Annotated in this window: 37 protein-coding genes and 1 pseudogene (1 of these 38 cut by a window edge); 14 read left to right on the top strand and 24 right to left on the bottom strand. The window is 72.8% G+C overall.

Annotation, left to right across the window (positions count from 1 at the left end):
• The 6 genes from ABT106_RS01800 to ABT106_RS01775 form a co-directional block, all read right to left on the bottom strand.
• A partial coding sequence (locus ABT106_RS01800) for an alcohol dehydrogenase catalytic domain-containing protein (RefSeq protein WP_351270769.1) occupies positions 1 to 707 on the bottom strand: 707 nt, incomplete at its 3' end.
• Positions 708 to 758: 51 nt separating this feature from the next.
• Positions 759 to 1865, bottom strand: coding sequence for a phenazine antibiotic biosynthesis protein (locus ABT106_RS01795; protein WP_351270766.1), 1107 nt, complete (start codon positions 1863 to 1865; stop codon positions 759 to 761).
• On the bottom strand, positions 1862 to 3049 hold the full coding sequence (locus tag ABT106_RS01790) for a CaiB/BaiF CoA transferase family protein (protein WP_351270764.1): 1188 nt from the start codon (positions 3047 to 3049) through the stop codon (positions 1862 to 1864). The genes ABT106_RS01795 and ABT106_RS01790 overlap by 4 nt, the downstream gene beginning before the upstream one ends.
• A 6-nt stretch (positions 3050 to 3055) precedes the next feature.
• Positions 3056 to 4018 (bottom strand): LLM class flavin-dependent oxidoreductase, encoded by a 963-nt coding sequence (locus ABT106_RS01785; protein ID WP_351270762.1) that lies wholly within the window; start codon positions 4016 to 4018, stop codon positions 3056 to 3058.
• A 5-nt stretch (positions 4019 to 4023) separates the two neighbouring features.
• A complete protein-coding gene (locus ABT106_RS01780; protein WP_351270761.1) occupies positions 4024 to 5298 on the bottom strand; it encodes an LLM class flavin-dependent oxidoreductase in 1275 nt (424 codons plus the stop codon).
• Positions 5299 to 5322: 24 nt separating this feature from the next.
• Positions 5323 to 6591 carry a cytochrome P450 gene (locus tag ABT106_RS01775; protein WP_351270760.1) on the bottom strand — a complete coding sequence of 423 codons (1269 nt, stop codon included), beginning with the start codon at positions 6589 to 6591 and terminating at the stop codon, positions 5323 to 5325.
• Between the two features lie 267 nt (positions 6592 to 6858).
• Between ABT106_RS01775 and ABT106_RS01770 the strand changes: the two genes are divergently transcribed.
• Positions 6859 to 8313 (top strand): carboxylesterase family protein, encoded by a 1455-nt coding sequence (locus ABT106_RS01770; protein ID WP_351270759.1) that lies wholly within the window; start codon positions 6859 to 6861, stop codon positions 8311 to 8313.
• On the opposite strand, the gene ABT106_RS01765 is transcribed toward ABT106_RS01770, so the two are convergent.
• The 4 genes from ABT106_RS01765 to ABT106_RS01750 all read right to left on the bottom strand — a co-directional run bounded on the left by ABT106_RS01765 (position 8267) and on the right by ABT106_RS01750 (position 11204).
• Entirely contained in the window at positions 8267 to 8737 is a 471-nt protein-coding gene (locus tag ABT106_RS01765; RefSeq protein WP_351270757.1) for a lasso peptide biosynthesis B2 protein, read from the bottom strand. The genes ABT106_RS01770 and ABT106_RS01765 overlap by 47 nt on opposite strands.
• A complete protein-coding gene (locus tag ABT106_RS01760) occupies positions 8734 to 8997 on the bottom strand; it encodes a lasso peptide biosynthesis PqqD family chaperone (RefSeq protein ID WP_351270754.1) in 264 nt (87 codons plus the stop codon). The genes ABT106_RS01765 and ABT106_RS01760 overlap by 4 nt, the downstream gene beginning before the upstream one ends.
• A complete protein-coding gene (locus ABT106_RS01755; protein ID WP_351270751.1) occupies positions 8994 to 10661 on the bottom strand; it encodes an asparagine synthase-related protein in 1668 nt (555 codons plus the stop codon). Before ABT106_RS01755 ends, ABT106_RS01760 begins: the two co-directional genes overlap by 4 nt.
• A 402-nt stretch (positions 10662 to 11063) precedes the next feature.
• Positions 11064 to 11204 (bottom strand): hypothetical protein, encoded by a 141-nt coding sequence (locus ABT106_RS01750; protein WP_351270748.1) that lies wholly within the window; start codon positions 11202 to 11204, stop codon positions 11064 to 11066.
• A 441-nt stretch (positions 11205 to 11645) separates the two neighbouring features.
• Here ABT106_RS01750 and ABT106_RS01745 point away from each other — a divergent pair, with 441 nt between their 5' ends.
• The 4 genes from ABT106_RS01745 (at position 11646) to ABT106_RS01730 (ending at position 16707) form a co-directional block, all read left to right on the top strand.
• Complete coding sequence (locus ABT106_RS01745; RefSeq protein ID WP_351270784.1) at positions 11646 to 12893, top strand: MFS transporter; 1248 nt, start codon at positions 11646 to 11648, stop codon at positions 12891 to 12893.
• A 322-nt stretch (positions 12894 to 13215) separates the two neighbouring features.
• Positions 13216 to 14037, top strand: coding sequence for an SDR family oxidoreductase (locus tag ABT106_RS01740; protein WP_351270781.1), 822 nt, complete (start codon positions 13216 to 13218; stop codon positions 14035 to 14037).
• 160 nt (positions 14038 to 14197) lie between these two features.
• The gene (locus tag ABT106_RS01735; protein WP_351270745.1) at positions 14198 to 15667 is read left to right on the top strand and encodes a cytochrome ubiquinol oxidase subunit I; all 1470 of its coding nucleotides are present in this window, start codon (positions 14198 to 14200) and stop codon (positions 15665 to 15667) included.
• Positions 15667 to 16707, top strand: a complete 1041-nt coding sequence (locus ABT106_RS01730) for a cytochrome d ubiquinol oxidase subunit II (RefSeq protein ID WP_351270743.1) — start codon at positions 15667 to 15669, stop codon at positions 16705 to 16707. The genes ABT106_RS01735 and ABT106_RS01730 overlap by 1 nt, the downstream gene beginning before the upstream one ends.
• 51 nt (positions 16708 to 16758) lie before the next feature.
• Here ABT106_RS01730 and ABT106_RS01725 read toward each other — a convergent pair whose 3' ends face one another.
• The 4 genes from ABT106_RS01725 to ABT106_RS01710 form a co-directional block, all read right to left on the bottom strand.
• The gene (locus ABT106_RS01725; protein WP_351270740.1) at positions 16759 to 18339 is read right to left on the bottom strand and encodes a GMC oxidoreductase; all 1581 of its coding nucleotides are present in this window, start codon (positions 18337 to 18339) and stop codon (positions 16759 to 16761) included.
• 174 nt (positions 18340 to 18513) lie between these two features.
• Positions 18514 to 19038 (bottom strand): gluconokinase, encoded by a 525-nt coding sequence (locus ABT106_RS01720; protein ID WP_502979151.1) that lies wholly within the window; start codon positions 19036 to 19038, stop codon positions 18514 to 18516.
• 36 nt (positions 19039 to 19074) lie between these two features.
• On the bottom strand, positions 19075 to 20028 hold the full coding sequence (locus ABT106_RS01715) for a cyclase family protein (RefSeq protein WP_351270737.1): 954 nt from the start codon (positions 20026 to 20028) through the stop codon (positions 19075 to 19077).
• 2 nt (positions 20029 to 20030) lie between these two features.
• A complete protein-coding gene (locus ABT106_RS01710; RefSeq protein WP_351270734.1) occupies positions 20031 to 20495 on the bottom strand; it encodes a glycoside hydrolase family 15 protein in 465 nt (154 codons plus the stop codon).
• 240 nt (positions 20496 to 20735) lie between these two features.
• Here ABT106_RS01710 and ABT106_RS01705 point away from each other — a divergent pair, with 240 nt between their 5' ends.
• From ABT106_RS01705 to ABT106_RS01695, 3 genes are all read left to right on the top strand, one after another.
• The gene (locus ABT106_RS01705) at positions 20736 to 21665 is read left to right on the top strand and encodes an aldose 1-epimerase family protein (RefSeq protein ID WP_351270731.1); all 930 of its coding nucleotides are present in this window, start codon (positions 20736 to 20738) and stop codon (positions 21663 to 21665) included.
• Between the two features lie 383 nt (positions 21666 to 22048).
• Positions 22049 to 22687 (top strand): hypothetical protein, encoded by a 639-nt coding sequence (locus tag ABT106_RS01700; protein ID WP_351270729.1) that lies wholly within the window; start codon positions 22049 to 22051, stop codon positions 22685 to 22687.
• A 269-nt stretch (positions 22688 to 22956) separates the two neighbouring features.
• Entirely contained in the window at positions 22957 to 23172 is a 216-nt protein-coding gene (locus ABT106_RS01695; RefSeq protein WP_351270726.1) for a DUF6243 family protein, read from the top strand.
• Positions 23173 to 23251: 79 nt separating this feature from the next.
• Here the strand turns inward: ABT106_RS01695 and ABT106_RS01690 are convergent, their stop codons facing one another.
• The 5 genes from ABT106_RS01690 to ABT106_RS01670 all read right to left on the bottom strand — a co-directional run bounded on the left by ABT106_RS01690 (position 23252) and on the right by ABT106_RS01670 (position 39371).
• Entirely contained in the window at positions 23252 to 26311 is a 3060-nt protein-coding gene (locus ABT106_RS01690) for an AMP-binding protein (RefSeq protein WP_351270724.1), read from the bottom strand.
• 171 nt (positions 26312 to 26482) lie between these two features.
• Positions 26483 to 29758: a non-ribosomal peptide synthetase gene (locus tag ABT106_RS01685; protein ID WP_351270721.1), complete on the bottom strand. Its 3276-nt coding sequence runs from the start codon at positions 29756 to 29758 to the stop codon at positions 26483 to 26485.
• Positions 29755 to 35463 (bottom strand): non-ribosomal peptide synthetase/MFS transporter, encoded by a 5709-nt coding sequence (locus ABT106_RS01680; RefSeq protein ID WP_351270719.1) that lies wholly within the window; start codon positions 35461 to 35463, stop codon positions 29755 to 29757. The genes ABT106_RS01685 and ABT106_RS01680 overlap by 4 nt, the downstream gene beginning before the upstream one ends.
• Positions 35464 to 35595: 132 nt before the next feature.
• A complete protein-coding gene (locus tag ABT106_RS01675) occupies positions 35596 to 38799 on the bottom strand; it encodes a non-ribosomal peptide synthetase (protein ID WP_351270716.1) in 3204 nt (1067 codons plus the stop codon).
• A gap of 431 nt (positions 38800 to 39230) precedes the next feature.
• Positions 39231 to 39371, bottom strand: a complete 141-nt coding sequence (locus tag ABT106_RS01670) for a hypothetical protein (protein ID WP_351270713.1) — start codon at positions 39369 to 39371, stop codon at positions 39231 to 39233.
• A gap of 156 nt (positions 39372 to 39527) precedes the next feature.
• Between ABT106_RS01670 and ABT106_RS01665 the strand changes: the two genes are divergently transcribed.
• The gene (locus tag ABT106_RS01665) at positions 39528 to 39896 is read left to right on the top strand and encodes a VOC family protein (RefSeq protein WP_351270711.1); all 369 of its coding nucleotides are present in this window, start codon (positions 39528 to 39530) and stop codon (positions 39894 to 39896) included.
• 100 nt (positions 39897 to 39996) lie between these two features.
• Here the strand turns inward: ABT106_RS01665 and ABT106_RS01660 are convergent, their stop codons facing one another.
• Genes ABT106_RS01660 through ABT106_RS01650 form a run of 3 tightly spaced genes read right to left on the bottom strand, consistent with a single transcriptional unit; the run spans position 39997 to position 47278 of the window.
• Positions 39997 to 40353 (bottom strand): hypothetical protein, encoded by a 357-nt coding sequence (locus ABT106_RS01660; RefSeq protein WP_351270709.1) that lies wholly within the window; start codon positions 40351 to 40353, stop codon positions 39997 to 39999.
• Positions 40350 to 41885 carry a CATRA conflict system CASPASE/TPR repeat-associated protein gene (locus ABT106_RS01655; RefSeq protein WP_351270706.1) on the bottom strand — a complete coding sequence of 512 codons (1536 nt, stop codon included), beginning with the start codon at positions 41883 to 41885 and terminating at the stop codon, positions 40350 to 40352. The genes ABT106_RS01660 and ABT106_RS01655 overlap by 4 nt, the downstream gene beginning before the upstream one ends.
• Entirely contained in the window at positions 41882 to 47278 is a 5397-nt protein-coding gene (locus ABT106_RS01650) for an ATP-binding protein (RefSeq protein ID WP_351270704.1), read from the bottom strand. The genes ABT106_RS01655 and ABT106_RS01650 overlap by 4 nt, the downstream gene beginning before the upstream one ends.
• Before the next feature lie 341 nt (positions 47279 to 47619).
• Between ABT106_RS01650 and ABT106_RS01645 the strand changes: the two are divergent.
• Together ABT106_RS01645 and ABT106_RS01640 are read left to right on the top strand one after the other, a co-directional pair.
• Positions 47620 to 48087 (top strand): annotated as a pseudogene (locus ABT106_RS01645) (helix-turn-helix domain-containing protein); the annotation flags it as partial.
• Between the two features lie 183 nt (positions 48088 to 48270).
• A complete protein-coding gene (locus tag ABT106_RS01640; protein ID WP_351270786.1) occupies positions 48271 to 48651 on the top strand; it encodes an IclR family transcriptional regulator in 381 nt (126 codons plus the stop codon).
• A gap of 126 nt (positions 48652 to 48777) precedes the next feature.
• Here the strand turns inward: ABT106_RS01640 and ABT106_RS01635 are convergent, their stop codons facing one another.
• Together ABT106_RS01635 and ABT106_RS01630 are read right to left on the bottom strand one after the other, a co-directional pair.
• Positions 48778 to 49728 (bottom strand): class I SAM-dependent methyltransferase, encoded by a 951-nt coding sequence (locus ABT106_RS01635; protein ID WP_351270701.1) that lies wholly within the window; start codon positions 49726 to 49728, stop codon positions 48778 to 48780.
• Between the two features lie 85 nt (positions 49729 to 49813).
• The gene (locus ABT106_RS01630) at positions 49814 to 51079 is read right to left on the bottom strand and encodes an aspartate aminotransferase family protein (protein WP_351270698.1); all 1266 of its coding nucleotides are present in this window, start codon (positions 51077 to 51079) and stop codon (positions 49814 to 49816) included.
• A gap of 240 nt (positions 51080 to 51319) precedes the next feature.
• On the opposite strand from ABT106_RS01630, the gene ABT106_RS01625 reads away from it, so the two are divergent.
• The 3 genes in view from ABT106_RS01625 to ABT106_RS01615 are tightly spaced (each overlapping or abutting the next) and all read left to right on the top strand, a layout consistent with a single transcriptional unit that may run on beyond the window.
• Complete coding sequence (locus ABT106_RS01625; RefSeq protein ID WP_351270695.1) at positions 51320 to 52363, top strand: hypothetical protein; 1044 nt, start codon at positions 51320 to 51322, stop codon at positions 52361 to 52363.
• Entirely contained in the window at positions 52360 to 52926 is a 567-nt protein-coding gene (locus ABT106_RS01620) for a hypothetical protein (RefSeq protein ID WP_351270692.1), read from the top strand. The genes ABT106_RS01625 and ABT106_RS01620 overlap by 4 nt, the downstream gene beginning before the upstream one ends.
• A protein-coding gene (locus tag ABT106_RS01615; protein ID WP_351270690.1) for an ABC transporter ATP-binding protein crosses the window boundary here: on the top strand, positions 52916 to 53088 show its beginning. Its footprint extends 916 nt past the window's final position; 173 of the gene's 1089 nt are visible here — the first part of the coding sequence; it begins with the start codon at positions 52916 to 52918; its stop codon lies off the right edge, out of view. Before ABT106_RS01620 ends, ABT106_RS01615 begins: the two co-directional genes overlap by 11 nt.

Here is a 53088-nt window from a genome sequence, read left to right as displayed (position 1 = left end):
CCGCCGCTCGCGCCCCAGATCAGGACGTTGTCGCCCTGCTTCATGCCGGCGCCGTTGCGGGAGACCAGCTGACGGTAGGCGGTGGAGTTCACCAGCCCCGAGGCGGCGGCCTCCTCCCAGCTCAGGTGCCTGGGCTTGGGCATCAGCTGGTTGGACTTGACCAGGGCGATCTCCGCCAGGCCGCCGAAGTTGGTCTCGAAGCCCCAGATGCGCTGCTCGGGGTCCAGCATGGTGTCCCCGTGACCGTCCGGGCTCTCCAGTTCGACGGACAGGCAGTGCGCGACGACGCGGTCGCCCGGCCTCCACGCGTTGACGCCCGCGCCGGTGCGCAGGACGACGCCGGACAGGTCGGAGCCGATGACGTGGTACGGCAGGTCGTGCCGCTTGGCCTGCGGTGACAGCCGGCCGTACTTCTCCAGGAAGGCGAAGGTCGGGACCGGCTCGAAGATCGAAGTCCATACGGTGTTGTAGTTCACGGAGCTTGCCATCACGGCGACGAGGGCCTCACCCGGCCCGGGCTCCGGAACCGCCACCTCATCGACGTGCAGGGACTTGCGCGGGTCCTTCGCCGCGCTGTCCATTCCTTCGAAGAGAGCCGTCTCGTCCTTGTGGACGGTCACCGCCCGGTACGAATCGGGCAGGGGCAGTGCGCCGAAGTCGGCCGCGGTGCCGTCCGATGCGAGGATCGCATCGCGAATGTGGTTCACACTGAGCCTCCGGCGAAGGGGGAGTCGGCGGGCGTCCGGGGAGACCGGCGGTCAGTACACGCCCTCGATCACCGCTTCGCCGCCGAAGGTGTCGACCGGGGACGGAGACGACACGGAGTCGCCGATCTGCCCGGGCAGCCCCGCCACCCGTATGACGGTGTCCCGCTCCAGGTTGTTCGGCAGGAACATGCCCTTGCTGACGTGGTTCATCACGATCTGCCCGCGCCGGCCGTACGGGACGGCCTCACCGGTGGCCGGATCGACGACGCCGAAGGTGACGACCGGGCTGCGCGGGTCGTACACGATGTCCTCGTCCGGCCCGAGACCGGGACGCTCGTGCGCACTCTCGAGGATCAGGAGGCTGCCGTACCGGCTCAGCATCCGCACCTTCGGAAAGTAGTCGTGCTGCAACTCGAAGCGCTCCTCCACGGTCATGTGCGCCCCGCCCCAGAAGACCAGGTCGACCTTGGAATTGATCAGTTCGACGAGATGGGGGTGGCGCGTGCAGGCCCGCAGCAGGGGAGGCGTGGTCACCAGCAGCCCGATCCGCTGCGTGGTGAGGATGTGCTCGGCCTGGCCGAGGAGGTGGTCGACGTAGGCCGCCGCCTGGTCGGTCTCACCTCGGCCGATCAGCTTCTTGACCCACCGGGGGTCCATGTCGATGGAGAACTTGATGGTGTTCTGACGCTCGGCGATGTAGTCGTACATGCCGCCGATCTTGTGGGGGCCCGTCGGGGTGAGCACCAGGATGTTCCCCGGCTCGCGGTCCGCGAACTGCGGTCCGTGCAGCATGCGGTGAATCGCGCTCTCGATCCAGTCGGGCATGAGGATCGCCCGCTTCGGCGCTCCGGTCGTCCCGCCGCTCTCGAAGACCCTCGGTGCCCCGGTACCGGGTCCGTACCCGCGCGGGATGAGGTCCTCCACCGGTACCGTCCGCAGTTCGTCCACGATGTTGGGGAACCGCTTCAGGTCGTCGAAGCCGCGTACGTCGGCGATCGGGTCGAAGTCCAGCCGGTCCGCCCTCCCGAGCCAGAACGCCGATCCGGTGTCCTCCCCGAAATGCCAGCGCATCGCCGTGCGAAGGTACTCCTCGGGATCCGCGACATCGGCCGAGGGATCCAGCACGTCCCAGTTCCGGTCTTCCGCTGTCCCACTCATGGTTCCCTTCCCTTGTCTGTTTCAGCGGGCTCGGGTCCCAGAGACCCCAGAACCTCGTCGGTGTGCTCGCCGAGCCGCGGGCCCGCCCAGCGGACGCTTCCCGGAGTGGCGGAGAGCCGGAAGGGCACGTTCTGCATGAGGACGGAACCGAGTTCGTCGTCGGGAACGTCGACCACCACCTCCCTGGCCTGGAAGTGCGGGTCCTTCAGGACATCGTCGACCTCGTAGATGGGGGCCACAGCGGCCTCCACCGCCTCGAACTCGGAGATGACCTGGTCGCGGACGCGCGCTCCGATCCACCGGGACACGGCGTCGTCCACCACGTCACGGTGCGCGACCCGGCCGGCTCCGGAAGAGAACCACGGTTCCTCGGTCAGGTCCGGCCTGCCGACGAGCCGCATGACGCGCTCCGCCACCGATTGCGCGGGGGCGGACACCGCCACCCATCGGTCGTCCGCGCAGCGGTAGACGTTGCGCGGGGCGTTGCTGTGGGAGAGGTTTCCCACGCGTTCCGGCTTGATCCCGAGCTTGTCGAAGACCGGAAGTTGCGCGCCGAGTGCGCCGATCATCGATTCCGTGATCGCGACATCGGCGACCTGTCCGCGACCGGTCCGTCCCCGGTCATGCAACGCGATCATCGTCGCGTAGGCGGCCTGCACGCCGGTGAAGGCGTCGGCCAGCGGGAACGGGGGCAGCAGCGGCGGTCCGTCCCGGTCTCCGGACATCGCGGCGAGTCCGCTCATCGCCTCGGCGAGCGTCCCGAAGCCGGGCCGGCTCGCGTAGGGGCCGTCCTGGCCGAAGCCGGTCACCCGGGTCAGGACCAGCCGTGGATTGACCTGTTCCAGGACCTCGGGGCCTATGCCCCAGCGCTCCAGTGTGCCTGGCCGGAAGTTCTCGATCACGACATCCGCCCGCGCCGCAAGCCGCAGGAAATGCTCGCGGCCCGCGGGGTCCTTCAAGTCGAGGACCACGCTCTTCTTGTTGCGGTTGGCGACCTTCCACAGCAGAGGCACGTCCTCGTACGCGTGACCGAAACGCCGCAGTGGGTCGCCGGAAGGGTGCTCGATCTTGATCACTTCGGCGCCGTAGTCGCCGAGCAGGGCCGCAGCGAACGGTCCGGCGAGCAGGGTGGCGATGTCGATGACCGTGATGTCCGCCAGGGGAAGGACACGCGTCTGCGGCACGGGGACTCACGCGGCCTTTCGTCGGCCCGGCGGCCGCAGGAGCCCCAGCCGGTCACGCAGCGAACCGTCCGCGGGCTGTACGGCGCCTCCCCGCAGCGCTGTGGCGCGTTCCAGCACCGCACTGTGGGCGGCGTCCGCCGGTCCCCGCGGCGCCAGGAGGACGAAGCCGTCGGCGATGTCGGTCCGGAACAGCTCGTCGGGCCCGTCAGCCGGAACCTCCAGGACGAACCGTACGTCGGTCTCGGCCCGGCCGTGCCGGCCCGCCGCTGCCCGGACGGTCTTGCTCATCTCCGCGGCCTCGGTCCCCCGCTCGGCGGGGAGCACGGCCACGTCGGCGGCCCGTCCGGCGAACTCCGCGTCCTCGACCGTGAGGAGCCGGTGGACCAGGACCGGGTGCCCCTGTGGGGGCCGGGCGATGTTGAGCGGTCCCGCGACGTCGAAGTGCTCGCCCTTGTGGTCGAGCGCCTGGAGCCGGTCGGGGAGGAAGTAGACCCCGGACTCGCGGTCGCGCAGAAACGCGTCGTCCTGGAAGCTGTCCCACAGCCCGGTCAGGACGTGCGTGAACTCCTCGGTGCGCCCCAGCTGGCGCGCAGGCGAACCCGGCTGTCCCGGACCGTAGTTGGCGGTCTCGTGGTCGTCGCTGGGCGCGGCCGGCTGCCATCCGGCCCAGCCGCCGCTCAGGTAGTCGACCGTGGCCAGCAGCCTCGCGACGTGGTAGGGCTCCAGTTGTCCGGTGGACAGGGTCGTGACGATCCCGATCCCATCGGTCGCGACCGCCAGGGCCGCGGCGAGCGTGCCGGCCTCGAACTCGCCGATGCCGGCGGGGCCGGCGGCCTGGCGGTCGCCGATCAGCAGGGCGTCTATGCCGACCCGCTGTGCGGAGCGCACCCGCTCGACCGTCCGCCGGTAGGCCGTCCGGCCCGGCCCGCCGTCCTCCTGGGCGGTGAGCAGCTGAGCGAAGAGCAGCATCCCGTTCATCTCCTACCCGCCGTGGCCCCGTGGCCCGGCACGTTCAGTCCGAGGTTGTCGCGCAGCGTTCCGTCGACATACGAGGTGCGCACCAGCCCCCGGCGCCGAAGCTCGGGCACGACCTGTTCCACGAAGTCATCCAGGGATCCGGGCAGGTAGGGGAAGTCGACGATGAAGCCGTCGGCCGCCCCCCGCGTGAACAGTTCCTCCATGTGGTCGGCGAGCTGCTCGGGGGTCCCCGCGACGATGTCGCCGGCCTGCCGGAGCGACAGCTGACGCAAGGTGAGACCTTCCCGGCGGGCGAGGTCCATCCACCGCTGCGCCGTGCTGTGCGAGTGATTGGCCACCGGGAGGTCGGGTACCGGTCCGTCGAGCGGATACCCGGTCAGGTCCACGTCGCCGAGCTGGTCCTGCAAGGCCCGCAGCGCGACGATGTCCGGCATCAGCTCCTGCAGCTCGCGGAGCCGGTCCTTGGCCTCGGCCTCGGTGCCGGCGACGATGGGCTGCAGGCCGAGCCAGATCTGTATCTGCTCGGGAGCGCGGCCGTACTCACCCGCGCGACGCTTCAGGTCGGCATAGAAGTCCTGCGCGTCCGACGTCCTGGTGTGCCGGGTGAACAGCACCTCTCCGTGCCGGGCGGCGAAGTCCCGGCCCACCGGGGACGCACCGGCCTGGAAGAGCACGGGGCGTCCCTGCGGGGGCTGCGGGACGTTGAGCGGACCGCGGACCTGAAAGAACCGGCCCTCGTGCTCGACGGGCTCTTTGCCGTTGGCCCACAGGCGGTTCACGACCGAGACGAACTCCTCGGCTCGCGTGTAGCGCAGGTCGTGCTCCATGTGATCGGAGAAACCGAAGTTGCGCGACTCCCACGGGGCGGCGGAAGTGACGATGTTCCATCCGGCCCGGCCCCCACTGATGTGGTCGAGCGAGGCGAACTTGCGGGCTATGTCATAGGGGGTGTTGTACGTGGTCGTCGCCGTCGCCGCCACCCCGATGTGCTCGGTCACCGCGGCGTAGGCGGCGAGCAGCGCGAGCGGCTCGAAGTGTTCGTTGCGCGCCGTCCGGCTCAGGTGCTCGACATCGGTACCCCACAGGGCGACCACGTCCGGGACGAAGACACAGTCGAACAGACCGCGTTCGAGCGTCTGCGCATTCTTCTGGTGGAAGGCGAAGTCGAGCTGGGCATCGGCCCGGGTCGCCGGATGCCGCCACGCGGCGATATGCCCGCCCGGGCCGTCGATGATGGCCCCGAGCCGTAGAAATCTCTCCTGCTGCGCCATTTGCTTTCCTATCGAATCTCGACGTCAGCCCATTTGGGAAAACAGCTCGGTGGCCGTCTTCACATGCGGTCCGCTCCGGGGGCCGGGTGTGAATCGCGCCGGCATCTTCACATAGCCGTTGATCTGGCCGACCGTCGAATAGCGCTCGGCCTCCCCTTCGACTAGGTGGTAGTCGGGGAGGCGCCGCAGCACTTCCCCGATGACCACCTCGAAGTCCATGCGGGCGATGTGCCGGCCGATGCAGCGGTGCACACCGATCCCGAACGCCGCCTGCCTGCGCGCGTCGCGGTCCAGGTCGATGAGGTCCGGCTGGGGGAACAGCCGCGCGTCGAGGTTCGCGGCGGCCCACGAGAGGAGCACCCGGTCGCCCGCGTTGACGGGGCAGCCGCCGATCTCGGCATCCTCCATGACGGTCCGCCCGGCGCCCATCACCGGCGTGAAGTAGCGGAGGAACTCGTCGCAGGTTCCCGGGATCAGTTCCGGCGCTTCGATCAGCCGGCGCCGGTCGGCCCGGTTGCGGTCGAGGTGGTCCAGCGTCGACGCGAGCAGTGCCGTGGTGGTGTCCACTCCGCCCGGGATGACGGCGTTGCACGTGGCCAGGATGTCCTCGTCCGAGATCCTGCGCCCGCCGATCTCCAGCTGGGTGAGGAAACTGATGAAGTCGTTCCCCGGGTTCGCCCGGCGCTTCGGGATCAGCTCGCGCACGGTCTCGATGAGCTGCGCGAAACCGGCTTCCACACGGTCGAACTCCGGTGTGCCCGGGTGGGTGTACACCAGCGCGTGCACGACGTCCGCGTACAGCCGCCAGTCGTCCATGGGCAGCCCGACGATGTCCAGGGTGATCAGTGCGGGTACGGGGTTGGAGAGGTCCATGACGAGATCGATCTCGCCGCTCTCGATGTGCTGGTCGACGCACCATTCGGCGTACCGGGCGATGCGCGGCCGCAGTTTGCGAGCCTCGGTCGGCGAGAAGAAGCCGTTCAGCGCCTTGCGCCACTCGAGGAACTCGGGCGGGTCGATCTCCAGCGGGAGCCCGCGGAACGAGGACGCGGGCACCACGGTGCCCTGGGGCCGGCCGGGCTTGTTGGGGAGTTCATGGGCGGAAGAGAAGAGCTGGGGCTGATGCGCCACCTCCGAGACCTGCTGAAAGCCGGTCACGAGCCAGAAGCCGCCGTGATGAGCACTGTGCGCCACCGGGCAGTGCGTGTTCATGGCGATGTTCGTTGCCCACGGGTCGCTGGCGTACTCCGCCGAGTGATGGTCGAAGTCAACTTCCGGCGCTGTATCGGGCATTCTCATCCTCGGGTCGACCGACTGGTGCGGGGAACGTCACATCAGTTACTAGTCGGTCGGATCACCGGCGTAAAGTGAACCTTCGTACACTCCAAGTAAACGTGAACAAAAGTTCAATTCACAATGCGGGGCCGCGTATAGGTAAATACTGACGGCCGCATCGAGACCGCCGTGTTCCGCCGGATCCCCGGGCCCGGAAGAAATCCGGTCCTGGGGTGGGATGTCCGGTCATCACCACCGGCGCCACTTCGGAGGGAGGCACGTCGCTTGTCGTTCACCGACCGTCAGTTCCCCAGCCCGCTCGCCGTGGGGACGACGTACGATCCACCCGACGGCGATGGCGCGCTGGTGGTCGGGACCAGCTCCGGTGACGTGCACGGGTTCCTCGACCGGGGGGTGCCGAACTGGCGGGGTGTCCCCTACGGGCGGATCCCCGAGCGCTTCCGTCCGCCGGTGGCGGCCACGCGCGCGGGGCCGGTCGACGCGAGGGAGTGGGGGCCGGTCAGCTGGCAGGTGCCGATGGCCGCCACACCGGGGCGGTGGAGTCCGCTCTACCCGGACGCGGTGAAGAGCGAGGAGTGCCTCAACCTCAACATCTGGTCGGCACACGCGGACCGTTCCCGCCCGAAGCCCGTCCTGGTCTGGTTCCACCCGGGTCGGCACATGGTCGGTGGAAACATGCCGACCGTCGACCCCTGGACCCTCGCCGCCCGGCACGACGTCGTCGTCGTCTCGGCGAACTTCCGTCTGGGCCCGTGGGGTTGGCTCCACCTGGGCACGCTGGACCCGGAGTTCGCCGACAGTCTCAATCTCGCCGTCCGCGACCAGTTGCTGATGCTGCGCTGGGTGCGGGACAACATCGCCGGATTCGGCGGAGATCCCGGCAACGTCACCATCTTCGGACTGTCCACCGGCGGCTCGGACGTGGCCACTCTCCTGAGCGTCCCGGCGGCCCGGGGCCTGTTCCACAAGGCCGCGGTCTACAGCGGTACGGCGGAGCACACGATCGAGCCCGCGCAGGCCCTCGCCACCGCCGAACGGTTCCTCGACGCAGCCGGTTCACTGGTCGGTTCGGCCGCCGACCTGCGCCGGCTCAGCAACGTGGCGCTCCGGCACATCCACCTCAAGGCCCTCCGAGCGGGCCCGCTCCAGTACGAGCCGGTGGTGGACGGAGACCTCGTCCCGGAGTCTGCGCTGCGGAGCCTGGCGCGGGGCGGCGCCGCGGGCGTTCCGCTGCTCCTGTCCGTCACCTCCGACGAGGCGAGGATCCTCGATCTGGCTGCCGGGCCGGCGGTCGATGACAAGTGCGCCGCGCTCGCCGGTCCGGGGCGTCACGCCCCGCATGACGAGAAGCTGGCGTTCCTCTCCCGGACCCTCTACTACGAGCCGATGGAACGTCTGCTGGCCACGGTGCACGGCGCGGGTGGGACCTGCTGGGCGCAGGTCTTCGACTACCACCCGACGACCTCACATCTCGCGGGGAATCCCGCCGTGGCGGGCAGAGCCGTCCACGGAGCCGACACCGCGGCCCTGTTCGGCGACGCCCACGGCAGCGCGGGCGATGCGCAGGACCGTACCGCCATCGCTGACGTGCAGCAGGGCCTGATCGAGCTGGCCGGACACGGCCGGCCGTCCTGGCCGGGCTACAGCCCGCACGCCCCCCTGGCGAGGTGGATCACCGCGGGTGGTCCGGGCGGAACGCGTCTGGGCCCGCTGCCCTGACCGGCCAGCCGTGCGCGGGAACGGACAGCATGATCTTGTACGCGGCCGTCTCTCCCGGCTCGCCCACCCGACGTCCCTCCGCTTCCACCCAGGCGTGCGCGGCGAACGGAGACGTGATGACTCCGGTGCACCAGGTGGGCCAGGTGCCACCCAACCGGCACAGCACCGCCGTCGCGATGGAACGGTCCAGGCAATAGCGGCCGGCGCAGCGCGTGCTGACGGCGACGACATGGCGGCGAGCGCGTAACGCCGCTTCGTAATCTGCGGCTTTCGCTCCCCGGCTCATGAACGTCAGTACCGCACGCAGGCGACGGGGCCGCAGATGAACCAGTACGCGGGAGAGCGCGACGGCGAAGATGACGAGCGGCAGTCTGCCGGGGGAGGGTGTGAGGGAGTCGCTCTGAAGCGTTTGGCCAGGGCTCATGACACGCTCACTATCTTTGCGCCGGCCAGCTGTTCCAGCAGCGATCTCACATCGGCAGAGGCTCTTTCTTCCGTCACGTCATGGGAGGAAGCCAGTTGCGCTGACACCTCTTGCGGGGTGGCGCCGGCGAGCAGACCGGAGAGGATCCTGGCGCCGGTGATGTTGAGCTGCCAGTATCGCCCGGTGCGTTCGTCCAAGATGACCATGCCGTCATCAGACGAGCAGAGGGAGATGTCCTTCCGGAGGGATGTGGACGTCATGATCCCACCTCCTTGTGGCTGGATTCCATGTACCGGGGGGTGGGGAAGGCGGATAGATCGCGGAGCCATTCTTCCGCCCCCAGTGTGTTGTTGAGCTGAGCGGCTCCGCCGCTCAGCAGATAGGGATTCAGCATCGCCCGACGCATGTTCTCTCGATCGACGATCCCCATTTCGACCAGGAGTGAGGTGTCGACCCAAGAGGCGAGATCTCGCTGATGTGACCGCAGGCCGGCGAACCACTCCTGCCCGCAGTGGTCTTTTGATTCCCGTCGGAGGTGCGTCTCGGGAACGATTCCACGCATCGCGGCGGCCAGCAAGGGCTTGTACGACCACGGGGCACGTGCCTGGTCCGGGCGCACCGACAAGCACGCGTTGACCACCCCGTCATCGCAGTAGGGGCTTTCGATCCTCAGACCCTCGTCATCCGACGTGTGCGCAAGGAGTTTGGCGACGGCACCCGCCTCCTGCACGTGCTTGATCCACGCGTGCCGCCATGCAACGGGTGCCAGCGGCTCGACCTCGTGGGAAGCGGTCCTCAAGAGGCCCCGGAGCAGTTCGACGGACACATCGCTCGCCCAAGGCGGCAGCTGGGGGCGATATCCCCAGGGCTCTGGAGTCTCGTCCAGAGCATCGCGTTCGCGCAGGCGTCCACCCGCCTCGGCCAGCCACGTGGAGTAGGGACGCCGGTCCAGAAGAAGGTGGCCCGTCGCTTTTAGACTCCACCGATTGTGCGCACGCCATCCGGAGACGTGACGCAGCGCGGTCCAAGGATTTTCGCGGAGTACGTGGCGAAGATAGGAAACAGGAGGCTGTACGACATGGTCCCCGCCATGTCCACTCAGGCGCATGGACGCTCCGAGGGAACGTATCGCGTGGGAGATCCTGCCCGAAGACGCTCTGTCCCACTGGAGCGCGAAAGGCTCGTCAGATGGTTCGTGACGAATCCCCATCCCAGTGAAGAATCCGGGCAAGTCCCCTGACTCAAACAGCAACGTATCGGCATTCTTCAGGCGCTCGTGAGTCGTGAGCGCGTAAGCGTGGTCCTCGTTCCCCGGAGCGCTCCAGCGCACGGTGGAAGTGACCAGCCGGGCGCCGGACTCGGCTGCCAGGTAGCAGAGCGAGGTGGAATCCATCCCTGACAGATCGACCCCGAGGAGTTCGCCGGGGCGCAGGCGGGCCGAGACGGCCGCGCGCAATTCATCCCGCAGCAGCGCGGATCCCTCGGCCAGTGTCAGCTCGGCGGGAGGCGCCTGCCACCAGGTGGCTGTCCTGTGGCTTCCATCGCGTTCGACGGTGAGGGATTCTTCCACCGGCAGGGAATGAACTCCCGTCCACATGGAACGTCCCGCGACCGGATGCGGCAGGACCGGGAAAGCGATTCTGGCAGCCAGCTGTTCCCTGTCGATTTCGGCGCTCTTCAGCCAGGCCAGAGTGCGGGCCCGGTCAGCACCGATGGTGGCGCCGTCGATCGAGGTGTGATAGATCCTTCGAGCACCCGATGCGCTACCCCGGGCATATCCCGTTCCCCTGCATGATCCCACGACGGAAAAGCTTCCACGTGCGCCCTCCAGCGCATGCTCGATATCGCTGACACGGTTCACTTTTTTCATCCGGGAAGACAATTCCCCCGAAGAGAGGGAGTGCGTCCCGATCAGTGCCAGCATCCTGTCTCCGCGAGTGCAGACGCAGTCGATCTCGCCCCGGCTGCCCATGAGCCAGGGCCGTTGCGAGGGGTAGGGGATGACCCGTTCCGCGCGCGCCTGCAATCTGCTGACGATTTCGGGCGGGACGTCTCGGTCCGGGAGAATCACGAACCACGGATGTCGCCTGTCGCCTCTGGATGGAGAGCCCACCACCACTCCGCTTCCGCTTGGTTTTCGCTGGTGCCGTGGCCGGAACGGTCCACCGGTTCGGCACCCCCTTCCGGCCACGACACTGGCAAAACGATGGCGGCCGAGAGGTGCGCCTCATCTCTGAACTGTGCACTGACCTCGTGCGTGGGGCAGGGAGTCGCCGGCACCTCTCGGCCGCCCACCGACCGTTCTTACCCAGGTGCGTCTATGCGGTCAGGCGCCGAGATAGGAGAAGAATCCCTCGACGTAAGGGGCCCCATTTCCCTGGGTCTGCTCGTCGAAGTCGCCCATTGCCTCCAGAAGCGGCGCGATGTAGGCGATCGGCTCGTCAAACGCATCTGTTGATTCGATCATTTCCACACTCTCCCTGTTGTCTGGTTACCGGCTGTCCGGACCGCGGTTGCGGCCCGGAAGGCATGGGTGCCGTGGGGTCTCTGTGGGATTGCTTCCGCATGCAGCCCAGCGGGCCCTGGCGGCGTCCGGGCCCACGTGTGAGGGGCGGCACATATGGCCGGCGGGCGGAGCGGAACCGGCTGCGCCGGTGTAACCGCATGGGGTGGCCCACCCTAGAGACGCACATTCCAGTTTTCCTCATTCGGATTCCGTACTCCATTGCACTTTGGTACCTGTGGCCAAAGAGCGAAGGGAACACGTGTTCGAGAGTGGCAGAGCGCCGGCAGGCTGATCCACAACGAAACGTTGTGACAGGACGGAGCTCCGGTTGTTTGACCAGGCATCGTGCCGCTCGCTTAGCTCTCCCACGTTCGAGTAGGCATGGAAAGGAACGCGCTGAGCATGGTGGGCAAGGGGCCGTTGGGCCGACAGTTCGGGTGGCTGTGGGCGTCGTACGCGGTCAGCACGTTTGGCACGTGGCTCGCGTTCGACGCGTTCTCGCTGGTGGCGATCCTCGTGCTGGACGCCGGGCCGGCCGAGGTGTCGGCGCTGGCGGCCACGGGGCTCGCGGTCGGGGCGGTGGTCGCGGTGCCGCTCGGGCCGTGGGTGGAGTTCCGCCGCAAGAAGCCGGTCATGATCGCGATGGACCTGATCCGGTTCGTGGCATTGATGAGTATCCCCGCTGCCTACGCGCTCGGCCTGCTCAGTTTCGTCCAGCTGCTGGTGGTGTCCGTCGTCGTCGGTGCGGCCGACATCACCTTCAGGGCTGCCAGCGGCGCCTATCTGAAGATCCTCGTACGGCCGGAGGACCTGCTCGTCGCCAACGGGCGCTTCGAGTCCACGACCTGGACGGCCACCGTGCTCGGGCCGCCGGTCGGCACGGCCGCGATCGGGCTCTTCGGACCGGCGATGACCGTCGTCGCCAACGCCGTCAGCTATCTCCTCTCGGCCGCGGGAATCCGTGCGATCGGAGACAGTGAGCCGCGCCCCGTGCGTACCGGTACGGCGCGGCGGCTACGCCCCGGCGATCTGCTCGAAGGATGGCGCTACATCCTGGCCCATCCGGCCCTGCGTCCCCTGTTCTTCAACACGGTCCTGGTCAACGGCCTGATCATGGCGACCACCCCGTTGCTCGCGGTCCTGATGCTCGGCGACCTCGGCTTCGCCCCCTGGCAGTACGGCCTCGCCTTCGGCCTGCCCTGTGTCGGCGGCATCGTCGGCTCGCGGCTGGCCCGCCGACTGGTCGCGCGGTTCGGGCGCCACAAGGTCATGCTCACCGCAGGCACCCTGCGCGTGTGCTGGCCGATCGGGCTGGCGTTCATCCGGCCCGGCGCGGCCGGACTGGCCCTCGTCATGGCCGTCGAGCTGGGGATGATCACCTGCATGGGCGTGTTCAATCCCGTCTACGCCACCTACCGGCTCGACCAGACGCCGACGGACCGGGTCGCCCGCACCCTGTCGGCCTGGTCGGTCACGAGCAAGGCGACCGTCGCGGCCATGACCGGGGTGTGGGGGCTGCTGGCCGGGCTCACCGGCCCCCGCACAGCGATCGCCGTCGCCGGCTTCCTCATCCTGTTCACCCCCTTCCTGCTGCCCCGACGCGAGCACACGCCGCAGGACGAGCGAGAGCTGGTCCGCAGCCACGCGTGACCTGCCGTCACGCCCCACCCGGCGCGCGGCCCTGGCAGGGGTGATCGAACGGCAGGGGGGAGCGGTACGCCGGCAGCCGCCCGCGGGTAGCCCGACCGTGGGACCTGCCCCGGCCGAAAGGGGGCCGTGTGGCGCGCCGCCGCGTTTCGTCGCGGCGCGGGGTGATTTCGTCTGTGACCGGGCCGGTGGCCGCTCCTGTGCGCCCGCCGCGGACACGACTGAGGGCCGGCCCTTCTCCGTGCGTCGCCGGTCGGGCCTTCCTGCTGCGGGTGGGCGCTCCGTTCGACGTGCCTGAGGAGAGATCGTGGCCACCAGAGGTGACATGAGCAGCGCGGCCGGGTCCGTGCAGTTGCTCAGAGGCCAGAAGGCGCTGGTGACGGGTGGCAACTCGGGCATCGGCCTGGCGACCGCCGTCGCCCTGGGGCGGGCCGGAGCGGACGTCGTGGTCAACTACGTCGTCGGCGCGGACGAGGCGGAGAAGGTCGCGGCGCGGATCAGGGACTTCGGCGTCCGCGCCTACGCTCACCAGGCGGATGTGTCCGACGAGGACCAGGTGGTCGCCATGGTGGCCCGGATGGTGGAGGAGTTCGGCACCATCGACATCATGGTGGCGAACGCCGGCCTGCAACGGGACGCGGCGCTGACGGAGATGACGCTCGCCCAGTGGCAGAAGGTCATCGACGTCAACCTGACCGGCCAGTTCCTCTGTGCCCGGGAGGCCGCCAAGGAGTTCGTGCGGCGCGGCGTGGTGGAAGAGGTGTCCCGGTCGGCCGGGAAGATCATCTGCATGAGCTCGGTCCACCAGATCATTCCCTGGGCGGGACATGCCAACTACGCCTCCTCCAAGGGTGGTGTGAGCATGCTGATGCAGACGCTCGCCCAGGAGCTGGCCCCCCAGCGGATCAGGGTCAACGCGGTCGCACCCGGCGCGATCCGCACACCGATCAACCGCGACGCCTGGTCCACCCCCGAGGCCGAGGCCGACCTCCTGCGGCTGATCCCGTACCGCCGCGTGGGCGACCCGGACGACATCGCCAACGCCGTCGTCGCCATGGCCTCTGACCTCCTCGACTACGTCGTCGGCACCACGCTCTACGTCGACGGCGGGATGACGCTCTTCCCCGGCTTCGCCACCGGAGGCTGACCGCCCCTACGGGACCCGGGCCGCCGGGGGACGCGGGGGTGAGCGCACGCCGCGGGCCGGACACGCGCCCCGCGGGTGAGGACGGATCCACGGTGCCCCTGCGTCCGCGTCACGGCCCTCTCAGCCCCCGCCGTCCGCGGGCAAGACCAATGAGGCACACATGTTCAGCACAATGATCCACCTGGCGGAAGCGCCGCCCCAGCTCCTGCCGGCCCGTGAACTGATGGCCTTCACCCTCGGCTCGCACATCCTGCTGGTCCCCTTCGGAGTGGCGCTGCCGTTCATCACGCTGTTGATGCACTACCGGGGGCTGCGCCGCAACGACCCCGTCGCGCTCAAACTGGCCCGGCGATGGTCCGCGGTGATGGCCGTCCAGTTCGCCATCGGCGTCGTCACCGGCACGGTGCTGTCCTTCGAACTCGGTCTGCTGTGGCCCGGCATGATGGGGCGCTGGGGTGACGTCTTCGGACTCGGGTTCGGCATCGAGGCGTGGGCGTTCTTCCTGGAAGCCGTGCTGATCGCCGTCTACCTCTACGGATGGCGCCGTCTGAAGCCGTGGACCCACTTCTGGCTGGGGGCGCCGTTGCCGCTGGCGGCCCTGATGGGGGCGTTCGGAATCATCGCGGCCAACGCCTGGATGAACACCCCGCAGGGGTTCGGCCTCGACAGTCAGGGCAAGCCCGTCGACGTCGATGTACGACAGGCGATCTTCACGCCGATGTTCGGCCCGGAGTACTGGCACTTCGTGGTCGCGATGTTCATGACCGCCGGGTACGTGGTCGCCGGGGTGTACGCCATGGGCTGGCTGCGCGGACGGCGCGACCGGTACCACCGGCTCGGCTTCACGCTGCCGTTCACCGTGGCCGCGGTCCTCACGCCCGTCCAGTTCGTGATCGGCGACTCCGCCGCCCGCGCCGTCTACCAGAAGCAGCCGATCAAGTTCGCCGCCACGGAACTCGTCTGGGAGACCGACACGCACGTCCCGGAGTACCTGTTCGGACGGCTGCACAGCGACGGGACGATCTCCGGCGGAATCAAGATCCCCCAGCTGGACTCGATCCTCGCCGACTTCAAGCCGAGCACCCGGGTGACCGGCCTGACCTCCGTACCGGAGTCCGACCGGCCCACCGTCGTCCAGGCCACCATCGCCCACTGGGCCTTCGACATCATGGTCACCGTCGGCAGCCTGCTGATCCTGCTCGCGCTGTGGTACGCCTGGAGCTGGCTGCGGCACCGCGACCTCCCCCACAGCCGCTGGTTCTTCCGCTGCGCCGCCGCGGCCGGAGCCGCGTGCCTGCTCACGGTGGAGTGCGGCTGGATCACCACCGAGGTGGGCCGTCAGCCCTGGATCGTGTACAACCACATGAGGGTCTCGGAGGCGGTGACCGGCGCGCGCGCCGGATCCCTGTGGGCGATGCTCGGGCTCGTCATCGTCGTCTACGCGCTGGTGTTCGGCGCGTTCATCACCGTGGTCCTGAAGATGCGCACCCGCTGGCGCATCGCGGACGGGACCGCGGCCGCCGCGCAGGGCGCACCGGCCCCCGAGGCGGACACCCCCTACGGCCCCAGAGACGAACCCGGGGCCGTGCCCGCCGGCGGCTCCGGCCGGAACGACGGGGGTGCGTCCTGATGGCGGAATTCATCGCAGGGGTGCTGGTGGTCGTCATCGCGGCGTACGCCTGCGGTGGAGGCACCGACTACGGCGCGGGCTTCTGGGACCTCCTGGCCGGCGGCGCGGAGCGCGGCAAGAGGCCCCGCCGGCTGATCGATCACGCGATGGCGCCGGTCTGGGAGGTCAACAACGTCTGGCTGATCTTCATCTTCGTCATCATGTGGACCGGCTTCCCGACGGTGTTCCAGGCCGTCTTCGAGGCGATGTGGCTGCCGCTCGCGCTCGCGGCCGTCGGTCTGGTGCTCAGGGGCGCCGGGTTCGCCCTGCGCAAGCCGACCCGCGGACTGGCCCAACGGCGGATCTACGGTGCGGCGTTCGCGATCTCCTCGCTCCTCACGCCCTTCTTCCTCGGAGCGGTGCTCGGCGGCATCGCCGCCGGACGGGTCGCGGTCGGGACGCCCGCCTCCGCGGATGCCTGGGCCAACCCGACCTCGGTCCTCACGGGCCTGCTGGCCGTCGCCGCCGTCGCGTTCCTCGGGGCGGTGTACCTGTGCTCCGACGCCCGCCGGTTCGGCGCGGACGACCTCGTCGACTACTTCCGCCTCCGGGCGCTGCTCGCCTTCGCCGCGGTCGTCGTCCTCGCGCTCATCGCCCTGCCCGTCACCCACGACCGGGCCCGGTACGTGTGGGACGGCCTCACCGGGGGCCCGGGACTGCTGCTGGTTCTCCTGGCCGCCGTCTGCGGGCTGGCCACGGTGTTCCTTCTGGTGCGCCGCTCCTACGGCTGGACCCGTTACACCTCCGCCGCGAGCGTGGCCCTCACCATCGGTGCCTGGGGCTTCGCACAGCGGCCCTACCTGCTGCCCACCTCGCTGACGGTGGCCGACGCCGCGGGCGCCGCCGCCACCCTGCACTGGCTGGTGATCGTCACGGGCATCGCGATCGTCCTGGTCGGCCCCCCGCTGGTGCTGCTCTACCGGCTTGACACACTGGGCCGGCTGGAACCCCTCACCGACGCCGACACCCAGGCGGCCGGAGCGCCCGGGGAGGACGCGTAGCCGGGGTTCCCCGGCTCTGCCGCGGCGCCTGCCGCGTCCGTCGGTGAGCCGTCAGCGCATCCGTTCGATGAGACGGTCGCCGACCCGCAGGGCGTTGGCGATGGCGGTCAGCGACGGGTTCACCGCGCCGATGCTGGGGAAGAAGCTCGTGTCCACGACGTAGAGGTTGTCGAGGTCATGGGCCTTGCAGTCGACGTCCAGGGCGGAGCCGCGCGGGTCGGAGCCGAACCGGACCGTGCCGGCCTGGTGGGCGGTGGCCCCGATGGGCATGCCCTTGTGGAGGTAGATGCTGTGCGGCAGCAGGTGGTGCTCGTGCATGCCCAGGTGCCCGAGCATCCCTCTGAGCTTGTGCTGGAGGCGCTGGAGACCGGCGATGTTGTTCTTCTCGTCGAGGGCCAGGTGGATGTCACCGTTCTTGTCGAGGGTCACGCGGCTGTCGGACAGCGGCAGGTCCTCCCCGCAGAGCCAGAAGTCCACGGCGTGGTGCGCGAGCATCTCGAACGGCATGTCCGGGGCGACCGCGCCGGCCCAGCGCGGTGCCTCGCCGTGGATCTGATCGGCGTCCGACTTGCCCAGCATCTGGATGCCGCCGAGCGGGAAGTCCCAGTCGTCGGCGCCGAGATACCAGTCGTTGAGCGCCAGTGTCTTCTGGAACCGGGTGGGGTTGGGTTCCTTCGACACCGCCATCAGCGCCAGGTTGTTGTGCCGCATGTAGTGGCGCCCCACGACGTCCGAGCTGTTGGCCAGGCCGCCGGGGTGCCTGTCGTTCGCCGAACGCAGCAGCAGCGCGGCGGAGTTGACCGCCCCGCAGGCGACGACGACGATGTCGGCGCTGAACCCCCGCGTCGAGCCGTCCCCGAGCTCGGCGACGACGCTCGTGACGGTGCGCCCGGCCGGGTCGGTCTCCAGGCGCCTGACGTTGGCGCCCGTCACCATCGTCACGTTGTCGTACGTCAGCGCCGGGTCGACGCAGATCACCTGGGCATCGGACTTCGCGCCCATCAGACAGGGGAACCCGTCCACCCGGTCGCAGCGGATGCACACGCTGTCGTGGGTGGCGCGGCCGTTGGCGTCCTGGGTCAGGTTCACCCCGATGGGCAGGTGGAAGGGGTGCAGACCCTTCTTCTCCAGGTCGTCGCTGAGCTGCTGGATGCGCGGCTCGTGCTCCACCGGGGGATGGGGGTACGGGCCGCCGGCCCAGCCCTCCGTCGGATCCTCGCCGTGCCGTCCGTGGACGAGATAGAGCTGCTCCGCCTCTGTGTAGTAAGGCTCCAGGTCCTCGTAGCGGATCGGCCAGGCCGGTGAGAGGCCGTCGTGGTGGCGCAACTCGCCGAAGTCCTCGGGGCGGAGGCGGAAGAGCGCGGCGCCGTAGAACTTGGTGTTGCCCCCGACGTAGTAGTTGACCTCGGGGGGAAACGCGTCGCCGTGCTTGTCGTACCAGAACTCGGGGGCGCGGTACTTGCCCTTGACGAACACGGCCGTGGAGTCCCAGTTGTCCCGTTCCCGGGGCAGGTAGCCGCCGCGCTCCAGGATCAGGATCCGCTTCCCGGTGGGGGCCAGCCGGTGGGCGAGCGTGCCGCCGCCCGCTCCGGTACCGATGACGATGACGTCGTAGTGCTGATCGCCGGCCATGCGGGGCTCCGTTCCAGGGGTTGTCGCTCGCCCCCGCCGTGGCGCCCGCCCGAAGGGCCCGGGTACGCGTGTCGGTGTCACACCCGCGTACACGGAAGACCGGGCGCCCCTTCGACGCTATCCGGCAATCCCGCAGGCGGCGACCGGAGGGGGCGCCGGGCACCGGTCCTCGCGTCACCCGATCGCCCGCACCGCGTGCGCCGCCTCGTCGGCGAGGTCCGGCGCACCGGCCGTCGCGTCCAGGGTCACCCCGGGTTCGTCGGGCTGCAGCGGTTCGAGGGCGTCGTACTGGGAGCCCATCAGCGGTACGGGCATGAAATGGTCCCGGCGTCCGCCGACCCGCTGTGCTGCGCGGGCCCGGTCGAGCGAGAGGTGCAGGAACACGACGCTCGCGCCCGCTCGGCGGAACAGGTCCCGGTACTCGCGCTTGAGTGCGGAGCAGGCCATCACCCCGCCCCGGCCGGAGGCCGCCGCCTCCCGGATCCAGTCGGCGAGGGACAGCAGCCACGGCCGGCGGTCCTCGTCGTCGAGAGGCCGGCCGGCGGCCATCTTGGCGCGGTTCGCGGCCGGGTGGAAGTCGTCCGCTTCCGCGAAGGGAACCGCCAGGCGGTCGGCGAGCAGCCGTCCGACGGTGGACTTCCCCGCTCCCGAGACACCCATGACGACCACGACGGGCGGCGCCCAGGATCCTGCTCCCACGACGTTCCTCCCTGGTCCGGCCGGCTCGAACCGGCCTCAGAACACGGCGATCGGATTGACCGGTGAGCCGGTGGCCCGCGGCAGCCTCAGCGGAGCGATGACGCACAGGAACGACCAGCGCTCCTCCGCCTCGCAGACCTCCACGAGGTCCTCGAACTGCAGGTAGTCCAGGAGGTGGAGACCCATGGCGTGGATCGCCAGTACGTGCACGGGGAAGTCGACGCCCTCGGTGGAACTCGGCGCCGTGTCGTTGTTCCCGTCGCCGCCGAGCACCGCGACCCGCCGGTCCCGCAGAAACTCCGCCGCGGAGGGATGAAGGCCGGCGCGCAGGTCCGCCGCGTCCCACGGGCCCAGTTCGGCGCGGCGCCGGCGGTGGCCGACCCGGACGAAGAGGAGGTCCCCCTCGTTCACCCGGACGTGCTGGGCGCGCTCCGCCGCGGTGAGGTCGTCCACGGTCACGTCATCACCCGGTTCGAGCCACCGCACCCCGCGCAGCCGCGGAATGTCCAGCAGCACGCCGCGGCCGACGATTCCGTCGCGGGCCACCTCGACGGACAGGGCCGTGGCGCCGCTCGCCGTGACGCTGTTCGCGTCCACACCGCCGTACAGCGTGCCGTCGTAGATGACGTGACACAGCGCGTCGAGATGGCTGTCGGCGTCCCCGTGCACGTTCATCGTGAAGCGGTCCGTGGCGAACTGGATCCCGGTGGACTCGATCCCGCCCCGTACGGCGCCGGTCATGACGTGCTCGCACGGTTCGGGATCGTCGGGCCCCCGCTCCGTCTCCACCCGCGCCGCCATCGTCACCGTCCGGCCGGACCGCACTTCGGCCGCCGCCGCCAGTACGCGGCGCCGCGTGATGTCCTCGAGGGCGCCGCGCCGCGGGGCGCCGTGGCCGGTGCCGGCCACGCGGCGGACGCGTGCGTAGAGCGCGGCGAACTCGGCCGCGTTCAGCCGCGGCGGTCGCGCCGGAGAGGCCGGCGTGGGCATGGTCAGCGTCCCCGGTCCTCGTCGAGCGCCCCGTCGAGGGTGCTGGCGGCCATGATGAGGGACAGGTGGGTGAACGCCTGCGGAAAGTTGCCCAGTTGCTCCAGGACGTCGTCGCCCGCGGAGTGCTGGACGAACGAGTGCTCCTTCTCGCTCCAGCCGCGCCGCATGATCTCGAGCGTGAAGTCGACGGTTCCCCGTACGCAGGGCACCGCGCGGACCAGGGTGTGCCGGTCGGTGGCGGTGCGGGTCTGGTCCGGCGTCATGACGTCGATCACTTCGCCCACGCCGTCCGGCGACCTGAAGCGGGTCACCAGGATGGCCGTGTCGGTGGAGGAGAGCTGTCTGCAGGTCGCGTCCGGGTGCCCGGGAGCCGGCTGGACGTATCCACCGCCGTCATGGTCGACCGGGGCGGCGGTCTGCGGGACCCCCACCAGCCCGTGTTCCGCGATGGGTGGGCAGCGGTCCATGATCACTCCGGAGGCTCGGCAGATGCTCCTGCTGATCCACCATCTCGCACCCGGGTCGTCCTCGCCACGCCGTGGCGACCGGCCGGGAGGCCCCGCGCGCGACACCGTGTCGCGCTTGACCGGCCCGGCGCGCAGCCGCATGCTCCGGACGGAAGCGCCACCCCGGCCGCTGCCCCCGGCCACGACCACGAGCACGCCCGCGTCCCGGAACGTCTTCCGGGCGGACCAAGGAGGCCCCGCGTGCGGGAGAGCGGTACCGGACGCCGGCTGACGCTCCGACACGGCTCGCACGAGGTCGTCGTCGTCGAGCTGGGTGCCACGCTCCGGTCGTACACCGTCGGTGAACGCGCCGTGATCGACGGATTCGCCGCCCACGGCCGGATCACCGGGGGCCGCGGCCAGATCCTGGTGCCGTGGCCCAACAGGATCCGGGACGGCCGCTATCGCTGGGGCGGACGGGAACTGCAACTGCCGCTCACCGAGCCGGCGGCCGGCAACGCGATCCACGGGCTCGTCCGCCGGCTCTCCTGGCGGGTGGCGGAGGCAGGCGACAGCCGGGCCGTACTGGAGGTGCGGCTCCGGCCGCAGCCGGGCTACCCGTTCCACCTCCAGGTCGGTGTCGAGTACACCCTCGGCGACGGTGGTCTCGCGGTCGCCGTCACGGCGCGCAACCTCGGCACGACCGCCGCACCCTACGGCTTCGGCCAGCATCCCTACGTCACGGCGGGCACCGCGACCGTCGACGAGGCGGTGCTCACCGTTCCCGCACGGACGCGGATGATCACCGACGAGCGCGGTCTGCCCGTGGCAGACGAGCCGGTCGCCGGGACGCCGTACGACCTGCGGGCACCGCGCGCGGTCGGGGCGCTGCGACTGGACACACCCTTCGGGGACCTCGACCGGGACACGGACGGGCGGGCCGTGGTCCGGCTGGCGCACCCGTCGGGTGACGTCGGTACGGACGTCTGGCTCGGGCCGGGCGCCGACTACGTGCAGCTCTACACCGGTGACACCCTGCCGCCGGGGGAGCGGCGCCGTGCGATCGCCGTCGAGCCCATGACCTGTCCACCGGACGCCTTCCGCAGCGGCACGGGGCTCGTCGCCCTGGCGCCCGGCGCGCACCACACCGTCCGGTGGGGGATCACGCCGTGGGGGGACCGGATGGGCTGACGGTGACGACGAGTCCGAACCGGGAGACGCACCCGGTCCTGACGCCTCGCGACGCATCGAACGCGGAGCGTGTCGCTCACGCCGTCGTGCGCACCCGGTCTACGGTGGCTTCACGATCCACGCCTTGAGTCCGAGCGAGCGGGGAACGGTCGTCGAGGCGGCCCCCGCCATACGCCTTCACCTTCGAGGAGCCGCAGATGAGCGCGACATCCCGGGCGACCGTCGCCTCCCGCCGTGCCGTCGCCCCCCGGCATCGGGTGTCCGCGCCGGACCGCGCGATCTGACCCGCCCCCGAGCCCGGACAGCAGGCGGCCGTGACCGGACACACCCCCTCAGAGAGGGACCGTGCGAGCGATCCGCACGAGCCGGAGCCGCGACCCGCGGTGCCCGGCGAGACCCGCTGGCCGATGGCCGTGGCGGTCATCGCTTCCGCGGTGCTGACCCTGCTCCTGCCCGACGACTTGCGCCTGGGGCCCCGATGGGCGCTGCCCGTCGCCGAAGGGCTGCTCCTGGTGGTGCTGATCTCGGGCGACCCCGTTCGGATCGGCCGCCGCTCATCCGCCTTGCGCGCGGTGTCGATCGCCTTGGTCACCGTGCTGGCGTGCGGCGCCATCTGGTCGACCGTCCAGTTGATCGACGATCTCATCCACGGCGGGAGCGAGACCAACTCCGCCAGTGCCCTCCTGCTGGCCGGCGGCAGCGTCTGGGCCTCCACCGTCCTGGCGTTCTCCCTGCTGTACTTCGAGCTCGACAGCGGCGGGCCGGCCGCCCGGGCCCACCGCATGCCCCCCACTCCCGCCCTCGCCTTTCCCCAGCAGCTCACCCCCGAACTGAACGCCTCGCACTGGCGCCCCCGGTACATCGACTACCTCTACCTCGGATTCACCAATTCCACCGCGTTGAGTCCCACCGACGTCATGCCGCTCGCCCCCTGGGCCAAGGGCGTCATGACCCTCCAGTCCATCGTCTCCCTGGCGATCCTCGGACTCGTCATCGCCCGGGCCGTCAACGTCCTCGCCTGACGGATCCACGCCGTCGCGTTCCACCGCTTCGGACCTTCCCGGCAGGAAACGGCTGATCCCGGGAGCTCGCCGCGGGGCCGGCCGGCGCCGGGGCGGCGAGCAGGTTGGTGCGCGGCGCCCACGGAAGCGGGTAACGTCTTTGTCATGTTCTTCCAGGCGCCGATTTACGAGTGAGAGCGTGATGGGCCCCTGCTGACGTCCTTCGACGTCGCCGCCCGTCCCTCACCGATGAATCCGTAGATCACTTCGTACCATGACCGGGAGAACCCGTGACCGTGAGCAAGAACATCAACAACCCCGTGGGCCAGGGCGGCGGCCAGCGCAAGCGGCAGTCCCGCGCCGAACGGCAGAACAACGGGCCGCACCGCAACTTCGACCGCCAGGGTGCCGCCGACCAGAAGGCGGAGCTGGTGCGCAAGATGCGCGAGAAGGCGGACGCGGCCGGGGGCGCCGGTCAGGCGGGCGACGACACCGCGCAGAGCTGACGCTCCGCCGCCGAGGGGCGGCGCCGCACGGGGCCGGGGCCCGGACCGCGACGCGCGGTCCGGGCCCCGCTGCCGTGGGTCACCCGCAGGCGGCGCTCAGCGCGGCGGTGAACTCCCCGGCCAGCCCGGTGATCACCGGGAGGTCGAAGGCCAGCGCGTTGTACTGCAGCCAGCACCGCAGGCCGCCGTCCGGCTGCTCGACCACGGTCAGCTCGGGCACGCCCCGGTCGCCGCCCGGCAGCGGCCACGGCACGGTGCTGCCGCGCGGCAGCTCCCAGGGTTCGCAGGCCAGACCGGGCAGCTGCGCGGGCGCGGCCCACGCCTCGTAGCGGAGCCAGGCCGCGAACGGTACGGACGGACTGAACTCGGCGAACGGGTAGAGCTGGTGGTCCAGCGCCTCGCTGTAGACCGCCCGCAGCCGGTCCACCAGCTCGGCGAAACCGGGCCCCCCGCCGGCGTCCACCCGGAGCAGCAGCGACTGGACGAAGCAGCCCACCGTTCGCTCGGAGTCCGGGCGCGGCCGGCCGGGCACCGGGGTCATCACCACCAGGTCGGGACGGCCGCTGCGGCTCGCCAGCAGTCCGGTCCAGGCCGCCGTGACGGCCAGGAAGGGTGTGGCGCCCAGCTCGGACGCCCGGGTCCGCAGGGCTTCGGCCAACGGCGCCGACACCTCGAACTCGTGGGCCTTGGTGAGCACTTCGTCCACCGTCCGGCGGCCGGCGAACTGCTCGACGGCCTCCGGCGCCCCGGCCAGTGCGGCCCCGAAGTGGGCCCGGGAGGCCGGCCAGTGCGCGTTCGCCCACTCCACCAACTCCGGGTAGCCCGGGCCCGAGCGGGCCGGCGGGGCCGGCCGGCCCCGCCGCAGCGCGGAGTAGAACACCCCGAGGTCGGCCAGCAGCACACCGACCGACCAGCCGTCGGAGACCATGTGGTGCATCGCGACCAGCACCACGTGGTCGGTGTCCGACCGGCTGACCACCAGGAGGCGTGCCATCGGGTCACGGGCCAGGTCGGTGAGACGGTCGCGTTCGGCCAGCAGCAGGGCGTCCACCTCCGCGTCCGTGGCGCCCGGCGCCCGGGTCAGCGTGATCCGCACCCGGGGCTCTTCGTCCAGGACCGCCCGCACGACCCCCTCGCCCGCCGCCTCGAACCGGGTCCGCAGCGCCGGATGGCGCCGGACCGCCTCGGTGAGCGCCAGGCCCAGGGTCTCCGGTTCCAGCCGGTCGGTCACCCGGAACAGCGCCGTCACCGCGCCGGCGTCCCGACCGGGGGCCTCGGCCATCCAGCGGAAGAAGTTCTCCTGCTGCGAGGTGAGTGCGACGGCGTGCGGCTGCGCACGGAGCGCGGCCAGGTACGGCGTCACGGTCCGCGTCCCGGCCGCCGCCGCGTCGGCAGTGGTCAGCCGGCGGTCGGGGTGGTCCACCCAGGCCGCCTGGGAGCGCAGCGACGGCCGCTCGAAGATCAGGGCGGTGCGCGCCCGGACCCCGAACGCGTCGCCGATGCCGGTGGCGAGCTGGACCGCCCGGAACGAGTCGCCGCCGAGCGCGAAGAACTCGGCGGCCACATCGGTGACCGGCCGGCCGAGCAGCCGCCTCCAGAGCCCGGCCAGCCGCAGTTCCGTCGGGGTGGCGGGGGCGATCGCCGGACCGGTCGGTTCCGCGGGTGCGTCGAACAGCGGGCGGAGCCGGTGTTTGACCACCTTGCCGCTCGGGTTCCTCGGCAGGTCGCCGGCGAGCAGGATCCGGACCGGCAGTTCGGGCCGGCTCAGCCGGGCGCTCAGGAACAGCCGGAGCTCGTCGAGATCCAGACCCCCGGGCCCGGCCACCACGACCGCCACCGGGACGGCGCCCATCACGGGATGCGGCAGGCCGAGCGCGGCGGCGTCCGCGACCGCGGGGTGTTCGTGCAGCACCTCCTCGATCCGCAGGGTGGAGACCTTCAGCGCACCGCTCTTGATGACGTCGCTCTCCCGGTCGACCAGGTACAGGTAGCCGTCCGGGTCCAGGCGTCCGACATCGCCCATCCGCACCCAGCCGTCCCGGAACACCTGGGCGCTCTGCCCCGCGTCACCCAGGTAGCCGCGGGGCGGTCCGGGCTGGCGCAACCAGACCTCGCCGATCTGCCCGGCGGGCAGCGGCAGCCCGCCCGCGTCGAGGATCCGCAGGTCACGGGGGTCCGCCGGGCGGCCCAGCGAACCGGGGCGCCGGGTGTCGACCACGGTGGAGATCTGCGCGGGCGAGGCCTCGGTGGAGGTGTAGGTGTTGACCAGCGTCGCGCCCGGCAGCGCCGCGGCCAGCGCGGCCGCCACCGGCACGGGCAGGGCGGCCGCGGAGGAGTTGACCAGGCGCAGACTGCTCAGGTCGTACCGCCCGGCGGTGCCCGCGTTGACCAGTTCGATGGCCATCGAGGGCACCAGGAAGGCGGTGCCGACCGCGAACTTCTCGACCGCGACGCCGAACTGGTCCGCGTCGAAGCGCGGCAGACTGAGCGTGGTGGGCGCGGCGGTCAGCGCGCCCAGCAGCATCACCTGGCCCGCGTTGGTCCCGATCGGAAAGGCGTGCAGGGCGTGCCGCGAGTGCGCGTAGGCGCGGCGGCGCGGGTGGGCGGCCAGGCCGGCGGTCAGGTTTCCGTGCGCGGCGAGCACGCCCTTGGGCGCGCCGGTGGTGCCGGAGGTCCCGATCACCTGGGCCGGGTCGGCCGGGCCGACCCGGTGCGGCGGGCCGGCCGGCGGCTCGGGGTGCGCCGCCAGCAGGGCGTCCAGACGCAGGTCCACCAGCCCCGGGACGGTGGGAAGCCCGTCCTCCCGCAGGACCGTGCCGGCTTCGGCCAGGGCGGCCAGGGCGGCGGCGTCGGTCTCGGACAGGTCCTCGCGGACGGGGACGGGCACCCCGCCCGCGTACTGGACGGCGAGGAAGGCGACGGCGTACCGCTCCCAGCGCGCGTCTGTGAACCGCAGCACCACCCGGTCGCGCGGTCCGACCCCGGCGGCGGCCAGCCCGACGGCGGCGCGCAGCGCCTCCTCGCGCCAACGCCGGCAGGTCAGTTCCCCGCCGCCGACGACCTGCAGCGCCACATGGTCCGGTTGTTCGGTGGCCCGCGCGTCGAGGAGCTCCGGGACGGTCGTCGCGGCGGGCGGCACGATGGTGGCGATGGCGTACTCCGTTGAGGTTCGGGAAGGTTCGGGAAGTTCGGGAGGATTCGAGGTGGTGGCGGGCGGGTGCAACTCTGCTGCGCCGGCGGGCTTCTGACGTTGCGTCCGAGCATCGGGGCCCCGGCGGCGGACAGGACCGCCCCGGGGACCCGATGCGAGTCAGTCCAGCCGGCCGGCGGCCTCCTCCTCGCTGAGGGCGTCGATCTCCGCGATCAGCAGTGCCTCGATCCGGGCCGCCAGGGCTGCCGGGGTGGGGCTCTCGAAGACGTCGCGGATCGACACGTCGAGGCCGACGCCGGCCCGGATGCGGGCGGCGACCCTGGTGACCAGGAGCGAGTCCCCGCCCAGGGCGAGGAAGTCGTCCAGTACGCCCACCGTGGGGACGCCGAGCACCTCCTGCCACAGGTCGACCACCAGGGCCTCGGCATCGGTACGGGGAGCCAGGTACCCGGCTGCCGCGCCCGCCGGTTCCGGATCGGGCAGCGCCGCGGCGTCGAGCTTGCCGTTGGCGGTCAGCGGGAGGGTGTCGAGCAGCACCACGGTGTCCGGCACCATGAAGGCCGGCAGCCGCAGTGCCAGGTGCTCGCGCAGTTCGCCCGCCGACGGCGCGGCCGCGGACCGGTGCCCGGCGGCCGGTCGCGGGACCGCGTAGGCGATCAGCCGGCGGCCGTCGCGGACCAGCACGGCCGCCTGGCCGACGGCGGGGTGGGCGCCGAGGGCGGCCTCGATCTCGGCGGGCTCGATCCGGTATCCGCGGATCTTCACCTGGTCGTCGGCGCGGCCGAGGAACTCCAGCTGCCCGTCGGTGCGCCAGCGGGCGCGGTCACCGGTGCGGTACATCCGGCCGTCCGGAGCGTCGGTGAACGGATCCGGGAGGAAGGCGTCCGCGGTCAGCTCGGGCCGGGCCAGGTAGCCCCGCGCGAGGCCGCTGCCGCCGATGAACAGCTCGCCCTCGGAGCCGGCGGGCAGCAGGCCGCCGCGCTCGTCCAAGAGGTAGAGCCGCACTCCCGGCAGTGGCCGGCCGAGCGGCGGGCGCTCCCCGGCGGCGGGCCCGCCACCGGAGCGGCCGACGGGAGCGCCGGTGAGCGCGCCCGCGGTGACGATGACGGTGGCCTCGGTCGGGCCGTAGGTGTTGACCAGCCGGACGGTGTCGCCGTGCCGCTCACGCCACTGGGCGAGGGTGCCGGCGCGCGCCTCGGAACCGCCTAGGACCACCAGGCGCAGCGCCGGCGGCCACGGGGTCCGGTCTCCGAGCGACACCAGTTCCTGCCAGTACGCGGTGGGCAGGTCGAGTACGGTGACGGACCGCCCGGCCTCGCCGCGCAGCAGGTCCGGCAGCATCCGGCCGCCACCGGGCAGCAGGACGACACAGGCACCCGCGGTGAGGGCGGGCCAGATCTCCTCGGCGTGGGTGTCGAAGCCGATGGAGGCGAACTGGACGATCCGGTCGCCCGGCCGGAGCCCGTAGCCCTCCGGCCCGGCCATCCACCGGACGCGCTCGGCCAGAGCGGCGTGCTCGACGGCGACGCCCTTGGGGGCGCCGGTGGAGCCCGAGGTGTAGAGGACGTACGCGAGGCCGCGCGGGTCGCTCCCGGGCAGCGCGGGCCCCGCACTCCCGGACTCGGTGCCTGAGGCCCCGGCCAGTCCGGCCCCGGCCAGTCCCGCCCCGGTGTCCGGATCGCCGACGGCCAGCACCGGGACCCCCAGGTCGGGGCGCTCGCCTCCGGTGAGCAGCAGGGCGGCGTCCGCCTCGCCGAGCATCAGCCGCTGGCGCTCGGCCGGATGCGCGGGGTCGAGCGGCAGGTAGCCGGCCCCGGCCTTCCAGATCGCCAGCAGGGCGGTGACCAGTTCGAAGGACGGCTCGATCCGGACGCCCACCGCGCGGCCGGCCACCGGGCCCAGCCGACCGGCCAGCTCATCCGACGCACGGTCGAGTTCGGCGTACGTACGGATCCCGCCCGCGCATTCGACGGCGGGCGCGCCGGGACGGGCGGCGACCTGGTCGGCGAAGCCGCGCAGCACCGGGCGGGCGTCGCCCTCGGCGACGGCGGGTCCGGCGCCGAGGGCGAGCAGCGCGGCACGCTCCTCGCCGGACACCAGCCAGTCACCGTGCAGCGGGACCTCCACGTCCACGACGGCCCGCGCGAGCAGATCGCGGATGCGGCGCGCAAGGCCCTCGACCGTCGCGCGCTCGAAGAGTTCCCGGTCGAAGCAGAACGAGAGCGTCATCCCGCCGTCCGGGGTACGCCAACTGTCCAGCAGCAGATCGGTCTTGGCCCGGTCGAAACCGGAGTCCATGCTCGCCGTCCGGACGCCCGCCGGCAGCGCGGTCCCCTCGTCGGCGCCGGCCAGATCGTACTGGCTCTGGTGGACGAACACCGCCTGGTAGAGCGGGCCGACGCCGGGCAGTACGGGAAGCCCCAGTTCGGCGGCCACCCGCTCGACCGGGACGTCCTGATGGCTCAGCGCGGCCATCGTGGCGGCGCGCACCCGGCGCAGCACGGTGCGGAAGCCGGGCTCGCCGGTGAGGTCCGCGCGGATCACCCCGGTGCGGGAGAAGTAGCCGAGCAGGGCCTCGTGGGCGGTCTCGTTGCGGCCGGCCAGCGGGGTGCCGACGGCGAAGTCGTAGCTGCCGCTCCAGCGGGCCAGCACGCACTGGTAGGCGGCGAGCAGCACCATGAACGGGGTGCAGCGCTGCGCGCGGGCCAGGGCGTCGAGTCCGGCGACGAGGCCGGGGCCCAGGGCGAGGTCGGCGAAGCCGGCCGGGTGGGTGGGCTCGGCCGGCCGGGGGTGGTCCAGCGGCATCCGCAGGGCGCCGACACCGGCCAGTCGTCCGCTCCAGTGCCGGACCGCCTCCTGTGCCGCGCCGCCGTCCAGCCTGGCCCGCTCGGCGAGCGCGTAGTCGCCGAACTGGAGCTTGAGTTCCGGCAGTTCCGCCGCGCCTTCGCCGATCTCCTCGCGGTACAGCGCGAGCAGGTCCCGCCACAGCACGGTGAACGACCAGCCGTCGGAGACGATGTGGTGGACCACCACGCTCAGGGCGTGCTCGTGCTCGCCCGCGCTGACCAGGACGGCCCGCAGCGGCGGGCGCGCGCCCAGGTCGAAGGGCGCGTTGACGAAGGGGGCGCAGGCCGCGGTGAAGGACTCCTCCGATGCGTCCGGGACCGGGACCAGGGCGAGTTCGACGTCCCGTACGGGTTCCACGAGCTGGACGGGCTGTTCGCCGTCCAGGGCGAACCGGGTGCGCAGCACCCGGTGCCGCGCGGTGAGCCGGGTGAGCGCCGTGCCCAGGGCCTCCGGGTCGATCGGGCCGCTCCAGCGACGGTTCAGGTACATGTTGAACCCGGAGTCCTCCGGGTTCAGTTGCTGGAGGAACCAGAGGCGCCGCTGCTCGTCGGTCAGCGGATGACGGGCGATCGAGGTCGGGTCGGTCATGTGCTCATCTCGCTTTTCGCGCGGGCCTGCAGGGTCTCCAGGCCGATCAGGTCGTCCGACTCGGCGTCCGGGACTTCCCGGTCGAAGCGGGCCAGGACGGGAATGCAGAGGCTGATCAGGACCAGTGCGGCCATGGCGAGGCCGAACACCAGGTAGAGCAGGCCGATGCCGCGCCCGTCACCCGTGCCGATCAGCGCGCCGACGCTGGAGGCCAGCGCGCCGCCCTCGTCCATCAGGGGCTGGAGCAGCCCGGGGCCGGCCGGGGCGACCAGGGCGAAACCGATCGGCAGGGTGGACCAGGCGACCATGGTGTTCACCGCGATCACCCGGCCGTGGAACCGCATGGGCACCTTGGTCTGGACGACCGTCGCGTAGATGCCATTGAGCAGCGCCAGCCCGTAGGTCATGCCGAACGCGCCGACGGCGACCACGGTCACGGAGGGCCGCAGGCCGGTGACGACGCACGCGGCGGCGAGGCCGAGAGTGGCCAACAGGACGCCGCGCAGCCGCATCCGGCGCGGTCCTCCCCAGACCAGCAGGGTGAGACCGCCGAGTACGGCGCCCAGACCGGCCGCGGTGGAAACCCAGCCGGCGGAGGCGGTCGAGGAGAAGGAGAGCACCAGCGGGGTGACGAGAAGGAAGAGCGGGGAGAGGAAGATGTTCAGTACCGCGAACCAGAACAGCATGGCCCTGAAGTAGCGGTTCCCGAGTGCCCGTTGGAAACCGGCCCGGATCTCGGCGCCGACGCTCTCGCGACGGGTGGCGGCCATCGCGTCGGGGAAGCGCACCGCCAGGGTGACACCGGTGGCGATCAGGTAGCTGACGACGTCGAAGACCAGGATGCCGCCGAGACCGATCACGTGCAGGATGCCGACCGCGATCAGCGGGACGAGGAACTGGGCGAGGCCGAAAGCCATCTGGACCACACCGTTGGCGCGGCCGAGGAAACGCTTGGGCACCAGCTGCGGCACCGCGGAACCCCAGGCGACGCGCTGGAAGGCGAGCGCGGCGGAGAGCAGGGAGATCATCACGTAGCAGTGCCAGGTCTCCAGCGAGCCGCTGAGGTAGAGCACCAGCAGCGCGGCCTGGGTCAGGCCGGCCGCCACATCGCCCCACAGCATCACCCGGCGCCGGTCACCGCGGTCGACGATGGCCCCGGCCAGCGGGGCGACCACGATGCCGGGCACCAGGCCGAAGGCGGCGAGCAGGCCCAGCTGGAACAGCGAGCCGGTCTGCAGGTAGACCCAGATCGGCAGGGCGAACTCGGTGAGCGCCGAGCCGATCATCGAGAGCTGCTGGCCGGTGGCGATGGCCAGGAAGCGGCCCATCGTCGGGCGGACGGGGGCGTGCCGGCGGGCCTTGCGGGACTTCCCCGGCGTCCCGGCCCGTTCCGCGTCCCGCGGCCGCCCGGGTTCCGGCCCGGGCCCGGCGTCCGGCTCCGTCCCTGCGGCGTCACGGGACAGGCCGGCCAGCCACCAGGTGGCGTCGGCGGTGTGTGCGTGGCGCGCCTCCTCGCCGGCGGCGATCGAGCGGTGCACCCCGGTCAGGATGTCGGCCAGCTCCCGGGCGCGGTACTTGAGGTAGAAGTGACCGGCTTCGTCCAGGACCACCACGGCGGCGGTCCCGGTGATCCGGTGCCACTCGCGGAACCGCTCCTCGTAGAACTCGGTCGCCGGATCGCGGTCGCCGCAGACGGCGATCACCGGTGCCGAGAGGACGCCGCCCTGGCTCTCGTACAGCTCGCCGAAGTAGCGCTCGGCGCCCTTGGTGCCGACCCGGCGGTTGTGGACGATCAGCCGCAGCTGGTCCTCGTCCACCTCGTCCACGTCCAGGCCCGCCGCGGCCAGGGCGTTGATCATGCCCTGGTCGCTGCGCAGGCGGGCGGCCAGCTCGGCGAAGCGCTCGGCCAGCGCGGCGCCGCGGCCCTTCGGGCGGGCGAACGGGAAGATGCCTCCGAGGTGGACGGCGTCGATCTCCCGGCCGGCCGCCTCGACCCGGCGGGCGATCTCCACGGTCAGCCGGACACCGACCCCGCAGTGTCCGTAGAGCACCAGTGGTCCGGCGACGTGGGCGACGATCTCCTCGGCGCAGAGCCGGGCGACCTCGTCGATGTCCATCGCCTCCTCGCCCAGCTCGTGGCCGGGGACGGCGATGGAGTGCAGGGCCCAGTCCGCCGGCATCGCGTCGGCGAGCGGCTTGTAGATCAGTGCGCTGCCGCCGCCGTAGGGGGCGCAGACCACACTGGCGGCCACCTCGCGGCGCTCCGGGGTGAGCAGGTGCAGCAGCCGGCGCGGGCCGCGGTCGGCCTCGGGGGTGGCGACCAGTTCGGCGAGCCGGCGGACCGTCGGGTGCTTGAAGAGGTCCATCACGCCGACCGGGGTGGCCAGCCCGGGGAAGGCCCGGCGCATCCGGGCGACCACCTGCGTGGCGAGCAGGGAGTGGCCGCCCAGCTCGAAGAAGTCGTCCAGGGCGCCGACCCGGGGGAGGTCCAGCAGGTCCGCCCACATGGCGGCGATCACCTGCTCGGTCGGGCCCTCGGGGTCGACGTGGGCACCGGCTGGCGGGCCGTCCGCCGGCGCGGGCAGCGCCTTCCGGTCGACCTTGCCGTGGGCGAGCAGCGGCAGCCGCTCCAGTACCACGTAGCGGGCCGGGACCATGTAGTCCGGCAGCACCTCGCTCAGCGCGGCGCGCAGTTCGGCGGCGGCCGGCGGTTCACCGCCGGCGGGGCGTTCCAGGTAGGCCACGAGGTTCTGCCTGACGCCCTCGCCGCGCGCCAGGACCACCGCCTGGGTGATGCCGGGCAGGGCGGTCAGCGCGGCCTCGATCTCACCCGGCTCGACCCGGTAGCCGCGGACCTTGATCTGGTCGTCGCCGCGGCCGAGGTACTCCAGGGTCCCGTCGGCGCGCCAGCGCGCCAGGTCGCCGGTGCGGTACATCCGCGGACCGCCGGTCCCCGGGGCGTCCCGGACGATGCCGGACCGGCTGCCCGCGGACGGCTCCGCGGGCGGCTCCGCGCCGGCCGGACCGGCGTACGGGTCGGCGTACGGGGCGGCGTAGGGGTCGGCGTAGGGGTCGGCGTACGGGGCGGCGTAGGGGTCGGGCAGGAACCGCTCGGCGGTCAGGTCCGGCCGCCCGAGGTAGCCCCGGGCCAGCCGGTCCCCGCCCACATACAACTCGCCGGTCACGCCCGGCGGAACGGGGTTGCGGGCCTCGTCCAGCACGTAGCAGCGCCCGCCGGCCAGCGGACTGCCGATCGGCGTGCTGCCCGGCGCGTCCAGGCCGTCGGCGGTGACCTCGTGGACGGTGATCCCCACCGTCGCCTCGGTCGGCCCGTAGTGGTTGAACACCGCGCACCGGCCCAGTGCGGCGATGCCCGCCGCCCAGGACCAGCCGCTGGCCTCGCCGCCGAGGACCAGCGCACGGCGCGGCAGCAGCCGTTCGAGCGGTGCGTCGGCGGTCAGCGCGGCCAGGTGGGAGGGTGTCATCTTCAGGTAGTCGATGCCGGCCCGCTCGATCTCGGCGGCCAGTTCCACGCCCGCGATCCGGCGCGGCAGCAGGTGGACCCGGCCGCCGGTCGTGAGCGCCAGGTAGAGCATGGTGATGCTGAAGTCGAAGGACAGTGACTGCAGCAGTCCGAAGGACGCCCCGGGCTCGATCCGCAGCCGCTCGCCCGCGCCCGCGCCCGCGAGGTAGTTGAGGACCTGGCGGTGCTGCACCGCCACCCCCTTGGGCGTGCCGGTGGAGCCCGAGGTGTAGATCACGTACGCGAGGTGGTCGGCGCCGGAGACCTCCTCCAGCGGCGCCCCGTCCCCCTCTGTCACGTCGCCGTCGCCGTCGCCGGTCAGCAGGTCGGCCGCCGGGTGGTCGCCGAACCGCGTTCGCAGCACGGTGTCGGTGATCAGGACCTTGGCTCCGGCGTCGGCGACCAGGTGGGCGAGCCGGGCGGGGGGCTGCTCGGGGTCGAGCGGCAGGTAGCCGCCACCGGCCTTGAGGACGGCGACCAGGGCGACCGCCAGCTCGGGGGACTGCTCCAGGCAGACGGCCACCCGGTCGTCCGCGCCCACGCCCAGCGTCCGCAGGCGCCGGGCCATGGCGTTGGCGCGCCGGTCGAGCTCGCGGTAGGTCAGCGTGCGGTCCTCGAAGACCAGCGCCGCCGCTCCGGGCGTCCTGGCCGCCGCCCGGGCCAGTGCCTCGGTGAGCGTGGCGGGTCCGCCGTCCGGCAGGGCGGGACCGGCGGCCCAGGTCTCCAGTACGGCCGTCCGCTCGGCCGCGCTGAGCAGCGGTAGGCCGTCCAGCGTCAGCGCCGGGTCGGCGACTCCGGCCGCGGTCAGCAGCCGGAACCGCTCGGCGAGGCGCTCGACGGTGCCGGCGTCGAAGAGGTCGGTGCGGTAGGTGAACAGGCCGTAGAGGCCGCCGTCCGGCTCCTCGCGCATGTACAGGGCGAGGTCGGCGTGGGTGGTGGTGGCTTCGTAGCCGAAACCCTCGGTGTCCAGGCCCGCGGTGGGGGTGGAGCCGGGGTCGCCGTAGTTCTGGAAGGCGAAGGTGGTCTGGAAGACGGCGGCGCGGCTGACGTCGCGTTCCACCGCGAGATCGCCCACCATCTGCTCGAACGGCACCTCCTGGTGCGCGTACGCGTCGAGCGTGGTCTCGCGGACCCGGCTGATCAGCCGGCCGAAGCCGAGGTCGCCGGCGAGCCGGGCGCGGATCGGCAGCATGTTGACGAACGCGCCGACCACGCCTTCGAGTTCACGGTGGAGACGGCCGGCGACCGCGGAGCCGACGGCGAAGTCGCGCTGGCCGGTGTGCCGGCTCAGCAGGGCCTGGAACGCGGCCATCAGCACCATGTACGTGGAGGCGCCGTAGGCCCGAGCCGTCTCGCCGACCTGGCGGGAGAGTTCGGCGCTCCAGTGGAACTCGGTCGCTGCCCCGTCGAAGGTGAACAGCGCCGGGCGGGGCCGGTCGGTGGGCAGCTCCAGGGCCGGGACGCCGTCGAGTTCGACGCGCCAGTGCGCACGCGAGGCGGCGAGCGGCCCGTTCTCCAGACGGTCCCGCTGCCAGGCCGCGTAGTCACCGAACTGGACCGCGAGGGGCGGAAGTTCACCCGGTGCGCCGTGGGCGTGGTGCGCGTAGCGGAGGTCGAGCTCGCGGTTGAGGAGGTCGATCGACCAGCCGTCGCAGATGATGTGGTGCATCACCAGGGCGAGGACGTGATCGTCCTCGGCGATCCGGACCACCAGGGCGCGCAGCAGCGGGCCGGCCTGGAGGTCGAAGGGCTCGGCGATCAGCGCGCCGAGTTCGGCGGCGGCGCGCGCCTCCGGGGCCGGGTCGGCGCTGGCGTCCAGGTGCTGGGCGGCGAACGGCGCGGGTTCGGCGACCCGGACTTCGGCGGTGCCGCCCTCGGTGGTGCGGAAGGTCATCCGCAGGCTCTCGTGCCGGGCCACCAGATCGGTCAGCGCGGCGTCCAGCGCGGCGCGGTCGAACGGGCCGCGCAGCCGGCGGGCCGGCGCGAGCGTGTAGGCCGTGGAGCCGGGAGCGAGCTGGTCCATGAACCAGAGCCGTTCCTGGCCGCTGGAGAGCGGCGGTGCGGTGTCGGCCGGGCGGGGGTCCACCACCCGGGCGGGGGCCGCGGCGCCGCGCAGCCGCTGGCTGAGCAGGGCGCGCTTGGCTGCGGACCAGTCGGTGGGCAGGTCCTGGGTATCCGTCATCGGGTTCCTGTTCGGGCGTTCGGCGGGGGAGTCGGAGGGTGCGGACGCGGCGGGGCCGGGCGCGGCGGGGCCGGGCACGGCGGGGGCCGGGCACGGATGTGTGGCCCGCGCCCGGCGTACCGGGCGCGGCGCCTACTGGAGGGCGCGGACGGCGGCGCCGATGCCGGCCGGGGTCGGGACGTCGAAGAACACGTCGAAGTCCAGTTCCACGCCGAGCGCGTCGCGGATCCGGGCGGCGATCTGGATGACCGTCAGCGAATGACCGCCGAGGTCGAACAGGTCTTCGTCGGGGCCGACGTCGGGCAGGTTCAGCACCTCGGCCCAGATCCGGCGGATCGTCGCCGTCGTCTCGTCGCCGGGACCGGCCGGCTCGCCGGGCCCGGCGGCATCGGCGGCCCGGCGCGCCGGAGCCTCGCGCGGCGGCACCGGCAGGGCCCGGCGGTCCAACTTGCCGTTCGGGGTGAGGGGCAGGCGCTCCATGGTGAGCCAGCGCTGCGGCGCCATCGCGGCCGGCAGCGTGCGCATCAGGTGGTCGCGCAGGTCGGCGGGGGAGGGCGGCCGGGCACCGGCGGACGGGACCAGGTAGCCGGCGAGGAAGGGCTCACCGTCGTCCTCGGTACGGACGGCAACGGCGGCCTGGGCGAGGGCCGGGTGCTCCAGCAGGGCGGACTCGATCTCGCCGAGTTCGATCCGGTGACCGCGGATCTTGACCTGGTCGTCGATCCGGCCGAGGAAGTCGAGTTCGCCGTCGGACGTCCAGACGGCGCGGTCGCCGGTGCGGTAGAGCCGGGCGCCGGGCGGACCGAACGGGTCCCGCACGAAGCGTTCGGCGGTGAGTTCGGGCCGTCCCAGGTAGCCGTGGGCGACTCCGTCTCCACCGATCAGCAGCTCTCCGGGGATGCCGAGCGGGGTGGGGCTGAGCTGCTCGTCGACGATGTATGCCTGGGTGTTGGCGATCGGGCGGCCGATCCTGACCTGCTGCGGGTCGGCGGGGAGTTCGGCGCAGGTGGACCAGACGGTGGTCTCGGTGGGCCCGTACACATTGAACAGCCGCGCGGTGCGCGCGCGCAGTTGGCGGGCGAGCGGCAGCGGCAGCGCCTCGCCGCCGGCCAGGCCGGTGACGGCGGTGAGCGCGTCGGCGCCGGTCCCCGCCGTGAGCATGACCCGCCATCCGGACGGGGTGGCCTGGACGTGGGTGACTCCCTCGGCGCCGATCAGTGCGAGCAGGCCGGGGCCGTCGACGGCGAGGCCGTCCGGGGCCAGGACCAGACGGCCGCCGGTGATCAGCGGCAGGTAGAGCTCCAGCGCGGAGATGTCGAACGAGAGCGAGGTCAGGCCGAGCCAGGCGTGCCGGGGCCCGGAGTCGAGCCGGCCGGCGAAGGAGGTGAGCAGGTTGACCAACGCCCGGTGGCCGACCGCGACGCCCTTGGGGCGGCCGGTGGAGCCGGAGGTGTAGAGGACGTACGCGACATCCTCCGGACCGGCGTCGGTGGGGTGGGAGGGAGCGGTGTGATCGGTGTCGCGGGTGTCGGCGGTGACGGTGCCGGAAGCGGCCTCGGCCGGCGCCGACGGCGCCGGGAGCCGTAGGACCGCTGGGGCCGCGGCGGCGACCGCGGGCGAGGGCTCGCGGTCGGCGAGCACCAGAACGGCTCCGGAGTCGCGCAGGACGAGGGCGAGGCGCTCGGCCGGGTAGCCGGGGTCCAGCGGCAGGTACGCCGCACCGGTGGCGAGTACGGCGAGCAGCGCGGCGGGCAGGTCGGCGGTGCGGTCGAGGTGGAGGGCGACGAGGTCGCCTGGCCGGACGCCACCGGCGCGCAGTGCGGCGGTCAACTGCGCGATACGGGAACGGAGTTCGCGGTAGGTGAGGTGACGGCCGGTCACGCTGACCGCGATGGCCTCGGGAGTGGCGGCGGCCTGGGCGCGGAACAGATCGAGCACGGTCCGGTCAGCCGGGTAGGGCCGGTCGGTTGCGTTCGGCGCGGTGGTGACGGCCCGGAGTTCGGCCGCGTCCAGCAGCGGCAGGTCCACCAGCCGGGTACTGGGTGCGGCGAGCGCCCCGGCGAGCAGGGTCCGGTAGTGGCCGGCGATCCGGCGGGCGGTGTCCGGGGCGAGCACGCCCGGGTCGAACTGGAGGCTGAAGTCGAGGCCGCCGCCGGGGGTGCCGGGGGCACCGGGGGCTTCGACGATCTGGAGGTGGAGGGTGTTGCGGGCGGTGCGGTTGTGCACGGCCCAGACGACCCGGGCGCCGGTGCCGGCGAAGTCCGGATCCGGGCCGCGGCGACGGTAGCCGAGCGAGACCGCGGCCAGGCCGACGCGGGGGCTCAGTCCGGTGACCGCGGTGCCGAAGGGCACGCCGCGGTACGGATAGCCGGCCCGCAGCTCGGTCCGGACGGCTGCGGCGAAAGCGGCGAAGGTCTGTGAGGCATCGGCCGCGGGCGCGTGGACGGGCAGCTCGTTGACGAACAGCCCGATCTCCCCGCCGAGTTCGGGGGTCCGGGTGGACAAGGGGACGGACACCGGCACCGCTTCGCCGCCGTAGCGGCGCAGCAGCCCGTGCAGGGCCGCGAGCAGGAACTCGAAGACGGTGGTACCGGTGGCGGCGGCCGCGGCGGCCAACTCGCCCGCCTGGGAGACGTCGAGGCGCCACTCGACCGCCTCACCGGCTCCGGCGACGGTCGTGGTGCGTGGCGCCCCGGGCAGTACCGGTGCGGTGGCGGCGGCCCAACGCGCCCCGTACCACTCGGCAGCGCTCCGTACGGTGTCCGGATCCGCGGTCGGTGCGGCCTGTGCGGTCGGTGAGCCCGGTGAGCCCGGTGAGCCCGGTGAGACCTGTGCGGCCTGCGCGCTGGCCGCGGGGAGGAGCGCCGAGCCGTACGCGGCTGCGAGGTCCCGGGTCAGGACGTCCTTGGAGTTGCCGTCGAAGACCGCGTGGTGGGCGGTGACCAGCAGCTCGGCGCTGCCGTCGGCGCGCTGGAGCAGGGTGAAGCGGCTGAGCGGGCCGGTCTCCAGGGAGAACGGACGAGCGGCCTCCTCCTCCAGCCGCTTCTCCACGTCGGCCTCGTCCGCGGGCGCGTCGAGCCGCACCAGTTCGGGCCGCCGCGCCGCGGGTTCCTGCCAGACCCGGCCGTCATGCTCCACCAGCCGCGCCGCCAGGGCCGGATGACGCCCGGTCACCGCGGACACCGCGCGGGCCAGCGCCGCCGTGTCGATCCGGTCGAAGGAGATCCGCACCGGCATGTGGAACGCCTCGCGGGCCAGTCCCAGTCGATCGGTCAGCCAGACGCCCTGCTGGGCCGGTGAGGCCGGGGTGCGTTCGGGCAGTGGGATGTCGGACATCGGCGGCTCACTTAGGACGTCGGAGCAGAGTGGAGGAGTGGCACGGTGACCGTGCGGACGCGGCATGGGGCGCGGGCTGCCGTACGTCGGGGTTCCGGACGCCGGCGGCAGGCTGCGGTGAGTGGGTTCGGTGGCGGTGTCGGCCGCCGTGTGGCGTCCGGCCCACCCCCGAGGACCGGCCGTCGGCCGTGAGAGGTCAGGTCGGCCTGACACCCCGGGGTTTGCCCGGGGCGTTCGGCAGCTCGGGCCCCCGCCCGAGGAAGACAATTGGTCCAGACCTGTCGAGAGATTCGCACAACACCCACACACCGTCAAGAGCCGTCCACGGCCCGGAATCGACCGTCATGTACACGCCGAGCTGTGCGGACGCGGCCCGGACGTCCGTCCGGGTGTCCACGGGCTTGATCATCTCTGACGATGCGTCAACGCCCTTATGGACAATGGGTGATCAGCCGCCCCCCGGCGGGGCGCAGGAGCGGTGCGACGTCGCCGATGATGCCGGTGCCGGCGGCGCCGTCGTGACGCGCGGTCACCTCGCCGGAACCGGTCACGGTGGCCGTGGTCCCGTCCACGGCCGTGGTTCCGTCTGTCCCGTCCGGGGGTGTGGGGCGGGCTGCCCCGGCCGGTCGTCGCCGGAGGTTCGTACGACCGGCGGCGGCAACGCGAGTCGGCTACCCGTGGTTCCGGCAATCCGGGACCCGGGCCGGAGGGTGTGTCACGATCGGGGCATGCTCGATCACATCTCGCTCCAGGTAGCGGATCCGGCGGCCTCCGCCGCCTTCTACGACCGTGTCCTCGCGCCGCTCGGCAGCAAGCGGCTGATGGAATTCGGCCTGGTGATCGGCTGGGGTACGACCCAGCCGCGATTCTGGATCGGCCCGGTGACGACGCCGGGTGCGGCGCGCGAAGTGCATGTGGCCCTCGAAGCGGCCGACCGGGCTCAGGTGCGCGCGTTCTTCGAAGCGGCGGTCGCCGCGGGTGCGGAGGTCCTCCACGAACCGAGGCTGTGGCCGGAGTATCACCTCGCCTACTACGGGGCGTTCGTCAGGGATCCTGACGGCAACAACGTGGAGGCGGTCTGCCACCGCTCCGAATGAGGCCCCGGCCCGTCCGCGCCCGCCGGGAACGCCCCGGTCCACACCGGCCGCCCGGCGGAGCCGCCTCGCCGAAGCCCTCGTGAACGGGTCCGCGCACCGCTCAGGCGGAGCCCTCCGCCGGGGGGTCCTGCGCGGCGCCCGGCCCCTGGGGGGCGGTGGTGTCGGCGGTGTTGACGAGAATCCGGTCGATGCTCTCGGTCACCTCCGCGGGCGCCGGGCCGGTCCCGCCGACGGACTGGTTGGCCATCGGGGGGGACTTCGTGCGCAGTACGTCCAGCAGGACTTCGATCTGGTCCCGGTCGCCCCGGAGGACGGCCTGTGCCAGGTCGTCCACGACCGCGGCCACCGGGGACCAGTCGGCGAGGAGCCACCTCCGTCGGACGAGGGTCAGCAACTCGCGGGTCTCACGGACCTGTTCGGGGTCCGGCGCGCCCGGACGCGCGGTGTCGTGGGTCATGGTCCGAGGATAGGCGGACCGGCGCCCCGGCGTCCGCGGATCAGCGTCCGCAGGAGCAGCACGAGCCCGGTGAGACAAGCGGCCGCGAGGGCCGACAGGAGCGAGCGGGCCGGACTGACGGCGGCGTGGACCACCAGGCCCGCCCCGCTCTCCACGCACCAGCCCGCGGCGGCGGCCGTGGCGAGCACCGCCCACACCACCGGGGCCCCGTGCGCGGCGCGGCCGGCCGTGGGGCCGTCCCGTCCGGGGACGGCGGCCGCGAGCAGCAGCGCCAGGGCGGCCAGCAAGGTGATCAGCGCGGGCTCCAGCCGCTTCGGCAGCGGTACGTCGTACTCCATGGCCTGGATCGCCGCGAGCAGCATCACCAGGGCTCCCAGCAGGGCCGCGTTGCGGGTGGTGATCCGCTCGTGGAGGCCCGCCGCCGCCTCCGCGGCAAGCCGTACCTGTTCGGCGACGGCCGTCTCCACGGCCGCGGCGGCGTAGCGGCTGCGCTCCTCCACCGACGCGAGCCACGCCCCGAGGTCCTCGGCCCGCCGGCCGATCCGCTCGGCGGTGCCGAGATCGCCCGTCACCGGCGAGGCCGCGGGGTCGCCCGAAGCGGGCGACGGCAGGACGCCGGGCACGGCCGTGCGCAGGTTGTGGGCGACGGCCCCGGCGTCGCGCGCGTCCTGCGCGAGGCGGGTGCGCAGGGTGGCCAGGTCGAGCAGGTCGCCCGTCATGCCGATCAGACGGGTCCGCCCCGCCGGGATGAGGCCGGGCCCGGCAGGTGCCCGTACCAGGGCGAGGAGCGCGGCGATGTGCGCCTCGACGCGGCCGACGGTGGTCCGCGCACGGGCCGTCCGTACGTCCACCGCCGCCGCCAGCAGGTCGAGTCCGGCCGCGTGGAGGAGGTAGCGGCCCAGCGGAGCGAGCAGGGGACTCCCGTCGCTCCACGTCCACCGGTCGAGTTCGGCCTCCGCTCCGGCGGGCGCCACCACGGCGAGGCACCGCGCGGTGCGCGGACCGCCCCGCGCGGCTTCGGCGAACAGCAGGTCCGTGGGGGCGTGCGTCAGCGGGGGCAGTACGACGGCCCGGCCGTCCGGGAGCGCGCCCGGCGGCAGCGCGGCCGCCAGCGCCGCACGGACGTCCGGCTCCGCCGCGCCGGCCCCCAGACCGGGCGCGACCGCGGTGAGCACCACCGCGGTCCCGGGTCCCGGAGCGGCGACCGCCTGCCACGCCGCCATCAGGTCGGCCCACACCCCGTCGGGCGGTGAGAGAGCGGCGCTGAGGCAGAGCCGGTCCCGGTAGCGTCGCAGGACGGCCTGGTGGAGTCCCGGGGCACCGGGCGCTCCGTCGGCGATCCGCAGGACCGCGTCCCCGGACGGCCCGGCGGGCCCCGCCGGGTCGAACGGTGCGCCGCCGTCGCGGTCGCTGACCGGCCAGCGGGCCAGGGCGGAGGCCCACAGCGCGCGCATCCGATCCCGGCCGTCGGCGTCATCGGCGGTGAACACGTAACCGACGAGGCACCGCTGCTCCAGAACGGCCCCGGTCATCCCGTACCGCCGGCCGTACGGGTCCACACTTCGGCGAGGGGGCCGAGAGCGGGCCGGGCCGCGGCGAGGGCCGCGAGGTCCGCGGCCAGGGCGGCGGCGAGCTCCGGTTCGGCGGCCGCCACGGTGGCGGCCCCTTCGGCGGTCGGCAGGGCCCGCTCCACCTCCTCGGCGTCCGCGTCCTGCGCGACGAGCGTGGCCACGACGGAGAGGAGGAGCGCCGCGGCCTCGCAGGGCTCGTTCCCGTCCGCGGCGGCAGCGGCGGCGGCGACGAAGACCAGGCGCAGGGCGCGGGTCGGATCCTCATCGGTGAACAGGACCGTCCGGCACAGGTCCACCAGAGCCCGGGGGTCCCCGACGAGCCCGGCGACGAGGCGGAGCAGCCGCGTGCCGTCCTCATCGGCCGACAGGAGGACGACGGCCCAGGCCGAGGCCAGCGGCACGTCAGTCACCCACCATCCGGGCAGCTCTTCGAACAGCTCGTCGGCGACGTCCCGCAGGAAGGCACCGTCGTGTTCGGCCACCCGCAGCTGTTCGGCGGGCCCTGCCGCGCAGAAGGCCGTGACACGCTCGCGGACGGCCTCCGCTCCGGTCGCCTCCACCCCGTGCGTGCGGCCGAGCAGGCGGATGCCCCGCAGCGTCCGGAAGGTCATCGGCCCGATGTCGAGGTCGGTGGGACCGGCCAGCCCGAACAGCTCGTCCACGGCCTGGTCTCCCAGGTCGGTGAGCAGTTCCGGGTGGGCCACCAGGAACGAGTGGTGTGCCTCCAGGGACGGTTGCATGACCCAGCGGTCGAGGAGTTGCGCGTAGGAGACGGGGAGGGTGACCCACTCGGGCGGGGCCGACGCCGTGATGGTGTGCCAGAGCCCGTCGAAGTCCTCACGCAGTTCCTCCCTGAACAGGCGGATCACGCACCGCAGCACGTACTGGCGCCGGGGGGCGAGGTCCGGGGCCGACAGGGACAGGGCCAGCTGGCGCAGGGCGTCCACCGGCTCGGTCGGGTCGATGGCCTGGATCTCGGCGAAGAGGACGGCCCCGATGTGGTCGACGTCCCGGAGCCGCGCCACCACCGCGCCGGCCTCCTCCGCCCGGCCGGCTTCCCGCAGGATCTCGGCGAGTCCGGAGGCGACCGACATCGTGCGCTGGCTCAGGGCGTGGTCCTGCGGAGTGACCGCGGGGATCAGCAGTTCGAGCGCCTCGGTCAGCAGTTCGACCGCTTCGGCGTCGGGCCTGCGCGCGGCGCGGCGCTCCAGGGCGTCGGCCAGCTCGTAGGTGTACGCCCGGGGCAGCCGGGCGTGGGCTTGCCGCAGCTGGGCCAGCGCTTGGCTCTCCAGGAGTTCGGCCCGCTCGCCGGGGGAACGCCCCGGCGCGTCCGGCGCGCCCGGGGACGGCGGTGGTGTCGGCTTCGCGAGGCGGCGCAGCACCCGGGCCTGCTCCAGCCGGGTGTCGCAGAAGCCGCTCAGATAGGTGTCCGGGTCCCGCCGCGTGAGCGGTTCGAGCAGCGAGGCGGCCTCGTCGAGGTACGCCGCGGACCGCTCCAGGGCGCTGCTCAGCTCCTCGGGGGCCGTACCGTCCGGTGCGCTCGCCTCCGTCACCGAGGCCGTGGAACGCAGCAGTCGTACGAGCCCGAGCAGGCCGAACTCGGGTGTGTGCGCGAACCGTTCCCGTGCGACGGCGAGCGCCGGCTCGACCTGGCCGACGGCACGTGCCTCCCGGTCGGTGATCACGGCCGCCTCCAGGTACTGGGACACCCCGCGCAGCCAGTCGGCCGCGTACCGGTCCCGGTCCGTGGCGAAGAGTCCGTCCAGGACGCCCATGGCTTCGGCGGCGTGGCCGTACGCCTCCTCGCGGATTTCTTCCTGCCACGCGTACGGGCCGTCCTGGTCCCCTTCCACCTGGGGGGCGGTCGCCCCGGCCAGGTTGAACAGGGCCGCGGCCAGCCGGGTGGCCGCCTCGGGCCCGGAGGCGGCGAGCGGCCGGAGCCGGCCGACCGCCGAGGCCGCGTACATGTACGCGCTCGTGAAGGACCGGTCCGCCGCGAGGGCCACGGCCAGCTGGGTCTCGGCCGTGGCGATGGCCACGGTGTGCGGTCCGGACGTGCCGTCGTCGAACGCCGTCAGCAGATCCAGGGCCTCGCTGCCGCTGGCGACCGCCTCCCGGCTCCTGCCCCGCGCGATCTGGATCGCGCACAGGTTGCACAGCGCGTTGCCGAGGAGGTGGCGGACCCTCTGCGGGGCCACCTCGAAGGCGTCCCGCAAGGACGCGACGCCGAGTTCCGCCGCCCGCTCCGCCTGGTCCTGCCGGCCGAGGGCGTCGAGTATGACCCCGGCCGTGTCCAGCAGTCCCGCCAGGTCGGGCCCCGGCTCCAGGCTCTCCGGCGAGCGATCCGCGGCTGCCGGGGCCGCTCCCGCGGGCTCGGACCCGGGCTCGGGCTCGGGCGACAGTACGGTCTCCAGACCCACCAGCACCAGGAACTCGTCCAGCGCGGCGAGAGCCTCCCGGGGCCGGCCCGCGCGGTGTTCCAGCCCGGCCTTCGCGATGAGGGCGTGGGGCCGCAGTTCGCGGGCCGACGGCCGGCGGGTCACTTCCAGGGCACGCACCGCGGCGGCGCGCGCCGCCGCGAAGTCCGGCACGAACTCGGACTCGCCGATCAGGGCTTTGGCCAGGGCGCGGACGCTCTGCGGGAGACCGAAGTCCTCGTTCACGAGGAACTCGTACTGCTCCCGCGCCTCGGTCGCCAGGGTGCCCGCGGATTCCCGGTCACCGGCGAGGAGGTGGGCCTCGCAGGCCAGCTCCAGACTCTCCGCCAGTTTCCACCGGTCCTCGGGTCCGTCCTCGGCGAGCCGGCGCAGCACCGTGAGCGCCGTGCCGAGCGCGGGCAGCGCCTGTCGGGCGTAGCCGTGGTTGACGAAGTGCTGTGCCACGGTGTGCGCGCTCGCCGCCAGCGCCCTGTGGTCCTCGGTGGCCTCGGCCAGCCGGGCCATGCCCTCGACGCCCTCGTTGCCCGCGGCGGACGCGTGGGCCCCGTGGTAGAGCCACAGGTACCGCGCGTCCGTGAGCGGCATTCCGGTGTCGGCCCACGCGCGCAGCGCCGTCAGCAGGGCGTCGGCGACCTGGAGCGCGGCCGCGTCGAAGGGGGCGGCCGGAACCGGGGTGAACCGGGGCCGCAGGACGTCCGCGATGCTTTGGTGGGCGATCCGGTACGTGGCCGGCCCGGGGACGCCGTCCCCCGCGCCGAGGACGTCCTGGACGACGTACCGCCCCAGCTCCGACAGCACCCAGTGGACGTCCTCACCGGTGTACCGGGCGTCCGCGTCCAGCAGGCCTTCGCCCCGGGCGAGGGCGGAGGCGACGATCAGCCATTCCGTCTCGGGGAAGCCGGAGCCCAGGCCCCAGGTGAGGGCGGTCAGGAGGATCCGCGCGTGATCGGGGGCCCGGTCGGCGCGTTCGGCCCGCAGGGGCGCCGGCACCCCTTCGATGTCCCGCACGACCGCTTCCGCGACGCTGCCGCCGAGCCGGGACGGCCAGTCCGGACCGCTCGTGTCCACCGGGCGGGAGACGAGCAGGTCCGTGAGGATTCGTGCGAGCAGGAAGGCCCCCGAGCCGTCGGCCCGGGCCGCGGCGAGGATGTGGTCCGCGACCAGGCCCGCTTTGTCCGCGCCGAGAACGGTGCCCCCCGTGGGGGACGCGGCCGTCTCCCCGGGGGCCGTCCGCTCCGGCCCGGACCCGCCGGTCAGCCGGCGTGCCACATAGCCGCGCACGGCCTCGGCGCCGCTCGCCAGGCACTCGGGCGCGGCCAGGTCGAGGTCGGCGCCCTGGTCCCCGCACAGCCGGGTCAGCAGGCTCTGCCCCTCGTGATCGTCGTCGGGGAGGTCGCGGGTCGCCACGAGCACGAGCGCGGCCTCGCCCAGGGGTACGGCGAGCCGCTCGACGATGTCGAAGGCGTGGCGCCGCCGCCGGCCGTTGCCGCGGGCCTGGAAGGCGCGGGTCTCGTCCAGTCCGTCGAAGACGATCACCACCGGGGCCGTCGGACGCGCGGCCTCGCGCACGGCCGCGACCAGTTGCTCACTGGTGCGCCGCGCGCCGCCGTCCCGGGCCAGGAGGGTGCCGGAACCGATGAGCTGCCCGTCGATCAGCGCGGCCAGGTCGTCGGCGGACCGCCCGCGCGCGTGGACGTGGGCCCGGACGGAGCCGAGCCCGGGGTCCGCGTGCTCCAATGGCTCCCCCGAGCCGAGGAGCCTGCCCCGCCGGTCCGGATCCGACAGGGTCACGACCCTGCCGATCACGGCCGACTTGCCGCTCCCCGGAGGCCCGGTGAGGACCCACACCCCGGGAGCGGCCCCGGACATCCGGCCGACGATCCGGCCGACCTCCGGCGCGCGCCCGCTGAACAGGCTCGGACCGGTGACGTCCCCCGAGCCGTGGGCCGCCTCCAGCAGGTGCTGGACGACCTGGGGGCCGGTGCCGGGCTGGTAGTGGGGATTGCGGAACATGCCGTACGGCCGGCCGTCGACGGTCAGTCTCTCACCGGGGCCCGCGAATCCGGGGCGGTTGCGCATCTGCGGCCGCTGCGGATTGACGCGGAACTCCAGCAGTTGCGGAGAGGCCGGGCCGACCCGTTCCCGCCACCGGTCGAGGAGCTCCTGTGCCACGGCCTCGGGGGTGACCAGGGGCTGACCGGCCGTCCACGCCCGCAGGTTGCTGCTGCCCGTGCGGGGACCGTGGGCCAGGACCTGCGTCAGATGGTGGGGGAGAAGCCCGTCGGCGGCGTCCTGACCCTCGACGGTCGCCGTCAGCATGCCGATCCACAGGAAGTCACCGGAGCCCTCGGCCCGCCGGACCGCGTTCGCGACGGCGTCGGCCACGGCGAGGGAGGTGCCGGCGGAAGCGGCCGAGCAGCAGTCGACCACCAGCAGCAACTGGCGGGCCCCGGAGGCGGCCGCCCACGTCACCAGGTCCTCGGCGGCCACGGCCGGCGACCACGGCACGTCGTCCCGCACGCGGGTGTCGCGGACGGCAAGCATCAGCCGGCCGTCGTCCCGCCCCGGTTCCCCGTGCCCGCTCCACACCACCAGCAGGTCGGTCAGCCGGGGCGGCGCCGAGCCCTCACCGGCCGGCAGGACGGCTCCGGCGACGAGTTCCTCCACCCGGCCGGCGGTGGGGTCGACGACGATCCGCGAGGAGTAGGCGCGGGCGTACCCGGGAACCGCAGCCGCCAGGACTTCGTCGAGCCGGACGACGCCCCCGGCCGGGCTGGGGAGGTCGTCCAGCCGGTCGCTGGCGTAACGGGAGGCGCCGACACCGACGTAGTGGAAGCCACCGGCGGGCCGCGCCCCGGGGCCGCTCGTCCGCCCGTCGCCCGGCTCCGCCGCCGTGCTGTGTTCCTCGTACGTCAAAACGATCTCCTCCGGTTCGCCGTCCGCTGCGACGCTGTCACCAAGGCCGTCCTTCCATAGGCCACTTGAAGCATCCGTGACCGTCGCGCCGCCCGGTCCGTCCCTACCCGCGGGCTGCCCGCCGGACGCGTCGGCGGTCGGGGGGAGCTGCGCGCCGGCGAGGTCCGGCGAGGTCCGGCCGTGAGGTGCGCGGTGATGTGCCACGGGATGACTGGTTCCCGTCATTTGTCCGCTGTGGGCAGCCCGGGGAATCCGTGCCCGCTGCACGGGTCCCACGTGCCCTTCCCTGCGCCGACGGGGGGCGTCGTACCGGTAAACCCCTCCTCATAAACAGACGAAGAATGACTGGATCGCGGTGGCAAAGTCATGGTGACTATTCGCGCGCTGCTACAGTTTTCTTCCCGTACATCTTTCGGCTCCCGACTCGGGTGCCGCTCGGGGTGATACGGAAGGTGGCGAAAGGGGGCCGTGTTTCTGGGAGTGGGCCGGCTTTCGTGTGCCGTGTGGCACTTTCATCGCCGGGAAACGGCTCCCGCATTCGACTTCTCCGCAAGCGCGATAGGTGGGACCGGGGAGTCGGCGCACCCGCCGACGCAGGGTCACGGCGCGCTCATCCCCCCTCCACCAGGCCCTCACGGGAGGTGTCCTTGTCCGTTCAGCACACTCGTTCGATGCTCGCGCGCGGCCTGAGCGTTCTGCGCTGCTTCCGGCCGGGTGAACCAGAACTTCAGTTGTCTGAAATAGCGCGCAGAGCCGATATGCCCAAGGCGACCGCTCACCGGATCATCTCGGAACTAGTCGAGGAGGGAATGCTGGAGCGGGGCGAGCGGGGATTGAGGCTGGGCGTCGCTCTTTTCACGCTGGGCGCCCGCGTTCCCCGGCAGCTCACGCTGCGCAGTCTGGCTTTTCCCTATGCCGAACAACTTCATCACGTCACTCGTGGGAGCGCTTTCATTTTCATTTCCGACGCGTCCGGCCCGGACGCGGCGCTGGTGGACGCGGTACGCCGCGCCCCCGGCGCGGGCACCGAACTCGGAGTGGAGGACGAGGCCCGGGCGTCGGTGCAGGCCGCGACCCGGATCTTCCAGGCGTTCGCGGCCGGCCCCCTGCCCTTCCCGGCCGCGTGGGAGGAGGCGGAAGGGGAAGCCGGACGGGTGCGGCACCAGGGGTTCGTGGCCGTGCGCGGGGCGACCGGCGCCGTCGGCATCGCGGCTCCCGTGCTCACGGCGTCGAGCACGGCGGTGGGCGCCCTGGCCGTCACCGGTCCGCAGGGGCGGCTCCAGCTGGTCGGGGCGGTCTCGCACCTGAGGGCGGCGTGCGCCGCCGTCTCCCGCGCGCTCCAACGCACCCCCGAGATGGCACCGGCCCGCTGAGCCGAGTCCTGTCGTACCCGTGCGGGCCCCCTCGTCGCACGGGTGCGACAGGCCGTACCGGACCGCCGCCCCGGTGGTCCGCCCGTGCCGTCACGGACGCCCTGCCCGGGCACCGGGCGGCCCACGTCAGACCCGCCGGGCCGTGATCAGCGCCGGCGACAGCCTGGCCGCCAGGAACTCCGTCCGGGCCGCTTCCAGGGTGGCGCGGATGAGATCGGCCGACGCCGCCCCGTAGATGCCGGCCACGCTGCCGCGGAACACGCGCAGGACCTTCAGACGGTCCGTGAGCAGCGCCACCGCCCACCGCGTCAGGTCACCGCGGACCACGTCCGCGAAGCCCGCGCGTTCCAGGTCCCGCAGCCGCTCCCCGAGCGGGGTCGTGAAGAACACCCCGCGCGGATGAGTGACGCGGAACGCCTCCGAGGGCTCCCCGTCACCGGGCGTCAGACTCACCTCCTCGGTCAGGACGAGCAGGCCGCCGGGACGCAGCAGCCGCCCGGCCTCGCGCAGCACCTCGCCGGACGCGGGGAAGTGCGGCATCGACCCCGTGACCCACACCACGTCCAGCGAGGCGCCGGGAAGGGGGACCGCGGTGGCGGACGCGCAGATGTCGGTCATCCCGGCGCGCCCCTGACCGCGGTTGATGCTGCGGCTGACCGCGCAGTGCTCGGGCACGAGGTCCACGCCGTGGGCGCGCCGTACGGACAGCCCGCCCGCGGTGATCCTGTCCACCGTGTACCGGAGCGCTCCGCCGAAACCGCTGCCCAGCTCGCACACCTCCAACGGCCCCCCGCCGTGGGCGAGGACGGCTTCGGCGACCAGGTCGCAGCCCTGCGGCCCGAAATGGCCCATCTGGTCCAGGCCCAGCAGTCCGGCGGGACCCTCCTCGCCGCTGAATCCGACGATGGAGCGTTCGGTGCGCTCCCAGTCGTGCAGCGCGGGGAACAGCTCCCGGTGGTAGCGGGACTGGACCCCTCGCTGTCCGCCCGGTGAGCAGGCTCCGGTCCTCGCCCCCGGTGCGGGACCGGGCCCCGGCCCGGTGTCGTGGTCCGCGGTGTGCGGTCCGGTGTCCGGCATCGTGATGCTCCTCGGTGGGTCCGTACGGCGGTCCTCGCGCGGGGCGGGGCGCGGGGAGACGTTCAAGCGCGGCGGCGGGAGACGCCTACCGCGGCTGCGGGGGCCGGAACTCGGCCGGTACGGCCCCGCACACGGAGTCCAGGATCGCGAGGGCCTCCTCGGCCTCGTCGTCCGAGGCGACCAGCGGCGGCAGCAGCCGGAGCACCTCCGGACGGCCCAGGCACGGCGAGACCACCAGCCCCTTGCGGCCTAGTTCCATCAGGACGTCCCCGGCCGCCGCGGGAGTGGCGAACTCCACGCCCCACAGCAGCCCCCGGCCCCGTACCCGCGTCACCAGCCCGGGATGCCGGCCGGCGATCCGGTCCAAGCCGTCGGCGAGCAGCCGCTCCAGCACGGCTCCGCGCGGGGCGAGTTCCTCCACGGCCGTGAGGGCCGTGAGAGCGGCGGCTGCCCCGAGCGGATGGCCGGAGAAGGTCGTGGTGTGGGCGAACGGGTCGGCCGACAGGGGGGCGTACAGCTCCGGAGTGGCCAGCACGGCGGACAGCGGCTGCACTCCGCCGCCGAGCGCCTTGCCGAGGAGCACCGCGTCGGGCCGCATCCCGGCGTCGGTGCTGACCAGCCGCGGCCCGCACCGGCGCAGCCCCGTCTGGATCTCATCGGCGATCACGAAGGCGCCGTGCGCGTGCGCGGCGTCGGCGAGCGCCCGCAGGAACGCGGGCTCCAACGGCCTTACCCCGCCCTCCCCTTGGACCGGCTCGACGATGACCGCCGCCACCCCGCCCGCCGCGAAGGCCGCGGGTATCGCCGCCGGATCGGTCGCGATGTGGGTCACACCGCCCAGCAGGGGTTCCAGGGCGCGCCGGTAGCGCGTGTTCCAGGTCGCCGCGAGCGCCCCGAGGGACTTGCCGTGGTAGGCGCCCTCGACCGCGACCACGCGGGTGCGGCCCGTGGCGAGACGGGCCAGTTTGAGGGCCGCCTCGACCGCGTCGCAGCCGTTGAGCCCCAGCCACACCTTGGTCAGCCGTCCCGGATCGCCCCACGCCGCCAGCCGCCGGGCCAGTTCGGCGGTCGTACGGTTGGCCAGGACCCGGGTCGACACCGGCATCGCGTCCAGCTCGCGGCGCACGGCGGCCAGGACGGCCGGGTGGCGCTGCCCGAGCAGGGTCACGGCGTAGCTCCCGAAGTCCAGGGCGGTGCGGCCGTCGGAGAGCAACAGGCGGGCACCTTCGCCGCGCATCTCGATCGCCCCGGAGCCGTTCATCCCGTACACCAGGGCGAGTTGAGGGGACTGGTGGCTGCGCGTCGCCTCGAGCGCGCCCCGGGCGGCCCCGTGTCCGTCGCTCGCGGTCATCGGTTCCGTCCTCTCCTCGCCCGGCCCCGACGATCCGGCGCGGGCGTGATGGGAATCCGTCCAGGGACGGTTCTATCGCTCCGCTCCGCCGCTGAGAAGTCGCGTTCCGGCTGCCGGAACGTTCATTGCCGGGACCGTCGGCCCCTGAAAGGCTGGGGCCGTCGCGGGAGTTCCACATCACGACGTCGCGACATCCCGACGCCCCGCCGGCAGCCGCATCGGAAAGGTGCACCGAACTCGATGGAGACCACTTCGGCACGTGCCGACGCATTTCCCGGACCGGGAATACTGGAAAACCGCCTGGACGCCTTTCTGGACGAACGCGGAATCACCTGGGACGCGGTGCGGCGCGAGGCCGACCAGGGAATGGGAAGTCCCGCGCTCGCGGTCGCCGCCGGATCCGTGCTGGCCGGGTTCGGCAACCATCGCAGCGACCTCGACCTCTTCGTCCTGGTGGAGAACGACCGGCTCACCCGCTTCCCCGTCCAGTCGCACGAACACGGCACGCTGATCGACGTCAACATCCGCCGGGCGAGCGCCGTCCGGGACACCACGGCCGCCCTGCGGACCGAGCCCTGGCCCCGGTTCGCCTCGGTGGGAGAGTCCGGCTGGAACCACCGGCGGCGCGCTCTCAACACCGCGAACCGGCTCGCCCTCGGGCTGCCGCTCGTCGCCGCGCCGCCCTGGGACGACTGGCACGCGGCCCTGCGCGGCCCCTGGCTCGCCGAGGTGGTGGAACAGTGGTGGACGGTGGAGGCGCACCGGCTCGCCCAGGCCGCCCGCTGGCTGTGCGGCGCCAAGCCCATGGCGGCGGCGGCCCGCGCGCGGGAAGCGGTGGTCGCCGCGCTCAACGCGCGGGCGGCGGCCGGCGGGCAGGCGTACTTCCCCGCCAAGTGGGTGGGGGAGAAGCTCAAGGCCCTCGACGACGCCGAGGGCCTGGCCGTCCTCGGCGACGCGCTGGCCCCGCCCCTCGACCCCCGGGAGAGGGTCCCGCACTGCCTCGGCCTCGTCGACCGCCTGGCCGGCGAAGCCGCCCCCCTCCACGCGGTGCTGCGCTGGTCCACCGGCGTCGCGACGACCGTCCTGGACGACCGTACGGTCGTGGACCGATGGCAGTTGCGCGCGCTGGAGGTCCTCCGGTCGGACCTGCCGCACGAGGACGGCGACGCGGTCCTCTGGTCCGGCCCCGCCGGCTCCGCGCTCCCCGCCGAGCTGCTGACCCTGTTCGCGGGCGACATGGTGTGGCTGGGAATGGCCCACCCCGGCCCGGAGGTGCCCGCGTGACGCGCCCCGGCACCGCCGTCCCGGCCGGCCCGGCGCCGGGCGAGGCCGTCCCGACCGACCTGCGCCGGCTCCTCGCGTTCCGGGCGCACGGCGCCGCCCGGCTGCTCCTCGGCTGCCGGGCCCGGCTGGAGGACATCGAGGGCGCCACCGCCGCGGGCCAGACCGAGGTCGCCGTACTCATGGCCTACGAACTCGTACAGCTCTCGCTGTCCGTACGGGGGCTGCGCACCGAGGGCGAGCTGAGCTACGGGCGCGACGAGGCCGCCTCGGACCCCTTCGCCGGAGTCCCGGCCGACGAGGTCGAGGCGGGGCTGCTGCTCGCCGCGCGGGGCCGGGAAGCCGCCACCGGCGACCCCGGGCGGGGCGAGGAATGGCTGGAGCGGCTGCGGGACCACCTGCGCGACACCGAGGCCCTGCTCGGATACCGCGAGCCGCTGCCCGACGTGCGGTCCGGCAGCGGGCTCATGAAGGGCTTCAAGCTGGCCCGTACCTGGCAGCCCCACCTCCAGCGCCTCGGCCTCCCCGGCCTCCTGCCGGAAGCGTGGACGCGCCGTGTCGACTGATCCGTTCCCCGCGACCGCCCCGGACGGGGCGCCGCCGCCGCTGGCGATGCGCGGCGTCGGCAAGCGGTACGGCTCCGTGACGGCCCTGGACGACGTCAGCCTGCACATCGCCGAAGGTGAGGTCGTCGGCCTGCTCGGACACAACGGCGCGGGCAAGACGAC

Origin of the sequence: Streptomyces sp. NPDC002044 (assembly GCF_040296725.1) — a bacterium.
Lineage (GTDB): Bacteria > Actinomycetota > Actinomycetes > Streptomycetales > Streptomycetaceae > Streptomyces > Streptomyces antarcticus.
This window is presented reverse-complemented; position numbering and strand designations above follow the sequence as displayed.

Bases quoted from the DNA above. Each gene is read 5' to 3' on its own strand.
- ABT106_RS01785 (WP_351270762.1), bottom strand. From the start codon at position 4,018: ATGCTGCTCTTCGCTCAGCTGCTCACCGCCCAGGAGGACGGCGGGCCG.
- ABT106_RS01740 (WP_351270781.1), top strand. From the start codon at position 13,216: ATGAGCAGCGCGGCCGGGTCCGTGCAGTTGCTCAGAGGCCAGAAGGCG.
- ABT106_RS01780 (WP_351270761.1), bottom strand. From the start codon at position 5,298: ATGGCGCAGCAGGAGAGATTTCTACGGCTCGGGGCCATCATCGACGGC.
- ABT106_RS01665 (WP_351270711.1), top strand. From the start codon at position 39,528: ATGCTCGATCACATCTCGCTCCAGGTAGCGGATCCGGCGGCCTCCGCC.
- ABT106_RS01765 (WP_351270757.1), bottom strand. From the start codon at position 8,737: ATGAGCCCTGGCCAAACGCTTCAGAGCGACTCCCTCACACCCTCCCCC.
- ABT106_RS01775 (WP_351270760.1), bottom strand. From the start codon at position 6,591: ATGCCCGATACAGCGCCGGAAGTTGACTTCGACCATCACTCGGCGGAG.
- ABT106_RS01635 (WP_351270701.1), bottom strand. From the start codon at position 49,728: ATGCCGGACACCGGACCGCACACCGCGGACCACGACACCGGGCCGGGG.
- ABT106_RS01745 (WP_351270784.1), top strand. From the start codon at position 11,646: ATGGTGGGCAAGGGGCCGTTGGGCCGACAGTTCGGGTGGCTGTGGGCG.
- ABT106_RS01685 (WP_351270721.1), bottom strand. From the start codon at position 29,758: ATGACCGACCCGACCTCGATCGCCCGTCATCCGCTGACCGACGAGCAG.
- ABT106_RS01630 (WP_351270698.1), bottom strand. From the start codon at position 51,079: ATGACCGCGAGCGACGGACACGGGGCCGCCCGGGGCGCGCTCGAGGCG.
- ABT106_RS01710 (WP_351270734.1), bottom strand. From the start codon at position 20,495: ATGGACCGCTGCCCACCCATCGCGGAACACGGGCTGGTGGGGGTCCCG.
- ABT106_RS01680 (WP_351270719.1), bottom strand. From the start codon at position 35,463: ATGACGGATACCCAGGACCTGCCCACCGACTGGTCCGCAGCCAAGCGC.
- ABT106_RS01655 (WP_351270706.1), bottom strand. From the start codon at position 41,885: ATGACCGGGGCCGTTCTGGAGCAGCGGTGCCTCGTCGGTTACGTGTTC.
- ABT106_RS01715 (WP_351270737.1), bottom strand. From the start codon at position 20,028: ATGCCCACGCCGGCCTCTCCGGCGCGACCGCCGCGGCTGAACGCGGCC.
- ABT106_RS01725 (WP_351270740.1), bottom strand. From the start codon at position 18,339: ATGGCCGGCGATCAGCACTACGACGTCATCGTCATCGGTACCGGAGCG.
- ABT106_RS01795 (WP_351270766.1), bottom strand. From the start codon at position 1,865: ATGAGTGGGACAGCGGAAGACCGGAACTGGGACGTGCTGGATCCCTCG.
- ABT106_RS01660 (WP_351270709.1), bottom strand. From the start codon at position 40,353: ATGACCCACGACACCGCGCGTCCGGGCGCGCCGGACCCCGAACAGGTC.
- ABT106_RS01760 (WP_351270754.1), bottom strand. From the start codon at position 8,997: ATGACGTCCACATCCCTCCGGAAGGACATCTCCCTCTGCTCGTCTGAT.
- ABT106_RS01625 (WP_351270695.1), top strand. From the start codon at position 51,320: ATGGAGACCACTTCGGCACGTGCCGACGCATTTCCCGGACCGGGAATA.
- ABT106_RS01750 (WP_351270748.1), bottom strand. From the start codon at position 11,204: ATGATCGAATCAACAGATGCGTTTGACGAGCCGATCGCCTACATCGCG.
- ABT106_RS01730 (WP_351270743.1), top strand. From the start codon at position 15,667: ATGGCGGAATTCATCGCAGGGGTGCTGGTGGTCGTCATCGCGGCGTAC.
- ABT106_RS01675 (WP_351270716.1), bottom strand. From the start codon at position 38,799: ATGTCCGACATCCCACTGCCCGAACGCACCCCGGCCTCACCGGCCCAG.
- ABT106_RS01735 (WP_351270745.1), top strand. From the start codon at position 14,198: ATGTTCAGCACAATGATCCACCTGGCGGAAGCGCCGCCCCAGCTCCTG.
- ABT106_RS01755 (WP_351270751.1), bottom strand. From the start codon at position 10,661: ATGCTGGCACTGATCGGGACGCACTCCCTCTCTTCGGGGGAATTGTCT.